Origin of the sequence: Lentzea sp. NPDC042327 (assembly GCF_040647275.1) — a bacterium.
Lineage (GTDB): Bacteria > Actinomycetota > Actinomycetes > Mycobacteriales > Pseudonocardiaceae > Lentzea.
This window is the reverse complement of the sequence record NZ_JBEZBX010000005.1, coordinates 510,804-568,474: the sequence shown is the minus strand read 5'-3', so window position 1 is coordinate 568,474 and position 57,671 is coordinate 510,804. Positions and strand designations below refer to the sequence as shown.

Below are 57,671 nucleotides of genomic sequence, written 5' to 3'. Positions count from 1 at the left end.
GGGACGCCGACGCGGAGATCGCGGTGATCAGGTCGGTCGGTGCGACGGCGACGCCCTCGACGACCACGGCCTTGCCGGCCTCCATCGGACCACCGGACACGAACACGACGGGGATGTTGAGCCGCATGGCCGCGTTCAGCATGCCGGGCGTGATCTTGTCGCAGTTCGAGATGCAGACGATCGCGTCGGCCTGGTGCGCGTTGACCATGTACTCGACCGAGTCGGCGATGATCTCGCGGCTGGGCAACGAGTACAGCATTCCGCTGTGGCCCATGGCGATGCCGTCGTCGACCGCGATGGTGTGGAACTCGCGCGGCACGCCACCCGCCTCGCGCACCGCCTCGGCCACGATGTCGCCGAGGTCACGCAGGTGTACGTGGCCCGGCACGAACTGCGTGTAGGAGTTGGCGATCGCGATGATCGGCTTGCCGAAGTCGCTGTCCGTCATGCCGGTCGCGCGCCAGAGGGCACGGGCTCCGGCGGCGTTGCGGCCGTGGGTGGTGGTGCGAGAGCGGAGCTGAGGCACTGCTCCTCCAGATTCAGTTCAAGAAGACATGCGCGCGGGACGGCCGGGTCAGGCGTCACCAGTCTGGGGGCGGTGCCTCAAAGGTTACTCGTGCCCGTGGGCTGCACCGCCACGCAGATCGGCCGCGACCAGCAGGTAGGCCAGCGCCAGCGTGATGACGTGCACAGCCGTGCACCACAGGCAGATCTTGCCGATGATCAGGAACTCGGCCGCCACCAGGTACACCACCATCAGCACGCCGACGCCCGCCGCGCCCAGCCGCACCCACCTGAGCGGCTCGACCCGCCACGCGAACGGGAGGCAGATCACGGTGAGGAACGCGAAGAAGGCCAGCCCGAGGATCGCGACGGGGATGCCGAACAGCTCCGACTGGTCGCTGGAGGTCACCGTCTCGCAGTCCACGACCGCGTCGGCCGAGCAGACCAGCGCGTCCCGGTCGAAGTGCGCGTACGTCAGGTAAGCCGAGACCAGCAGACCCGCGACGGACAGCAGCAGGCTCAGCAGCGGAACTCGTTTGATCACTTCTCCGACTGTACGGAGTCCGGCGTTCCGGCCTCGTCAGACGCGACGGCCGGCTCGCCGGGTTCAGCCTTTCCGGCTTCCTCCTCGGCCTCGGCCGCCTGCCGCGCGGCCTTCGCCTCCTCCAGCGAGGCGCTCGGGTCCGGCACCAGGCCACCGCTGATCAACGACAGCGCCGGCAGGTGCACCATCCGCACCGCGGGCAGCGTCACCTCGGTGCCGTCGGCCCGCACCGCCTTCAGCCAGCCCTTGTCGGCGAGCCGGATGGACTTCAGCTCCGACCACTCGACCGTCGTCGAGCCGAACAGGCCGCGGGCGACGAGGCGCTCCTCGGTGGCGGTCGTGCGGTTGCGGAGCACCCAGTAGGCGTACCCGGCGGGGAACAGGTAGAGCGCTTGCAGTCCGGGAACGGTCCACGCGACGGGAGTCACGCAGATCGCGATCAAACACGCCGCGAGCAGCGCCGTTGACTGGATGCGAAAGACGAGCTTCTTCACCCGGAGGATTGTTCCACGTCCACCATCCGGGAAATGCGTCCCGCAGAGTTGACGCACTCTTGCGGGAGGGGATAACGTCCGCTTCATGCAGCGCACGCTCGTTCTCGTACTTCTCAGGCGCGTCGACGCCTGAGCCGAACAGCCTGCGTCGACGCGCGACCCTCGCACGACCCTTCTCCGGGTTGTCGAGGGTTTTTTCGTGTCCGGACCCCGATACCCACGAGGCAATGAGATGACCAGCGCACCATCGCGACAGGCTTCCGAGCCGACGTCGCCACGTCCAGGTCCGCGGCCCAAACCGGCTCCGCCCACCGGCGCGCCGATCCGGGTAACCGGTGCCCAGTCGCTCGTCCGCTCGCTTGAAGCGGTCGGCTGCGAGGTCGTCTTCGGCATCCCCGGCGGGACGATCCTGCCCGCCTACGACCCGCTGCTCGACTCCACGAAGGTCCGGCACATCCTGGTCCGCCACGAGCAGGGTGCCGGCCACGCCGCCACCGGGTACGCCCAGGCCACCGGCAAGGTCGGCGTCTGCATGGCGACCTCGGGACCGGGTGCCACGAACCTCGTCACGCCGCTCGCCGACGCGAACATGGACTCCGTGCCCGTCGTCGCGATCACCGGCCAGCAGTCGCGGCCGCTGATCGGCACGGACGCTTTCCAGGAGGCGGACATCTGCGGCATCACGATGCCGATCACCAAGCACAACGTCCTCGTGACCGACGCCGCGGAGATCCCGCGGGCGATCGCGGAGGCGTTCCACATCGCGGCGACCGGCCGACCCGGCCCGGTCCTCGTCGACATCCCCAAGGACGTGCTGCAGGAGACCACGAGCTTCTCCTGGCCGCCCGACCTGCGCCTGCCCGGTTACCGGCCGACGACCCGGCCGCACGGCAAGCAGGTGCGCGAAGCCGCCAAGCTGATCGTCAGCGCCCGCAAGCCGGTCCTGTACGTGGGCGGCGGCGTGATCAAGGCGGACGCCCACGCCGAGCTGCTGCGCCTGGCCGAGGACACCGGCATCCCGGTCGTCACGACGCTGATGGCGCGGGGCGCGTTCCCCGACTCGCACCACCAGCACCTGGGCATGCCCGGCATGCACGGCACCGTCGCGGCCGTCGCGGCGATGCAGAAGTCGGACCTGCTGGTCGCGCTGGGCGCCCGGTTCGACGACCGGGTCACCGGCCAGCTGGGCTCGTTCGCGCCGGACGCGCAGGTCGTGCACGCCGACATCGACCCGGCCGAGATCTCCAAGAACCGCCGCGCGGACGTCCCGATCGTGGGCGACTGCAAGGAGATCATCGCCGAGCTGATCGACGCGGTCCGCGCCGAGCGCGAGAACGCCAAGGCCGTCGACCTCACGCCGTGGTGGGACACGCTGAACGCGCTGCGCGAGACGTTCCCGCTCGGCTACGACTGGCCCGACGACGGCACGCTGTCGCCGCAGTACGTCATCGAGCGCATCGGCCAGCTGTCCCCGGCGGACACGATCTACACCGCGGGTGTCGGCCAGCACCAGATGTGGGCCGCGCAGTTCGTGAAGTACGAGCACCCGCGCACGTGGATCAACTCCGGCGGCCTGGGCACGATGGGCTTCGCCGTTCCCGCGGCCATGGGCATCAAGGCCGGTGAGCCGGGCCGCACGGTGTGGGCCATCGACGGCGACGGCTGCTTCCAGATGACCAACCAGGAGCTCGCCACCTGCGCCATCGAGGGCCTGCCCGTCAAGATCGCCGTCATCAACAACGGCAACCTGGGCATGGTCCGCCAGTGGCAGACGCTGTTCTACGGCGAGCGGTACTCCAACACGGATCTGGGCACGCACAAGCACCGAATCCCAGACTTCAAGCTCCTGGCGGAGGCCCTCGGGTGCGCGGGCCTGCGGGCCGAGTCGCGCGAGGAGGTGGACGACGTGATCGCGAAGGCGCTGGAGATCAACGACCGCCCGGTCGTCATCGACTTCGTCGTCGGCAAGGACGCGCAGGTGTGGCCGATGGTCGCGGCCGGCACCGGCAACTCCGAGATCATGGCCGCCCGCGGCATCCGCCCCCTGTTCGACGAGGACATCTGATGACGCACAGCGCCTGCCTCCGCACGGCAGTCGAGGATCGAAACGACGAGGACCTCTGATGACCAGGCACACGCTGAGCGTTTTGGTCGAGGACAAGCCCGGTGTGCTCGCGCGCGTCGCCGGCCTGTTCTCCCGCCGCGGCTTCAACATCGAGTCGCTCGCGGTCGGCCGCACCGAGTACCCCGAGATCTCCCGCATGACCATCGTCGTGTCGGTCGACGAGCTGCCGCTGGAGCAGGTCACCAAGCAGCTCAACAAGCTCATCAACGTCATCAAGATCGTGGAGCTGGAGCCGACCGCTTCCGTCCAGCGGCAGCTGGTGCTCATCAAGGTCCGCGCGGACGCGACGGTGCGGTCGCAGGTCCTCGAGACCGTGCAGCTCTTCCGCGCGAAGGTCGTCGACGTGTCGCCGGAGGCGGTCACGATCGAGGCCACCGGCACGTCTGAGAAGCTCGACGCGTTGTTGCGCATGCTGGAGCCCTACGGGCTTCGCGAGATCGTCCAGTCCGGCATGGTCGCCATCGGCCGTGGCGCTCGTTCCATCACCGCCACCGCGGTTCGTTAAATCCAGAAGGTAGGAAAATACTGTGAGCGTCGAGATCTTCTACGACGACGATGCCGACCTGAGCATCATCCAGGGCCGCAAGGTGGCCGTGATCGGCTACGGCAGCCAGGGCCACGCCCACGCGCTGTCCCTGCGCGACTCGGGCGTCGAGGTCCGCATCGGCCTGCAGGAGGGCTCCAAGTCCCGCGCCAAGGCCGAGGAGGAGGGCCTGGAGGTCGGTACCCCGGCCGAGGTCTCCGCGTGGGCCGACGTGATCATGATCCTGGCGCCGGACACCGCGCAGCGCCACATCTACGCCAACGAGATCGCCGCGAACCTCAACGAGGGTGACGCGATCTTCTTCGGCCACGGCTTCAACATCCGCTACGGCCTCATCACGGCACCGTCCGGTGTGGACGTCGCCATGGTCGCCCCCAAGGGCCCCGGCCACCTCGTGCGCCGCCAGTTCGTCGACGGCAAGGGCGTCCCGGCGCTCATCGCGGTCGAGCAGGACGCGTCGGGCACCGCGCAGGCGCTCGCCCTGTCCTACGCCAAGGGCATCGGCGGCACCCGTGCCGGCGTCATCAAGACGACGTTCAAGGAAGAGACCGAGACGGACCTCTTCGGCGAGCAGGCCGTCCTCTGCGGTGGCGCGTCCGCGCTGGTCCAGGCGGGCTTCGAGGTGCTGACCGAGGCGGGCTACGCCCCCGAGGTCGCCTACTTCGAGTGCCTGCACGAGCTGAAGCTGATCGTCGACCTCATGTACGAGGGCGGCATCGCCCGCATGCGCTACTCGATCTCCGACACCGCCGAGTTCGGTGACCTGACCCGCGGCCCGCGCGTCATCACCCCCGCGGTGAAGGAGGAGATGAAGAAGATCCTGGGCGAGATCCAGGACGGCACCTTCGCGAACGAGTGGGTGGCCGAGGACGACAACGGCCGCGCCAACTACAAGAAGCTGCAGCAGGAGGGTGAGAACCACCCGATCGAGGCGACCGGCAAGAAGCTGCGCGACATGATGTCGTGGGTCGACCGCCCGATCACCGAGACCGCCTGATTGGTCTGTTGGACTGATTTTCCGGACGGCCCGCGGCCCAGAGCCGCGGGCCGTTCGTCCGCATCCGCTAGCTTCTGGGGCCATGACCGACAGCGCGCCGATCTACGACAACAAAGCGCACGTGCGCGGCAACCTGGACCTGCGCAACGCCGTCTGGCAGCGTCCGCCCGGCCCGCCGTCCGAGGGCGGTGACGCCGAGATCGCCCAGGTGGAGCACACCGACGGCGCCACGTACGTGGCCATGCGCAACTCGCTGCACCCCGAGTCGGTCCTGGTGTTCACCATGTCCGAGTGGGACGCGTTCGTGGCCGGCGCGCGCGACGGGGAGTTCGACGAGCCCTGGTGACCCGTGCGGTAACCAGCGCAAACCCCGTCCCATCCCACAGGACGCCCGCAGTGACCTGAGCCACCCGCCAGAAGCCCGCGGCAGGCCCGGTGTCTATGCTCGTTAACAGTCCGGACACATTGCGGTGCCCGGTCGGCGCGGGCCTGCCGCCCCCGACCACGCCCGCGCCCCACGATCCGACCCTTCCTGGGAGCGATGTCCGTGACCAACACCAGCCGACCTGTTGTCCTCATCGCCGAGAAGCTCGCACCGTCCGTTCTGGACGCGCTCGGTGACGGCGTGGAAGTGCGCCACGTCGACGGCACCGACCGCGCGGCCCTCCTCGAGGCCGTCCAGGACGCGGACGCCCTCCTCGTCAGGTCCGCCACCCAGGTCAACGCCGAGGTGTTCGCCGCTACCCGCAAGCTGAAGGTCGTGGCCCGCGCGGGCGTCGGCCTGGACAACGTCGAGGTGCCCGCCGCCACGCAGAACGGCGTGATGGTGGTCAACGCGCCGACGTCCAACATCGTGTCGGCGGCCGAGCACGCCGTCGCGCTGCTGCTGTCGGTCGCGCGCCAGATCCCGGCCGCGCACGAGACGCTGCAGAACCACGAGTGGAAGCGCTCCAAGTTCAACGGCGTCGAGATCAACGGCAAGACCGTCGGCGTGGTGGGCCTGGGCAAGATCGGCCAGCTGTTCGCGCAGCGCATCGCCGCGTTCGGCGTCGAGCTGATCGCCTACGACCCGTACGTCTCGGCCGCGCGGGCCGCGCAGCTCGGCATCGAGCTGGTGAGCCTCGAAGAGCTGCTGGAGCGCGCCGACGCGATCTCCATCCACCTGCCGAAGACGCCGGAGACCAAGGGCCTCATCGGCGCCGAGCAGCTGGCGAAGGCCAAGCGCGGCGTCATCATCGTCAACGCCGCCCGCGGTGGCCTCGTCGACGAGGAAGCCCTCGCGGAGGCCGTGAAGGAGGGCCAGGTCGGCGGCGCCGGCATCGACGTGTTCTCCACCGAGCCCACGACCGAGAGCCCGCTGTTCAACGTGCCGGGCATCGTCGTCACCCCGCACCTCGGCGCGTCCACGGCCGAGGCGCAGGACCGCGCGGGCACCGACGTCGCGAAGAGCGTGATCCTCGCGCTCGCCGGCGAGTTCGTGCCGGACGCCGTCAACGTCCAGGGCGGCGCGGTCGGCGAGGAGGTCCGCCCGTACCTGCCGCTGGTGCAGAAGCTCGGCACCGTCCTCAGCGCGCTCTCGCCCAAGGCGCCGACCAGCGTCACCGTCGAGGTGCGCGGCGAACTGTCCAATGAGGACGTCGAGATCCTGCCGCTGGCCGCGCTGCGCGGTGTCTTCTCGAAGGTCGTCGAGTCGCAGGTGACGTTCGTGAACGCGCCGAGCCTCGCCGCGGACCTGGGTGTGAGCGTCGAGCTCACCAAGGAGACGGAGAGCCCGAACCACCGCAGCCTCGTCACGGTCAGGGCCGTGCAGGCCGACGGCACGACGAACAGCGTCTCCGGCACCGTCAGCGGCATCGCCCAGGTCGAGAAGCTGGTCAACATCAACGGCCGCAACTTCGACCTGCGCGCCGAGGGCACCGTGCTCCTGCTGGAGTACCCGGACCGCCCCGGTGTCATGGGCACGGTCGGCACGCTGCTCGGCGAGGCCGGCGTGAACATCGAGGCCGCGCAGATCAGCCAGACCGGCAGCGACGCGGTGATGGTGCTGCGGGTGGACCGCCCGGTCGACACCGCCGTGCTCGACCCGATCGGTGCCGCCGTGGGTGCGCGCACGGTCCGCTCGGTCGACTTCGGATAGTCACGACAAACCGGGAGGGGACCGCAAAGTCCCCTTCCCGGTTCTGTCGTCCTTCACAACGAAGTCGTAACAGGCAACTACCCGTAGACAACATTCATACTTTCGGGGCAATCGCAGACACACGATCAGCGATTAGCGTCCCAGCGAGGTTGACCCGGTGCCGTCGAGGGCGCGGCACTGCGTGTTCGGGTCGAAGGCACACACCTCGGTTGGGGCAACGTTGTGAAAAGACGATCAAGCCTGGTGGTGTTCTCCGCCATCACCACACTGCTGATCGCACCCGCCACCGCACCGGCGCAGGCGCAGGGCGAACCGCTCGCGCAGCCGGTCAAGGGTGCTCAGGGGCTCGACGCGAAGGCGTTGCAGCTCAAGGTTTCTCCCAGGCTGAACCAGGCCGGCCAGGTCACCGCGTTCGTCGCGCTGGACCGCAAGCCCGCCGTCGACGCGTTCGCGGAGAAGCAGGGCCAGGGCAAAGAGGCGCAGAAGCAGGCCGCCAAGCAGGCGAAGAACGACACGTCGGCCGCTGTCGACGGGGTCGTCCGCGAGCTCACGGCCAAGGACGGCGCCACCAGGGAGGTGTTCCGCACCTCCAACGGCGTTCCCGGTGTCGTCGTGACGGCGGACGCGGCGAAGGTGCGCGAGCTGGCCCAGCGCTCCGACGTCGTCGCGGTCTACCCGGTCGTGCCGAAGAAGCGCGACAACTCGAACGCGGTGCAGCTCACCAGGGTCGTCAACACCTGGCAGCAGTACGGCAAGCTCGGCGACGACGTCCGGGTCGGCATCATCGACACCGGCGTCGACTACACGCACGCCAACTTCGGCGGCCCCGGCACGGTCGAGGCGTTCAAGGCCGTCGACCCGCGCAAGGCCGACCCGAACTTCCCGACCGCGAAGGTCGTCGGCGGCTACGACTTCGTCGGCGAGGACTACGACGGGGAGAGCAAGGACCCGGCGATCAACACGCCGAAGCCCGACCCCAACCCGATCGACTGCAACGGCCACGGCTCGCACGTCGCGGGCACCACGGCCGGCTTCGGTGAGAACGCCGACGGCAGCACGTTCAAGGGCGACTACACCAAGCTGACCGCCGACAGCCTGAACGCGATGAGGATCGGCCCCGGCACCGCGCCGAAGGCCCTGGTCTACGCGCTCAAGGTCTTCGGCTGCGACGGCTCGACCAACGTCACCTCGCAGGCGCTCGACTGGTCGCTCGACCCCGACGGCGACGGCGACTTCTCCGACCACCTCGACGTGGTCAACCTGTCGCTCGGCTCCGACTACGGCGCCCCGGACGACCCCGACAGCCTCTTCGTGAAGAAGCTGTTCAAGGTCGGCGTCATGCCGGTCTTCTCCGCGGGCAACGGCGGTGACCTCTACGACATCGGCGGCTCGCCGGGCAACACGCCCGAGGCGCTGACGGTGGCGTCGGTGCGCGACTCCTACGTGCTGCGCGACGGCGCCGAGGTGCCCGGTCAGGGCCTCAAGGCCGGTCAGTACAGCCAGAACTTCACCGGCTACCCCGGCTACGACAAGACGCTGCCCGCGGTGAAGCTCACGCAGGCGGGCAACCTCGACGGCTGCCAGCCGATCACCGACGCGGTCGCGGGCAAGTTCGTGTGGCTGGAGTGGGACGACAACGACGCGACGCGCCGCTGCGGTTCCGCCGCCCGCGCGAACAACGTGCAGGCCGCCGGTGGTGCCGGTGTGCTGCTGTCGTCCACGCTCAACAACTTCGCGGCCGGCATCGCGGGCAACACCGCCATCCCGATGTTCCAGTTCACCGGTGACGCCACCGCCCAGGTGCGCCCGGCGCTGAACGCGGGCACGCTGACCGTCCGCCTCGCGGGCGAGCTGCGCACCTCGACGCCGACCTACGACCAGTCCATCTCGGACACCCCGAGCTCGTTCACCAGCCGCGGCACCCGCGGTCAGTCGATCAAGCCGGACGTCGCGGCGCCCGGTGACACGATCTCCTCGACCGCCGTGGGCTCCGGCAACGACCGCTCGGTCATCTCCGGCACCTCGATGGCGTCCCCGCACGTCGCGGGCATCGCGGCCCTGGTGCGCCAGACGCACCCGGACTGGACGCTGGAGGAGGTCAAGGCCTCGATCATGAACACCGCCGGTGCGGACGTGAAGGAGAACGGCAAGACCTTCGCGCCCAACCGGGTCGGCACCGGCCGCGTGGACGCCAAGTCCGCGCTGGACAACCAGGTGCTGGCGTTCGTCGAGGACGACCACGGCTACGTGAGCGCCAACTTCGGCACCGTCGAGGTCTCGAAGCCGGTCTCCAGGAGCAAGACCATCAAGATCGTCAACAAGTCCACGAAGCCGGTGGAGTACAAGGTCGGCTACACCGCGGCCACGACGATCCCCGGCGTGAGCTACGTGCTCTCGCAGGACAAGGTCAAGCTGAGCCCGCGCGGCGTCGCCCGCGTCAAGGTGACGCTGAAGATCGACGACCCGAAGGCGCTGCGCAAGACGATCGACCCGACCGTCGCGACGACGCAGCTCGACACGCCGCGCCAGTTCCTCGCGGACGCCTCCGGTCGCGTGACCCTCACGCCGACCGCCGGTGCCGTGGTGCCGCTGCGCGTGTCCGTCTACGCCGCGCCCAAGCCGGTGGCCGACATCAGCACCTTCCCGTCGCTGCGGTTCCGCGGCGGCGACAAGCAGGCCGTGCTCAACCTGAACGGCCGCGGCGTCGACCAGGGCACCGGCTCGCAGGCGTACCGCTCGCTGGTCAGCGTCCTGGAGCTGCAGGCGTCCTCGCCGAAGCTGCGCGACTGCCGCCGCAACGTCACCGAGAACTGCGCGCTCAACGAGACCGCCAAGGGCGGCGACCTGCGCTACGTCGGCGCGGCCTCCACGGCCCCGCTCGCCAAGGCCCAGGGCAGGCCGGAGGAGGCGCTGCTCGCGTTCGGTGTCGCGACGTGGGGCAACTGGTACAACCTCGGCGTCAACACCGTCCCGTTCATCGACATCGACACCACCGGTGACGGGGTCGCGGACTTCGAGACGTTCGCGACGCGCCTGACCGACACCGACCTGCTGGTCGCGACCACCGTCGACCTCAAGACGGGCCTGGAGGTCGACATCCAGGCGGTCAACAACCAGTGGGGCGACGTCGACACGAACACCGCCGACACCAACGTCGCGGTCCTGCCGGTGCTGCTCACCGCACTCGGCATCGACCCGGCGAAGGACACCTCGCGGATCTCGTACACCGCCGGCACCACGGGCTACTACGTGGCGCCGGGCAACGCGAACGGCCTGATCGACGTCATCGACCGCCCGCTGTCCTTCGACCCGCTCAAGCCGGGTCTGTGGGTGCAGGGCGGCGGTGACGCGGCGCTGTCGTACCTCGCGAAGCCGGGCACCGCGCTCGTGGTGAACCGGGACGCGAAGGCCCTGGAGCTCGACAAGTCCGAGGGCCTGCTGGTGCTCAACCACCACAACGCCACCGGCGACCGCGCCTCTGTCGTCACCGTGCGGGCCAGCGGCCGCTCCTAGCCCCTTCTCCTCCGACGTTTGCTGAAGTCCACGCGGGGACCTTTCGTACTCTCAGAGAGTACGAAAGGTCCCCGCGTGCGTTCCGGGGGAAGTGGGGTTACTGCGTGGAACTGCCGGGCGTCACCCCTTGACGCGACCCTGTTCCTGCGATCGAGTGACACTCGAAAGCGCGGAATGGGCCGTGTGGGTGTCCCGCAGTACGGGAGATAACACCCCGATGGGGTGTCCGGCATGCGGCGAGCGGCCGTGGTGCCGGTAACCTTTCGCGGAGGAAAGTAGTCCCACCAATTGGGGACTGACACCTGGGAGGTGTGTGGATGCGGCTCGCAGTGATCCCAGGAGACGGGATCGGGCCCGAGGTCATCGCTGAGGCCCTGAAGGTCCTCAACGAGGTCGTTCCGGCGGCCGAGATCACTCGCTACGACCTCGGCGCGGCGCGCTGGCACGCCACGGGAGAGTTGTTGCCCGAGTCGGTGCTCGGTGAGCTCCGCCAGCACGACGCGATCCTGCTCGGAGCGGTAGGCGATCCGTCGGTGCCGAGCGGAATCCTGGAGCGCGGCCTGCTGCTGCGCCTCAGGTTCGAGCTCGACCACCACGTGAACCTCCGCCCCGCCCGTCTCTACCCCGGCGTCCGCAGCCCGCTCGCGGACCCGCCGGAGATCGACATGGTGGTGGTCCGCGAGGGCACCGAGGGCCCGTACGCGGGCAACGGTGGCCTGCTGCGCAAGGACACCCCGCACGAGATCGCCACGGAGGTGTCGCTCAACACGTCGTTCGGCGTGGAGCGCGTGGTCAGGGACGCCTTCGCGCGCGCCTCGGCCCGTCCGCGGCGGCACCTGACGCTGGTGCACAAGACGAACGTCCTCACGCACGCCGGCTCGCTGTGGTCGCGCGTGGTCGAGGAGGTCTCGTTGCAGCACCCGGACGTGACGGTGGCGTACCAGCACGTGGACGCGGCCACGATCCACCTGGTCACCGACCCCGCCCGGTACGACGTGATCGTGACGGACAACCTGTTCGGCGACATCCTGACCGACCTCGCCGCCGCCGTCACGGGCGGCATCGGCCTGGCCGCGTCGGGCAACATGGACGTGACGCGGCGCAACCCGTCGATGTTCGAGCCGGTCCACGGTTCGGCACCGGACATCGCGGGCCAGGGCATCGCCGACCCGACGGCCGCCGTGCTGTCGGTCGCGCTGCTGCTCGACCACCTCGGCGAGCACGAGGCGTCGCGCCGGATCGAGGCGTCCGTGGCGTTCGACCTGGCGACCCGCGACCACCAGTCGCCGGGCGCGACGTACGCGATCGGCGACCGCCTGGCCGCCCTCGTGTCCTCGAACGTCCGCACGGGCTGACCGTTGTAGTGCACGCGGGGAGCTTTCGTACTCTTGTAGAGCACGAAAGGTCCCCGCGTGACATTCACAGCTGGGCGGTGGACTCGCGCCAGGCGCGCTCCTTCTGGATCCACTCGTTGTCCTGCGGAAACTCGTCGATCGTCGGCACGCGGCGGATCTCGGTCTTGAACCCGGGCCCGGCCATCGGCATCCGCTTCGCCCACTCGACCGCCTCCTGCAGCGAGGACACGTTGAGCAGGTAGAAGCCGCCGAACAGCTCCTTGGTCTCGCCGTACGGGCCGTCCGTCACGATCGCCGGTTCGGCGGAGAAGTCGACGACGACGCCCTCGGACGGGTCGGCGAGGCCCTCGGCGGCGAGCAGCACCCCGGCCCGGATCAGCTCGTCGTTGAACGCGCCCACGACCTCCAGCATCTTGTCGAAGTCGAGCTCGCCCATGTTCGCGTAGGCCTCGTCGGTGGCGCGCATGATCAGCATGTACTTCACGGTGGTCTCCCTGCGTTGTGCCCTGCTCGCTGACGTCCACAGGTCGAACGGGCACCCCGCCGGATCGACATCACAGCGGAGAAATTTTCGAACTTCCTGTTTGCGCAGGTAGGGTCACCTGAAGTCGTGCGTGGGGGAAGACCGGTCGAAGTCCGGCGCTGACCCGCAACGGTAGGTCCCCGGCCAGGGGACGAGCCCGAATGCCCGCACACGGCAGACATAGGACTCCAACTCCTGCCGTGGACTGCGGGAAGGGCACATGTGATCGGGAAGATCAGCGCGCTCGTCGGCGTGCTCGTCGTCAGCATCGTGGCGGGCGTCGCGCTCGGCCCCGTCTCCGTCCCCTTCGGCGTCACCGCCGACCTGCTGTGGCAGGCGGTCACCGGCGGCACCGTGCCCGCCCACCTCGCCGGGCAGTACCACATCGTCTGGAACATCCGGCTGCCGCGCGTGCTGCTCGCCGCCGTCGTGGGCGCGGGGCTGAGCGCGGTCGGCGTCGCGATCCAGGCGATGGTCCGCAACGCGCTGGCCGACCCGTACGTGCTCGGCATCTCCTCGGGGGCGAGCGTGGGTGCCACGGCGGTCGCGACGATGGGGGTGCTGTCCGGGCTCGGCGTGTACGCGCTGTCGACGGGGGCGTTCCTCACCGGGCTCGGTGCCACCGCGCTCGTCTACCTCACCGCGCGGTCGAGCGGGGCGCTCACGCCGTTGCGGCTCGTGCTGACCGGCACCGCGCTCGCCTACGGGTTCTCGGCCGTGGCGATGCTGCTGGTGTTCCAGGCACCGCACGGGGAGGCGGCGCGGGCGGCGATGTTCTGGCTGCTCGGCAGCCTCGGCGGGGCGGACTGGAGGTCGTTGCCGGTCGCCACGGTCGTGACCGCGCTGGGCATCGCCTACCTGATGGCCAAGGCGCGGCCGTTGAACGCGCTGGCGATGGGCGACGAGACCGCGACCACGCTCGGGGTGAGGGTGAACCGGTTCCGCACGCACCTCTTCGTCGTCACCGCGGCCATGACCGGGGTGCTGGTGGCGGTCAGCGGGGCCGTCGGGTTCGTCGGGCTGATGCTGCCGCACCTCACGCGCATGGTCGTGGGCGCCGACCACCGCAAGGTGCTGGCCCTGGCACCGCTGGCGGGTGCGAGCTTCCTGGTGTGGGTGGACGTCGCCGCGCGGATGCTCGCCGCACCCGAGGAGCTGCCGCTCGGCGTCATCACGGCCGCGCTGGGCGTGCCGTGCTTCATCTTCCTGATGCGCCGCAGGGCGTACGTCTTCGGAGGCCGCTGATGCGCGTCGAGGTGCACGACGTCACCGTGCGGAACATCATCTCCGGCATCACGCTGCACGCCTGCGACGAGGTGGTCGGCATCGTCGGGCCGAACGGCAGCGGCAAGTCGACGACGTTGCGCTGCGTCTACCGGGCGCTGCGACCGGACGCCGGCGCGGTCCTGCTCGACGGCGAGAACGTCCACAGGCGACAGGGCCTCGCCCGCGACCTCTCCGCGCTGACCCAGGAGTCGCAGGTCGAGTTCGACTTCACCGTCACCGAGGTCGTGGAGATGGGCCGGCTGCCGCACGACCGCGACCCCGTGCGCGACGCCGCTGTCGTCGCCGATGCTCTGGCCACAGTGGACGTCGGGCACCTCGCCGCCCGCAGCTTCCTCAGCCTTTCCGGCGGGGAGCGCCAGCGGGTGCTGATCGCCCGCGCCATCGCCCAGCAACCCCGCGTGCTCGTGCTCGACGAGCCGACCAACCACCTCGACATCCGCCACCAGCTCGACGTCCTCGCGCTCGCGCGGGGACTCGGCGTCACCGTCCTGACCGTGCTGCACGACCTCAACCTCGCCGCGTCGTACTGCGACCGCCTCTACGTCCTCGACGAGGGCCGGGTGGTCGCCTCCGGCACCCCGGCGGAGGTCCTCGTGCCCGAGCTCGTCGCCAAGGTCTTCCACGTCACCGCACACGTGGTCGCCCACCCCACGACAGGAGTCCCCCAGCTCCTGTTCGACCAGGAGGTCACCCCGTGAGAACCGCACTCGTCACCGCCGCCCTGCTGCTCGTCTCCGGGTGCGGCGCCACGGTCGCGCAGGACACCTCCGCGACCGAACCCGTCACCGTCACCAACTGCGGGCAGCAGGTGACCTACGACAAGATTCCGTCCAAAGTGGTCACCAACGACACCGGCATCACCGAGCTGATGTTCGCGCTGGGCCTCAGGGACCACATGGCCGGCTACGTCGTCAACGGCATCGACACCGTCGACGTGCGGACCTCGCCGTGGAAGGCCGACTTCGACAGCGGCAAGCACCTGTCCGACAAGATCTCCAAGGAGGTCGTGCAGGGCGCGAACGCCGACCTCGTGTTCGCCGGCTGGAACTACGGCTTCAGCGAGAGCACCGGCTTCACCCCGGACGCGTTGCGGCAGCTCGGGATCGCCACCTACCAGCTCACCGAGGCGTGCCGCAACGGCGTGGGCAAGCAGCGCGGCATCATGCCCGCCCTCGACGCGCTCTACACGGACCTGCGCAACCTCGGGAAGATCTTCCGGGTCGAGGCCAGGGCCGAGGAGCTGGTCAAGGGCTACCAGCAGCAGATCGAGAACGCCGGCAGGCTGATGGCCGGCAAGCCGCGGCCCAAGGTGTTCCTCTACGACAGCGGCCAGGACCAGCCGTTCACCTCCGGCAGGAACGCGGCCCCGCAGGACGTCATCTCCAAGGCCGGCGGCGACAACGTCTTCGGCGACCTCAACGACAGCTGGACCACGGTCAACTGGGAGGCCGTCGTGCAGCGCGACCCCGACGTCGTGCTCATCGTGGACTACGCCGACGGCGAGGCGAACACCCCGCAGGAGAAGCAGCGGTTCCTGGAGGGCTACGCACCGCTGCAGAACTCGCCGGCCGTGCGGAACAAGCGGTTCTACGCGCTGCCGTACGCCGCACTGGTCGAGTCGCCGCGCAACCCGGCCTCCATCGAGGCCTTCGCGCGGTACCTGTCCCGGGCGTGAACCCGTGACCAGATAGTGGGAGATTTCCTCCCGTCACTTGGTACGTCGTGCTGAGCTGTGGCACCATCCCGGTCATGGCTCAGCACACCGCCATCATTATCGACGAGCGCGTCGGGTAGTCGCCGCCCCTGGCACCCGACGCGCAGACCTCTCGCATCCGCGGGGGGTCTTTTTGTTTGTCCTGGACAGGAGATGACCCGCGATGGCCGGCCCCGCCGACGAGTTCCACGTCTACGACACGACGTTGCGCGACGGCGCACAACGCGAGGGCATTTCGTACTCCGTCACGGACAAGCTCGCGGTCGCGCGGCTGCTGGACGGGCTCGGCGTCGGGTTCATCGAGGGCGGCTGGCCCGGCGCTCTGCCCAAGGACACGGAGTTCTTCGCCCGCGCGGCGGCGGGGGACCTGGAGCTCAAGCACGCCGAGCTGGTCGCGTTCGGCGCGACCCGCAGGGCCGGTGTGCGTGTGGAGGAAGACCCGCAGGTCAAGGCGTTGCTCGACTCCCAGGCACCGGTCGTCACGCTCGTGGCGAAGTCGGACCTGCGGCACATCGAGCGCGCGCTGCGCACCGACGCCGAGGAGAACCTGCGGATGGTGCGCGACACCGTCCGGTTCCTCAAGGACAACGGCCGGCGCGTCTTCCTCGACGCCGAGCACTTCTTCGACGGCTACGCCTTCTCCCCGGACACCGCGCTGCGCGTGCTGGAGTCCGCTGTGGAGGGTGGCGCCGACGTCGTCGTGCTGTGCGACACGAACGGCGGCCAGCTGCCGCTCGGCCTCGCCGAGACGGTCGCCGACGTCATCGCGAAGACCGGCTTCCGGGTGGGGATCCACTGCCAGGACGACACGTCCTGCGCCGTGGCGAACACCCTCGCCGCCGTCCAGGCAGGCGCGACGCACGTCCAGTGCACCGCCAACGGTTATGGCGAGCGAGCAGGCAACGCGGACCTGTTCGCCGTCGTGGGAAACCTCGTGACCAAGCTCGGCCTGGAGGTGCTCCCGACCGGGGCGCTGGCCGAGCTCACCCGTGTCTCCCATGCGTTGGCCGAGATCGCGAACATCGCACCCGACACCCACCAGGCCTACGTCGGGTCGTCAGCATTCGCCCACAAGGCGGGTCTGCACGCGAGCGCGATCAAGGTGGACCCGGAGCTGTACAACCACATCGATCCGGACACCGTCGGCAACGACATGCGGGTGCTGGTCACCGAGATGGCCGGTCGGGCGAGCCTCGAACTCAAGGGACGTGAGTTCGGGCTCGACCTGGCCGGCCGGGGGACCGAGGTCGGGACCGCGCTGAAGCGCGTGAAGGACCTGGAGGCGAAGGGCTGGTCGTTCGAGGCCGCCGACGCCTCCCTGGAGCTGCTGCTGCGCGGCGAGCTGTCCGAACTGGACACCCCGCCGTTCACCCTGGAGTCCTACCGGGTCGTGCTCGACCACCGCTCGGACGGCGAGATCGTGTCCGAGGCCACGGTCAAGGTGCACGTGGCGGGGGAGCGGGTCATCGCGACCGCCGAGGGCAACGGACCCGTGCACGCACTGGACGCGGCCCTGCGCAAGGCGTTGCTGCCGCACCTGTCCTGGTTGGACGCCGTCGAGCTGGCCGACTACAAGGTGCGCATCCTCACCGAACACCCCGGCACGGACGCGGTGACGCGCGTGCTGGTGGAGTCGACGGACGGCGAGCGCGAGTGGACGACCGTGGGGGTGCACGGGAACATCGTCGAGGCCTCCTGGCTTGCACTGTGCGACGCGTTGGTGCACAAGTCGATGCGTTCCGGCTCACACATCTAAGGTGTAGTACGTGCGTATTGCCAGGATCGCTCACCCGCAAGGCGTAGCTTTCGTCGCCGTTCACGGCGAGGAAGCCGCAGAGATCGCCGAACACCCCTTCGGCGAACCGACTTTCACCGGACGCAAGTGGCCCTTGGCCGACGTCAGGCTGCTCGCGCCCATCCTGCCCACCAAGATCATCGGGGTCGGCCGGAACTACGCGGACCACGCGGCGGAGCTCGGCAACGAGGTCCCCGCGGAGCCGTTGATCTTCTTCAAGCCCAACACCTCGGTGGTCGGGCCGAACGTGGAGATCAAGCTTCCGGCCGCGTCCGAACGAGTGGACTTCGAAGGCGAGCTGGCCGTCATCATCGGCCAGCCGTGCCGGGACGTGTCCAGGGCCAAGGCCATGGGCGTGGTGATGGGCTACACCATCGCCAACGACGTCACGGCGCGCGACCTGCAGAAGAAGGACGTGCAGTTCACCCGTGCCAAGGGCTTTGACACCTTTTGCCCGATGGGTCCGTTCATCGAGACCGAGTTCGACCCGTCGGACGTCCGCGTCGTCACCGAGGTCGACGGGGAGGTCAAGCAAGACGGACGTACTTCCTCGATGGTGCACGACATCCCGTCGCTCATCGAGTACGTCTCTGCGGTCATGACGCTGCTGCCCGGCGACGTGATCCTCACCGGCACGCCCGCCGGCGTGGGACCGCTGAGGGCCGGACAGACGGTCTCCGTGACTGTGGACGGCCTTGGCACGCTCACCAATCCGGTGGCAAATAGGTAGCCGTACGGAGCAATCCGGCGTTCGGCAGGTTACGCACCGGGGTACCCGCTAGTAACTTCCCGGTGTCATGACGGACCCCGCGTCCACCCGCGTGCTGCTCGTCGACGGTTCACAGCTCCTCACCGAGGGGCTGCGGATCTCGCTGCACCGCACGCACTCCTTCCGCGTTGTGGGCATCGCCCACACCGTGGCCGATGCCGCGCGCTGCCTGCGCGGCGTGCCGGTGGACCTGGTAGTCACGGACTTCGACGTGCCGGGCGCCGGACCGCTGCGCACCGTGCGGGACACGGCGCAGTACCGGCCGGACGCCCGCGTCGTCGTGCTGTCCAATGCGGACAGTCCGAGCTGGGCCCGCGCCGCGCTGGACGCCGGCGCGGTCGCCTACCTGCTGAAGACCTCACCCGTGGCCGAGCTGCTGCCGCTGATCGCGGCCGCGGTGCGGGGCGCGCCCGCCACGATCGACGCACGGGTGGGGTCCTTCGCCCGGTTGCCCGCGCGGATGCCGCCGCCCGCCTCGCTCGGCCGGCTGTCGGCGCGGGAGTTCGACGTGCTGGCCGAGATGGCGAAGGGCATGGACAACGCCCGCATCGCCCAGCGGCTCTTCATCAGCAACGACACCGTGAAGACGCACGTGAAGGCGATCCTGCGCAAGCTCGGCGCCCGCGACCGGGCCCACGCCGTGGCGATGGTGCTCGGGGAGAGCTCCGAGGCGTTCGTCACGACCTGACGATGGTCTGCGGTGCCCTGCGCGCGAAGTCCGGCGCGTGCTCCGGACGTGGGCCGATGGCCACCAGGTAGGCCGGCACGGCCTGCAGGAACGGGAACCGCCGCGCCACCCGGAGCATGAACGGCGTGCCGGTGCTCGACACCGTCTCGGTGCTGTTGAGCTTGCGCCCGAGGAACAGCCGGTGGACGGCCCGCTGCATCGTCTGGACGACCACGGTGGGGAAGAGCCTGCGGCTCCGCACCTTCGCGAGCACGGCACCCGTGACCCCGCCCTGCCGCAACGGCTTCGCGAGCAGCGCGGCCGCCGCGACCGCGTCCTGGACGGCGAGGTTGATGCCGACGCCACCGACCGGCGACATCGCGTGCGCGGCGTCACCGATGCACAGCAGGCCGTCGACGTGCCAGCGCCGCAACCGGTCCAGTTTCACGTCGAGCAGCTTGACGTCGTCGAGGGTGGTCAGGTGCCCCACCCGGTCGGAGAGCCACGGCACGAGCGTGACGAGGCGGTCGCGGAACTTCTCCACGCCCTCCGCGCGCACCTGCTCATCGGTGCCCTTGCGGATCAGGAACGCGCACTGGAAGTACTCACCGCGCGGGATCAGCACCATGCCGCTGCCCGCGCTGAACCGGCCGGCACCGCCGCGGACCGGGTCGTCCTCGGTGCGCGGCAGCCGGAACCACCACACGTCCATCGGCGCGCCGAAGCGGTACACCGGCAGCTCCACGGCGTCGCGCAGGATCGAGCCGCGCCCGTCCGCCGCGACGACCAGGTCCGCGGCGATCTCGCCCTCGTGCCCGCCGGCCCGGTCCCGGTAGGTGACGCCGGTGACCCGGCCGCCGCTCCTGGTGATCCCGGTGACCTCGGTGCTCATCCGCAGGTGGAACCGCGGCTCCAGCCGGCCCGCGTCCGCGAGCAGGTCGAGGAAGTCCCACTGCGGCACCATCGCGATGTGCCGGTGGGCACCGGGAAGCCGGTTCAGGTCGGCGATCGTGGCCTTGCGGCCGCCGTCCAGCAGCACCTCGACCTCGTCGACCAGCTGGTGCGGCACCTGCTCGAAGGCAGGCCCCAGGCCCAGCTCGTCGAGCAGCGTCAGCGTCGACGCGTGCACGGTGTCACCGCGGAAGTCCCGCAGGAAGTCGGCGTGCTTCTCCAGCACCGTCACCTCGACGCCCCCGCGCGCCAGCAGCAACCCCAGCACCATTCCCGCGGGTCCGCCTCCGACGACGAGGCAGGTGGTCCTCTCCATGTCGATCCCCTTTTTTCAACCCTCGTTGAATAAATTCAGCATGCTCCTGATCGCCATGGCCGTCAAGCCGGTCGTGCTGTGGCGGGTGTCGCGCGGTCGCGCCGCAGCTCGACAGTCCTCTGTGGACTGTCTGGTACCCCAGGCCCCGAAACCGTTGCGGCTGGTGCGATCCAGTGCGACTGGAGCTAAGGTGTCGCGCCGCTGGAACAACCGCCTTCCGAGTGGTGCCAGGGGTAGTCGAACAACACTCGTCCGGGCGATTGCATTCGGCGGCCGGACGAGTCTCACTGGTTCGTTCGGGGCCTCAAGGTCGGCTGGATCGAGCAAGGACCCACGGGAATCACCTCGTTAGCCGAATCGGACGAGGGGCCCACGCACCTAACCTTCCTGGGTGACAACTGCGTCCCCGACTTTCACGCGTAAGAGAACCGGCGAGATCCGCGCTGTGTGCCTGGACGTCGACGACACACTTGTCGACTACAGCACCTCTTCGCGCGCCGCGTTGGCCTCGATGGTCGGTAACGCCGACGCCTGGTCGTTGTGGCAGCGGATCACCGACGACCACGTCTCCCGCCAGCTCGCCGGCGAGCTCCAGTACGAGCAGATGCGCAACATCCGCACCCAGGCCTTCTTCTCCGCCCTCGGCGAGGAGCTGTCGATCGAGGAGGCCACCCGCCGCGAGCTCGGACGCCAGGCGGTCCTCTCGGCGGGCTGGTGCCTGTTCCCGGACGTCATCCCCATGCTCGACTGGCTGCGGGCCACCGGCCTGCCGATCGCCGCGATCAGCAACGCCTCCGGACGCCACCAGCGCGTGAAGATCGCCCAGCTCGGCCTTTCGCCGTACTTCGACGCCGTGCTCATCGCCGGCGAAGTCGGCTGCGCCAAGCCCGACCGCGTGATCTTCCACACCGCGTGCCTCGCACTGGGCGTCCCGCCCGGCGACACCGTGCACGTCGGCGACCGGCTGCACGCCGACGCCATCGGCGCCAGGGACGCCGGGATGCACGGCGTCTGGATCAACCGCACCGGCCCCACCGGCGGCACCCTGCCCACGGGCCTGTCGTCCATCACGACGCTGGCGGAACTGCCGGAGCTGCTCGTCTGCGAGCTCTCCGCCGCCACCGCCTGAGCGCTCCCCGAGACCGGCTCCCACCTGGGCTTTTGCCGTTAGGTGGGGGCCGATTTCACTTCTGGCGGGGACGTGGTCTAGTATTTCTCCCGGCAGCAACGAGGGCCTTCGGAACTCAGCGAGAACCGAAGACGATCGTGAGAGCCAATGGGGTATGGTGTAATTGGCAGCACGACTGATTCTGGTTCAGTTAGTCTAGGTTCGAGTCCTGGTACCCCAGCTGCTGAGAAGAAAATCGAGAGTGGTAAGCTCCCGATCGAGAATCTCGGCAAAGCAAGAAAACGAACTGAATAGCCCGGATTTGGAACCGGCAGAGCGATCTGATAAGGTTCCTCCAGGCAAGAAGTTCTAGGGCCCCGTCGTCTAGCGGCCTAGGACGCCGCCCTCTCAAGGCGGTAGCGAGGGTTCGAATCCCTTCGGGGCTACAGAGGTGGGAGAGGCCTGTCAGCGGAAAGCGCTGACAGGCCTCTTTCGCTTTGTCCTCTGGGGGCCGAGCCCCCAGACCCCCAGCCGGCGGGCTTCGCCCCCGGACCCCCCGTTGGGGTTCCCGTCGAGGAATGTGCGGGCTTCGCTTCGCTCGCCCCTTGGGTGACAAACAACGAAGGCAGACTGGGCGTCGCTTCGCTCGCCCCCGACTAATGGGAGCGGTGGCGGGGGCTTATTAGTTTGGTGCGACAAAGCCCCCGGCGCTGGAGCGACGGGGGCTTTGTGTGTGGAGGGTTACAGGCGGCTTTGGAGAGCTTCTGCGGCGGCCAGGAGGTCTGCTGCCCAGCGGGCGCCGGGGCGGCGGCCCATGCGGTCGATGGGGCCTGAGACGGAGACTGCGGCCACTACGGCGCCGGAGGAGTCTCTGACTGGAGCGGAGACTGAGGCGACGCCTGGTTCGCGTTCTGCGACGCTTTGCGCCCAGCCGCGGCGGCGGACCTCCAAGAGCGTGCGTTCGCCGTAGACGGCGTCCGCGAGGACCGCGCGCTGGGTACCGGGATCCGACCAGGCCGCCAGGACCTTCGCGCCCGAACCCGCCGTCATCGGCAGGCGGGCACCGATCGGCACGGTGTCGCGGAGACCCGACGGCGGCTCCGCCGACGAGACGCAGACGCGCTGCATGCCGTCACGGCGGTACAGCTGCACGCTCTCACCGGTGATGTCACGCAGCCGCGGCAACACCGAGGACGCCGCGTCCAGGAGCGGGTCCGTCGCACCACCCGCCAACTCCGCCAGCGCCGCACCCGGACGCCAACGGCCGTCAGAGCCCCGGCGCAGCAGGCGGTGCACCTCCAGGCCCACGGCCAAGCGGTGCGCTGTTGCTCGCGGAAGGCCGGTGCGATTGCACAACTCAGCCAGGCCGCACGGATCTTTTGCCACGGCGTTCAACACGGCCACTGCCTTGTCCAGCACGCCGATCCCGCTATGCTGTCCCACAAGCCGATACTAACTTCCCAGACAGTGAGAAGTCCAGATCTGTCGGCACGTCCAGACTGTGGGAGATGTCGCGATGAGCCGCACGCTCGCGGAGAAGGTGTGGGAGGCACACGTTGTGCGCCACGGCAGTGGCGCGGAGCCGGACCTGCTCTACATCGACCTCCACCTGCTGCACGAAGTAACCAGCCCCCAGGCGTTCGACGGGCTGCGCCTCGCCGACAGGAAGCTGCGCAGGCCCGACCTCACGATCGCCACCGAGGACCACAACGTCCCGACCGTCGACATCGACAAGCCGATCGCGGACCCCGTGTCGCGCCTGCAGGTCGAGACGCTTCGCCGCAACTGCGCGGAGTTCGGCGTGCGGCTGCACCCGATGGGCGACCTGGAGCAGGGCATCGTGCACGTGGTCGGCCCGCAGCTCGGCCTCACGCAGCCCGGCATGACGGTCGTGTGCGGTGACAGCCACACGTCCACGCACGGCGCGTTCGGCGCGCTGGCGTTCGGCATCGGCACGTCCGAGGTCGAGCACGTGATGGCGACGCAGACGTTGCCCCTTCGTCCGTTCAAGACGATGGCGATCAACGTCGAGGGAGCGCTCAAGCCGGGCGTCACGGCGAAGGACGTCATCCTCGCCGTCATCGCGAAGATCGGTACCGGTGGCGGGCAGGGCTACGTCCTGGAGTACCGCGGCGCCGCCATCGAGGACCTGTCGATGGAAGCGCGCATGACGGTCTGCAACATGTCGATCGAGGCGGGCGCCCGCGCCGGCATGATCGCGCCGGACGACACGACCTTCGACTACCTGGAGGGCCGCCCGCACGCACCGTCCGGCGCGGACTGGGACAAGGCCGTCGAGTACTGGCGGACGCTGCGCACCGACGACGACGCCACCTTCGACGCCGAGGTGACGATCGACGCCGACGAGCTCACGCCGTTCGTCACGTGGGGGACCAACCCCGGTCAGGGCCTGCCGCTCGGCGCGAGCGTTCCCGACCCGGAGGCCATCGCCGACGAGAACGAGCGCGTGGCCGCGGAGAAGGCGCTGTCGTACATGGGCCTGGAGCCCGGCATGCCGCTGCGCGACATCCGGGTGGACACCGTCTTCCTCGGCTCGTGCACGAACGGGCGCATCGAGGACCTGCGGGCCGCTGCGGACGTCATCAAGGGCAAGCGCGTCGCCTCCGGGGTGCGGATGCTCGTCGTGCCCGGTTCGATGCGGGTGCGCAGGCAGGCCGAGGACGAGGGCCTGGACAAGGTGTTCCTGGACGCGGGCGCCGAGTGGCGGCAGGCCGGCTGCTCGATGTGCCTTGGCATGAACCCGGATCAGCTCGCCCCCGGCGAGCGCAGCGCCTCGACCTCCAACCGCAACTTCGAGGGCAGGCAGGGCAAGGGCGGCCGCACGCACCTCGTGTCCCCGCTCGTGGCGGCCGCGACGGCCGTGCGCGGCACCCTGTCGGCCCCCGCAGACCTGGAGAACTGACCATGGACGCCTTCACCACCCACACCGGCGTCGGTGTGCCGCTGCGCAGGTCCAACGTGGACACCGACCAGATCATCCCGGCCGTCTACCTCAAGCGCGTGACCCGCAGCGGGTTCGAGGACGGCCTCTTCGCCGCCTGGCGCGGTGACGAGCACTTCATCCTCAACCAGGAGCCGTTCCGGGCCGGCAGCGTGCTCGTGGCCGGCCCCGACTTCGGCACCGGCTCCTCCCGCGAGCACGCCGTCTGGGCGTTGATGGACTACGGCTTCCGGGTGGTCGTCTCGTCCCGGTTCGCCGACATCTTCCGGGGCAACGCGGGCAAGCAGGGCCTCGTCGCCGCCCAGTGCTCCCAGTCCGATGTCGAGCTGCTGTGGAAGCTGCTCGAGTCGGAACCCGGCACCCCGGTCACCGTCGACCTCACCGACAAGACCGTCCGCGCCAAGGACTTGGTGGCGCCCTTCGAGATCGACGACTACACCCGCTGGCGGCTTCTGGAAGGCCTCGACGACATCGCTTTGACACTGCGCCACGAGGCCGAGATCAGCGATTTCGAGGGCAATCGCCAGACTTGGTTGCCCACAACGGATCCGCTTCCGGCGGTCTGAGAGGGGGCCGGATTCTCCCCTTGAGAGGGGCGAATCCGGCGCCCGGAGTCCCTCGAAGGGGCGCAATTAGCCACGCCACAACGAAAATTTTGGCGTGGCGATTGGTATTTCCCGCGATTTGGGCCTACCGTTGCGTTCTAGTCGGCCCGAGCTAGGGCCGTGAGCGTCCTGGGAGGGACTGAAGGTGAACAAGGCCCAGCTCATCGAGGCGCTCGCCGAGCGCCTCGGAGACAAGAAGACTGCCGGTGCTGCTGTTGACGGTCTCGTCGATGTGATCGTGCGAAGCGTCAACAAGGGCGAGAAGGTCAACATCACGGGCTTCGGCGTCTTCGAGAAGCGTGCCCGCGCGGCTCGCACTGCGCGCAACCCGCGCACCGGCGAGACCGTGAAGGTCAAGAAGACCAACGTGCCCGCGTTCCGGCCCGGCTCGACGTTCAAGGACGTCATCAGCGGTGCGAAGAAGCTGCCGAAGGCCGTTGCGGCCAAGGCCGCCGCGAAGCCCGCCGCCGCCGCTGCCACCGCGAAGCCCGCGGCCACCAAGGCTCCGGCGACCAAGGCCGCGACGACCCGCGCGACCACGACGCGCACGCGCACGGCCGCGGCCGCCACCAAGGCGCCCGCGACCCGTCGCACCACCACCACGGCCGCCGCGGCGAAGACCACGGCTGCCAAGGCGCCCGCGAAGGCGCCCGCCACCAAGGCCGCCGCCGCCACGAAGACGACGGCTGCGAAGACGACGGCTGCCAAGGCCACCCCGGCCAAGAAGGCCCCCGCCGCCAAGACGACGGCCGCGGCGAAGCCCGCTGCCAAGACGACGGCCGCGGCCAAGCCGGCTGCTCGCAAGACGGCTGCCAAGAAGAAGTGAGACGGGCCTCCCGGAGAGGAGGCTGCGTCACTTCAGCATCATGCGAAAGGCCCCGGTGTGCGCACACCGGGGCCTTCGTGTTCGCCGGTGCGGGCCGGAACCGGCGCTGAGTTCGCAGGCGTGAGCTCGCGGCGCGGATGGCGCCGCCAATCTCCATTCCGCCAATACAAATAACGCTCGGCCCTTCCGAACGCACCCCCGCACAAGCGAAACCGCCGCCTTCCCGGCCCACTCAGTTGCCGGAGGCGAACTTTCGTCGGGCGAGAAGACGGCGGCGGTGCGAGCGCGGCCGGAACGGTCTCAGGGACGGGGCAGCGGCGAGGCCAGGTAATGCGCCGACACCAGCGTTGGCCAGCGCGAAGGCGCGTCCGAAGTGGACCAGGAGCCGAACGGGCGGGTGAAGGCGAGCACCCAGGTGCTGCCCTTCTTGCACGGGACCTCCGGCAGCCGCAGACCCCCGAGCTCGGCCAGCGTCTGCACCAGGGACGGGATCACCCCGCCCTGCGACGACACCACGGCCCTGCCTTCGTCAGCCGCGACCTCCAGCAGCCGCACCAGCCCCGCCTCCGGGTCGGGCCAGTAGCCCTCCTCGGACAGCCGCGGCTCCTCGACCACCTCCACGTCCAGGTCCGCGGCCACACCCCGCACGGTGTCCGCACAGCGCACCCGAGGGGCCGTGTGCACGCGCGTGGGCGCCCACAGGGGCAGCAGCGCTCGCAACGCCTTGGCCTGCCGCCACCCGGCGTCGGAGAGCGGCCTGAGGTCGTCGTCGCCCTCCCACTCGGACCGCTTGCCGGCCTTCGCGTGCCGCACCAGCAGCACCAGCAGCAGGTCCGCGGGCAGCCGCGCGAACTCGGCCAGCACCAGCCGGTCCGGTTCGTAGGTCAGCAGCGCGGTGGCCTCGGCGACCGGCAGCCAGCGCAGCTCGTCGACCTCGTCGTTGACCGCGAAGGACCCCGACACGGCCTCGGCCGCGTAGTAGTCGACCGTCTTCGGCACGCCCTTGACGTCGTAGGAGACCTGCTTCAGGTGCCGGCCGAGCACGCACGCGTACCCGGTCTCCTCGGCGATCTCCCGCACGGCGCACTGCGGGATGGTCTCCCCGTCGTCGAGCTTCCCCTTGGGCAACGACCAGTCGTCATAACGCGTGCGGTGGACCAGCGCGACCTCGACGTCCCCGTCGGCGTCGCGCCAGAGCACCGCACCGGCAGCTCTGATCACCCAAGGGCTCCGTGCTCGTGCAGCAGTTCCATTTGGTGGTCGCGCACGGACGTGCCGTCCGAGGGCGATGGTTCCCATTCTCCGTCGGCGCGCAGCACCCAGCAGCGGGTGTGCGGGTCCAATGCCGAGACGAAGATGTTCGAAAGCTGGTTCGTGAGCCGCGGATCGGTCACGCGAACGGCGACCTCGACGCGCCGGTCGAGATTCCGGTGCATCATGTCCGCGCTGCCGATCCAGAACTCGTCGCAGCCGACGAACTGGAAGATGCGCGAGTGCTCCAGGAACCGGCCGAGGATCGACCGCACGTTGATGTTCTCGGACAACCCCTTGATGCCGGGTTTGAGGCCGCAGATCCCGCGCACCACCACGTCGACCGGCACACCGGCCTGCGACGCGCGGTACAGGGCGTCGATGACCTGCTCGTCCACGAGCGAGTTCACCTTGATGCGCACACCGGACGGACGGCCCGCCTGCGCGTGCTCGATCTCCAGGTTGATGCGCTCCACGATGCCCTTGCGCACGCCGTAGGGCGCGACCAGCAGCGAGCGGTACTCGTCCTGGCGCGCGTACCCGGTCAGCACGTTGAACAGGTCCGTGAGGTCCGCGCCGATCGTCGGCTCCGCGGTGAGGATGCCGACGTCCTCGTACAGCCGCGCCGTCTTCGGGTTGTAGTTGCCGGTGCCGATGTGGCAGTAGCGGCGGATCGTCGAGCCCTCCTGGCGCACCACCAGCGAGGTCTTGCAGTGCGTCTTCAGGCCCACCAGGCCGTACACCACGTGCACGCCCGCCTTCTCCAGCGTGCGGGCCCACTTGATGTTCGCCTGCTCGTCGAAGCGCGCCTTGATCTCCACCAGCGCCACGACCTGCTTGCCCGCCTCGGCCGCGTCGATCAGCGCGTCCACGATGGGCGAGTCGCCGGAGGTGCGGTACAGCGTCTGCTTGATGGCGAGCACGTACGGGTCGGCCGCCGCCTGCTCGATGAAGCGCTGCACGGACGTGGAGAACGAGTCGTACGGGTGGTGCACGAGGACGTCGCCCTCGCGCAGCGTCGCGAACACGCTCTTCGGCGTCTCCCGCTCACCGAACGCCGGGTGCGTCGCCGGCACGAACGCCGGGTCCTTCAACGTCTTGCGGTCGATGCCGTAGAGCTGCCACAGGCACGACAGGTCGAGCAGCCCCGGCACGGTCACGACGTCGTGCGGGTCGACCTCCATCTCCCGCAGCAGCAGTTCGAGCATGTGCTCGGTCATGTCGTCGGCCACCTCGAGGCGCACCGGCGGGCCGAAGCGGCGCCGCGCGAGCTCGCGTTCCAGCGCCTGCAACAGGTCCTCGTCGCGGTCCTCCTCGACCTCCAGGTCCGCGTTGCGGGTCACCCGGAAGGCGTGGCACTCGATGACCTGCATGCCGGCGAACAGCTCGCCCAGGTGCGCGGCGATCAGCTCCTCCAGCGGCAGGAACGTCGCCGACGACGAGGACCGGTCCGACTCGACCCGCACCAGGCGCGGCACGTTGTCCGGCACCTTCACGCGGGCGAAGCGCTCGCCGCCGCCCTGCGGGTCGCGCACGGTCACGGCGAGGTTCAGCGACAGCCCGGAGATGTACGGGAACGGGTGAGCGGGGTCGACGGCCAGCGGCGTGAGCACCGGGAAGACCTGTTCGCTGAAGTAGTTCGAGAGCCGCAGCCGGTCGTAGTCCGTGAGGTCGCCCCACGTCACGATGCTGATCCGGTGCTCCTCCAGACCGGGCCTGATGTGGTCGAGGAACGCGCGGGCGTGCTGCTCCACCAGTTCCTGCGAGCGCTTGGAGATGGCCACCAGCTGCTCGAGCGGCGTGAGCCCGTCCGCGCTGCGCACCGTGAGACCGGTCTCCGCCCGCCGCTTCAGCCCGGCGACCCTGACCATGTAGAACTCGTCGAGGTTCGAGGCGAAGATGGCGAGGAACTTCGCCCGCTCCAGCAGCGGCTGCGAGGAGTCCTCCGCCAGCGCGAGCACCCGCGAGTTGAAGTCCAACCAGGACAGTTCCCGGTTGAGGTAGCGGTCGTCGGGCAGGTCGGTCGGCAGCGCGCTCGACGTCACGGCGGGCGGTGCGGAGGGAACACCCCGCACCGGCGTCGCCACCGGCTGCGCGGGCTGGGTCTTGCGCCGCGGTGGGTTGGACGCCCGCCTCGTGGCCGCGCGCGGCTGCTTGCGCGTGGTCGCCTCGGGCGGGGTCTCCGCCGCCTTGCTCCGCGTGGCTCGACGCCGGGGAGGTGTCGGCTTGCCGTCAGTGTTCTCCGTGCTCACGCCCCGCATTGTTCCGCACTATCGGCGTGAGCGCCCCCGCCGAGAACGTCCGACCGGTGAACTCCTCGTCACAGAACAGGCGGCCGGACGGCCGTCACGACGCCGCCGGCATCGCGTTCGAGGGTCACCCGCTGACCAGGGCGCAGCATCCGCCAGCCACCCGCCGCGACCGCTTCCGCGCTCACGTCGAGCAGAACGCCGTCGTCCCGCAGCACCACCGCGGAACCATCACCGTCAAACGTGGACACCGTCGCCTGCACGGAGCAGAACGATAGACGTCCGGACCCGACCGGCCGAACCGGTGCGCCGCCGGGCCGGCGTGGAGACCGGCCTCGCGACGTCCGACGTCACCGAACCGGACCAGCCGGAACGCCTGTTGATGTTGAGTTGGTGGTACTTGCAGATGCCGGCAGAGCCAGGGGGGAACTTGGGGCGTCGAAGGCACAACATCGTGTCTGCTGTGGACCCGGCCGGACTCGGGGTGCTGCCCACCGGCACGTCCGCGTGCATCAACGGGTGCTCGTTCCTGTGGACGGCGGGGTTGGGCAGGTCGGACGCCAAGACCGGCCCGCGAGCACCCGCCGGGTTCGCCGCCCTGCGGGTCACGAGCCGGATCGGCCGGGGAGAGCGACCGGGAACCCGTGCCGCTCGCCCCGAACCCGTTCTACGGCTGGGCCTGCCCGATGGTCGCGAACCGCGCCGACTCCGGCGACTGCGGAGCGGGGGCCTGCGGAGCGCCCTGCTGAGGCACGTCCGCCTCCTGGACGCGCCGGCGGGCGATCACCCGGCGGCCGAGGTTGATCATCGGGATCTCGACCGCGCGGTACAGGACGCTCGCCAGCGCCAGCCCCAGCGCGGTGACCGCCACGGCCTGCCCGGTGCCGGACAGCTCGGGCCAGAAGAACCAGATGACCGTCGCCGCGACCGTCTGCACGAGGTAGAGCGAGTACGACCGCTCACCCACGAACTGCATGGGCCGGGTGGACAGCAGGGTCGTGACCGGTCCCGGCGAGACCAGCGCGGCGAGCAGGACCGCGGTCGCCACCGCGTAGACGGGGATGACCAGGACGTGACCGGGGATGCCCGCCAGCCCGTCGAGGAACGCGGCCATCGGCTTCACGGCCAGGTGCACGCCGGCGAATCCGATCGGGACGACGAGCTGCGCCGCGCGGTTCGTCAGCGGCCGCAGCACCGCGAAGCCGAGCGGGCTGTGCAGCGCGACGGCCAGCAGCACGCCGGTGAGGATCGAGAAGTAGTGCAGCGGCCAGCCGGGGTTGCCGTGGCCCACCGTGAAGTTGACCGCGACGAGCGCGAGCAGCATGCCCAGCAGCGCGGCACCGGCGCGGCGGCGCAGCACGACGGTGCCCAGCGCGATCGCCACCAACGGCCAGACCAGGTAGAACTTCTGCTCGATGCCCAGAGACCACGACTGGCCGTACGGGCTGTTGTCGGCGAACTCGTTGGTGAACGTGAGGAAGTACTTGAGCGACGGGCCGATCCCGTTGCTCGTGAACGTGCCGTAGAGCGCCGAGCTGACCGCGGCGACCGCCAGCACCACCAGGTACACCGGCATGATCCGGAAGGCCCGGCGCAGGTAGAACTCCTTGAGCGAGATCCGGCCGGTCCTGCGTTCCTCGCGCAGCATCAGCGTGGTGATGAGGAAACCGCTGAGGACGAAGAACATCTGGACACCGGCCCAGCCCTGCAACCAGTCGGGGCCGCCGTAGTGGAAGAACACGACGAGCACGGCGGCGATGGCGCGCAGGCCGTCGAGCGCGGGAAAGCGGCGCAACGCCAGGTAGTCGGCGTGCGTCAACGAAGACAACTCAGAACACCTCGGGAACGCGTCGGGGAACACGACGTCGGGGGCACGTCGCCAGGGGGGTTACTTCGGGGGATACGGATGTAAAGGTGCTGAGGGTTCCCGTTGCGTTGCTCGGAGTAACTGATTCGTGGCGTTCGTCACGGTGTCAGCAGGCGGGCAGTGCGGACAGCGCCGACAGGGGAGCGGCGGCCGCCACGTCGCGGCCGCGCCGGGTGAGCGCGCCGCCGTGGACCTCCAGCCAGTAGTCGTCCTCGGTCGTGTGCACGGTGGTGCCGCTGCGGACGTCCGTGACGTACGAGGACTCCGAGCGCCACGACACGAAGTCGCCGCTGACGCGCGGGAGCACGATGCCCTCCGTCTTCGGCACCGCCTCGATCTCGGCGATCCTGCGCGGCCGCGGCCAGTCCGCCCGCCAGGCGAACAGCTCGTCCTCCTGCGCCCACGCGAGGGTCCGGCCGTCCGAGGCCACGTCACCGCGGGGTGCCGCCGTCGCCAGCGGCTCCGGGACCACCGCCTCGCCGCGGTCGGTCCGCACCGCGCGGAACCTCCCGTCCTGCGTCCAGACGAGCATGTCGCCGAAGAACGCCGGCGACTTGCCCTTGCCGACGACGGTGTCCTTCTTCTTCGCGAGGTCGTGCAGGTGGACCTCACCGGCGTCCGACCACGCGGCCTTGCCGTTGTGCAGCACGGGAGCGCTGCGGCCCGCGAGCTCGACGGGTGCGCCGTCCCTCTGGGAGTCCCAGGCGTAGATCGTGAGGTCGCGGCTCTCCTGGCCGGGCGCGGTCGCGAACGTGACCCAGCGGCCGTCGAACTCGACGTCCGAGATCTGCGCGTCGTCCTGCGCCGCCATGACCTGCTGGCGCTTGCTCCGGTCGCGCAGCACGAGCTCGGTGGTGCGGTTGCGCTTGGTCTTCACCAGCGTCGTGCCCGCGGTGCCGTCGGCGGCGACGACGCTCACATGTTCGTGCGAACCCACCTCGGTCCCGTTGCGGGACAGCTGGTCCTTCCAGTCCGCGGGCAGCTCCGCGCGGCACGACAGCAGCTTGCTCGGTGCGGTGTACCCGTCCGGCCGGTCCAGGTGCAGTGCCGTGGCGCAGCCGGCGACGGCGGTGAGCACCGCCAGTCCGATCAGAGTTCGCATTGGTCCCCAAGGTCGTGGATCACCTCCGAGGACGCGTGTGAGCCGCTCAGGTTGTCCAGGCGGGCAAGGCGTTCGCGGTGTGCCGGCCCAGCCCGAGGGTCCGCGCCAGCCGCAGGTCCTCCTCCGTGTCCACGTCGCAGCGCAGCGACGGCCACGGTCCGGCCAGCGCGACCGCGCCGGACCGCTCGTGCAGCCCGGCGGAGCCGGCGCCGAAGTGCGGGTCGAGCTCACCACCGGGTGCGGCGAGCAGCAGCGTCGTGCCGGTGCCCTGGCGGTCGGGGACGAACGCGCGCCTGCCGTCGGCGGCGACCAGCGCCGCCTGCAGCTCGCCGGACCGCAACGCGGGCAGGTCGGCCTGCAGCGCCCCGATCCGGTGCGACCGCAGCGACCGGGCGCCGTGCAGCAGCGCCTCGTTGAGACCGGGCTCGGGCGGCTCCGGCAGCGCCGCGACGCCGAGCGCGGCCATCTCCGCGGCCACCGCCGGGTCGGATGTGACGGTGACCACGCGCCGGACACCGGGGGTGGCCAGAGCGGCGCTCACGGTGTCGAGGGCGAGCGCCAGCGCCAGCGCCGCGTGCGACACCGGATCGCCGCCGGTGGCACTGCTCAGCCTGGTCTTGGCCCTGTCCAGCGTCTTGACCGGAACCACGAGGTCGACTTCATCCCGCACCTCGTCATAGTCCACGATCTGGCGACTAATGTGCGCATGGGCGCAGATCTACGCAGGTGAGGAGAGGCCACGTGGCCAAACGGGAGAAGGGCGGCTTCTGGGTCGGTGTCGCCGCGGCGATCGTCTACCCGATGTCGTTCGTGCTGGGCAGGCACCGGATCCTGCACAAGGACCGCATCCCGCGCCAAGGTGCGGCCCTGCTCGTGATGAACCACATCTCGCACCTCGACCCGTGCTACGACGCCGTGTTCGTGCACCGCAGCTACCGGGTGCCGCACTTCCTCGCCAAGCACAGCCTGTGGAACGTGCCGGTCATGGGCTCGATCCTCAAGGGCGCGAAGCAGATCCCGGTCTACCGCGGCACCTCCGACGCCCAGCAGAGCCTGCGGGCGGCGCACGAGGCGCTGGAGAACGGCCAGGTGGTGGTGATCTACCCGGAGGGCACGATCACAAGGGACCCCGACGGCTGGCCCGCGAACTCGCGCACCGGCGTGGCGCGGCTGGCGCTGCAGCACGACGGCCCGGTCATCCCGGTCGCCCGCTGGGGCACCCTCGACCTCTACAACCACTACCAGCGCAAGTTCCGGCCGTTCCCGCGCAAGACGATCACCCACCTCGTCGGCGAGCCGGTCGACCTGTCCGCCTACCGCGGCAAGGAGGAGACGCTGCCGTTGCTGCGGGAGGTCACCGACCTGCTGATGGGCAGCGTCAAGGACCGCCTCGCCGAGATCCGCCAGGAGCAGGCGCCGGCGGGCTTCTACGGACCGAGGAAGGCCTGACATGGCAATCGAACGTGTCGCGGTGCTCGGCGCCGGTTCGTGGGGCACGACCTTCGCGAAGGTCGTCGCCGACTCCGGTCCCGAGGTCGTGCTGTGGGCGCGCCGGCAGCAGGTGGCCGACGAGATCACCGAGACCCGCGTGAACTCCGGGTACCTGCCGGGCATCTCGCTGCCCGCGAACCTGGCGGCGACCGCGGACCCGGCCAAGGCGCTCGACGGTGCCGACGCGGTGGTGCTGGCCACGCCGTCGCAGACGCTGCGGGTGAACCTGTCGGCGTGGAAGGAGCTGCTGCCGCCGGACGCGACGCTCGTGTCGCTGTCCAAGGGCGTGGAGCTGGGCACGCTCAAGCGGATGAGCGAGGTGATCAGCGAGGTCGCCGGTGCCGACCCCGCGCAGGTCGCCGTCGTGTCCGGACCGAACCTCGCCAAGGAGATCGCCGTCGGGCAGCCGACCGCGACCGTCATCGCGTGCACCGACCACGACCGCGCGGTCGACCTGCAGCACGCGTGCTCGAACTCGTACTTCCGCCCGTACACCAACACCGACGTGATCGGCTGCGAGCTCGGCGGGGCGTGCAAGAACGTCATCGCGCTGGCGTGCGGCATGGCGGCGGGCCTGGGCTACGGCGACAACACGATGGCGTCGATCATCACCCGCGGGCTCGCCGAGACCGCGCGGCTCGGTGCGGCGCTGGGCGCGGACCCGCTGACCTTCGCCGGGCTGGCCGGGCTGGGCGACCTGGTGGCGACCTGCGCGTCGCCGTTGTCGCGCAACCGGACCTTCGGCGAGCGGCTGGGCAAGGGCGAGACGCTGGAGCAGGCCCAGGAGGCCGCGCACGGCCAGGTCGCCGAGGGCGTGAAGTCGTGCTCGTCGATCCGCGAGCTGGCCCGCGCCAACGGCGTCGACATGCCGATCACCGAAGGCGTGCACATGGTGTGCCACGACGGGCTGAGCGCGCGTGACCTCGGTGCCGCACTGCTGGGACGAGACAGGAAGCACGAGCGCCAGTGAACGAGACCTTCGGTGACGGCACGCGCGTCGTGCACGCGGTGCAGGGTTCCCCCGGCGAACCGTTCGGCGCGCAGCCGGTGTTCGCGTCGGCGTACCACCTCGGTGGCGACGACTTCTACGGTCGCGTCAGCAACCCGACCTGGCGGGCGCTGGAGAACGCGCTCGGGTCGCTGGAGGGCGGGGAGTGCGTCATCTTCCCGTCCGGCATGGCCGCGATCATGACGTTGCTGCGCACGGTGCTGTCCGCGGGGGACACGCTGGCGGTGCCGTCGGACGGCTACTTCCTCACCAGGCGCGTGGTGTCCGAAATGGACGTCAACGTCGTCGAGGTGCCCACGGCCGGGCCGTACCCGTCGTTCGAGGGCGTCACGCTCGTGCTGCTGGAGACGCCGTCGAACCCCGGTCTCGACGTGTGCGACATCGCGGAGCTGGCCGCCGCGGCGCACGCGGCGGGCGCGCTGCTGGCCGTGGACAACACGACGGCGACCCCGCTGGGGCAGCGGCCGCTGGAGCTGGGCGCGGACGTCGTGGTGGCGTCGGACTCCAAGGCGGTGTCCGGGCACAGCGACGTCCTCTTCGGACACGTGACGCTCGCCTCCGCCGAGCTGGCCGAGAGGGTGCGGACCGCGCGGACGTCGAACGGTGCCATCCCCGGACCGTTCGAGACGTGGCTCGCGCTGCGCGGCCTGGCGACGCTCGACCTGCGGCTCGCGCGGCAGGCGGAGAACGCGGCGGCGCTCCACGAACTGCTGAAGGGCCGTGTGAGGGGACTGCGGTGGCCGGGTGCGCCGGAGGACCCCGCGCACCCGGTGGCGGCGCGGCAGATGCGGCGGTTCAACGGCGTGCTCACGTTCGAGCTGGAGTCGGCGGAGGCGGTGGACGAGTTCCTGTCACGCCTTCGGGTGGTGTCGGCGGCGACGTCGTTCGGCGGCCTGCACTCCACGGCCGACCGGCGCGCCCAGTTCGGCGACCCCGTTTCCCCAGGTCTCGTGCGTTTCTCGGCCGGCTGTGAGGACACGCGGGACCTGGTCGCGGACGTGTCCCACGCGCTGGGACTGGATTGACGGGGGGTCCCGGCTCCGGGACCCTCTCCCACATGTCCTCCCGCGTTCTGTGTTGTACCTGGCGATAGTCCCGCGTCCTCTTTTCGCGCATTCGCCATGGTTAGGACAGTTCTTCCCATGTTCGCCGTTCCCGAGAACACCGTCGTGCTCCCCGAGAGCTCCGCGCTGCTGCACCCCGTCCGGGTGGCGCTGGCGGTCGCCGCCGACCGCTCCCGGTGGGCCCACCTGCTGCGCTACGACCCGGAGGAGCGCTTCTCGACGCTGGTGGAGAAGACCGCCGACCAGGAGATCTGGCTCATGAGCTGGCTCCCCGGTCAGACGGCCTCCCTGCACGACCACGCCGTGACCACCGGTGCGTTCACCGTGGTCAGCGGCGTGCTCACCGAGGTCGTGACGACGAAGATCCAGGTCGTGCACACGCTGCACACCGGTCAGTCGCGCGTGTGGGGCCCCGGCTACGTGCACCACGTGCGCAACGACGGCGTCGACCCGGCCGTGTCGGTCCACGTGTACCGGCACGGTTCGCGCGCCATGACCCCGTACCGCTACGACCCGGTCAACGGCCCCGTGCGCTGACGTGCGGCGGGACGGGCTTGTCCGTCTCGTGCGGCACCGGCGCGCCCCACGTCGTGACGAGCGGCATGTGCCCGCCCCACACCAGGTTCGCCTCCAGGTCCTCCGGGTCCTCGCCGGGTCCGCCGTCGCGCACCTTCACGCTGGCCTCGGTCAGGTCGAGCTCCAGCGCGACCGTCGCGGCCAGCTCCTTCCGGTTGGGCCGGCGCGCGTAGTCCCAGCTGCCCGGGGTGACGTGCTCGACGATGACCTTGAGCGCGTGCTCGGGGTCCTCGGCGACGCGCGCGGTGCCGTGGATGATCGCCGACCGGTAGTTCATCGAGTGGTGGAACACCGAGCGCGAGTAGACGACACCGTCGACGAGCGTGACCGACACGCACACCGGCTTGCCCTCCAGCATGCTCCTGATGGACCGTGAGCCCGTCGAGCCGTGCAGGAAGATCCGGTTGCCGTCCCGCCCGTACGCGGTGGGGATGAGGAACGGGGCGCCGTCGACCTCCACGGCGAGGTGGCACACCAGTCCGGCGTCGAGGATGTCGTAGAGCACCCGGCGGTCTTCGACCGCTCTCTTCTTGCCGCGGACGACGGTGCTGCGCGGGGTGGGGGAGAGCTGCACGTCAGTGGTCATGTGCACCACTCTGACGGTCCAAGTGGCATCATTGAAGCGCCATTTTCAATCGATCTGAGAAGGCCACTTTGGTGGAGACCGCACTGCCCGTCGCCCTCGACCGCGAGTCGCCGGAACCGCTCGCCGTGCAGCTGGCCGACGCCCTGCGCGCCGCGGCGTCCGAAGGCCGGTTGCGCGCGGGCGACCGGTTGCCGTCCACGCGCGCGCTCGCCGAACGCCTCGGAGTGTCCCGCACGGTGACCGCCGCCGCCTACGACCAGCTGCACGCCGAGGGCTGGATCGCCGGCCGGCACGGTTCCGGCACCTACGTGACGACGACGCCGCCCGGCCCCATGCGCAAACGTTCGCGCAAGGCCGTCGTGCCCGCCATCACCGACTTCGTCGACCTCGGCACCGGTGCCCCCTGGGCCGGTGGCCTCGACCGCGCGGCCTGGCGCCGCGCCTGGCGGGCCGCCGCGGACGCACCCCCGCTGTCCCGCCCGGAACGCGCGGGCCTGCCCGAGTACCGCGAGGCCATCGCCGAGCACCTGCTGCGCCACCGCGGCCTGGCCGTGAACGCCGAACCCGTGCTCGCCACCGGCGGCACCACGGCCGTGCTCACCGAGATCGCGGTGGCGGTGCTGCACCGGGGCGACGCCGTGGCCGTGGAGGAACCCGGCTACCAGCGCGCGGTCGGCGTGTTCCGCGCGGCGGGCCTGAAGGTCGTCCCGGCCGCGGTCGACGCCGAGGGCCTGCTGCCCGGCGCCGTGCCCGCGGGCGTCCGCGCCGTCTACTGCTCGCCCGCCCACCAGTACCCGCTCGGCGGCCGCATGTCCGCCGGCCGCCGCGTGGCACTGGTCGAGCGCGCGCGCCGGGACGGATGGCTGGTCATCGAAGACGACTACGACGGCGAGCTCCGCTACGACGTGGCGCCGCTCCCGTCACTCGCGGCGCTGGCCCCGGACGTCGTCGTCCACCTCGGCACCACCAGCAAGATCCTCACCCCGACCCTGGGCGCCGGCTGGATGGTCGCCCCCGAGCACATCGCCACCGCGGTCCTCGAACACCGCGACCTCACCGGCACCAGCCCCGCCGCCGCGGGCCAGCGCGTGGTGGTCGAGCTCGCCCGCACCGGCGACCTCGGCCGCCACCTCCGCAAGCTCCGCCGCGAGCTCGCCGAACGCCGCGCCCTGATCGTCGACACCTTCGCCGGCGCGGGGATCGCGGTCCTCGGCGACGACGCGGGCGCGCACGTCGTGGTCCTGCTGCCGAACGCGGACGCCGAGCGCGAGGTGATGAAGCGGGCACTGGAACGCGGCCTGCGCGTGGACGGCCTGGCCCGCCACTTCGTGAACCGCGCCCGGTGGCACGGGCTGGCCATCGGGTACAGCGCCTGCTCGCGGGAACAGCTGATCAGCGCCCTGCCGGTGCTGACCGAACTGCTCAGCAGGGCCGGCTGACCGTCACGACCTCCCGGGCGTCGACGAACCCGAGCCGGTGGTTCACCCGGATCATGTGGACGTTGTCCGCGTTGGTCTGCGTCTCGACGAGCTCCAGTCCCGGCCGGTCGGCGAGCAGCCACCGCAGCATGTGCGCCTTGACCACCCGGCCGAGCCCGCGGCCGCGGTGGGCGGGCACCACCACCGTGTCCTCCTGGTACACCGAGGTCAGGTTCGACGGGTAGAGCGACATCTCGGTCAGCGCGACGACCTCGTCACCGTGCACGGCGACGACGATGCGCTGCTCGACACCCGCCGCCCTCGACAGCGCCTCCTTGGCGCGCACCTGCTCGGGCGTCCAGGCGGGAGCGACGAGCACGATGCCCTCCGCCGGGGCGTCCGCGATCGACTGCCTGGTCGTGGCGACCGACGCCAGCAGGTGCTCCGGCGTCGCGTTGGTCCACTGCTGCACGCGGTACCCGTCCGGCACCGGCACGTCCCACAGCGCGGGGTCGACGTCCGCGATCCTCAGCTCCTGCCACAGCCGGTGCGCACCCACCGTGAACCCGCGTGCGACCGCCCACTTCTCGCCCGCGCTGCCCCTGGGCACCCACAGGTTCTCGAACGTCTCCCTGTCCCTGGCGCACAGCTCGGCCAGCAACGCCTCCAGCACCTCGGTGCCGACGCCCTGCCCGCGGTGACGGGGGTGCACCTCGATCCCACCGGCGGCGATCTTGGCGTTCTCGTCCGGCGGCAACGCCACCGACGCCGCGGCCACCACCACCCCGTCCCGGACGGCGATGCGGTGGACGACCTCGCCGTGCTCCACGCGCGGGTTCCGCAGCCCGCGCGCGATCCGCTCCCCGTCCGGCACCGGCCCAGCGGGGTCGTCCACGGTCTGGGCCGCGATCCGCAGTGCGACGCAACCGTCCAGATCGTCGAGGTCGAGCGGTCTGATCTCCAGCACGGACGCCACGCTGACGGCCACCAACGTGTCATCAGGGGCAATCGCCCAAACGGGTAGGGTCGCCCGCATGACGCAGCGCAAGACGAGGGTGGCCGTGGTGTTCGGCGGCCGCAGCTCCGAGCACGAGGTCTCCTGCCAGTCCGCCAAGAGCGTGCTGCCGCACCTGGACCCCGACCGCTTCGAGGTGGTGCCGATCGGCATCACGCCGCAGGGGCAGTGGGCGCTCGGCACGGACCCGAGCGCGCTGGAGGCGGGCGCCGGCAACCTCCCGACGCTGCGCAACCGGACCGTCGTCGCGGTCGAGCCGGGGCAGGCGCTCGAAGGCGTCGACGTCGTGTTCCCGCTGCTGCACGGCGCGTGGGGCGAGGACGGCACGATCCAGGGCCTGCTGGAGCTGGGCGGCCTGCCGTACGTGGGGCCGGGCGTGTTCGCCAGCGCCGCCGCCATGGACAAGGTCTTCGCGAAGAAGCTGCTGCACGCCGAGGGGCTGCCGGTCGGCACGTTCGTCGCGCTCGACCGCGCCGCCACCACGCTCACCCTCGACGAGCGCGAGCTGCTGGGACTGCCGGTGTTCGTGAAGCCGTCGCGCGCCGGCTCGTCGGTGGGCATCACGAAGATCAGCGACTGGGCCGACCTCGACGCCGCCGTCTTCGAGGCCCGTCAGCACGACCCGAAGGTCATCGTCGAGTCGGCCGTGCCGAACGCGCGGGAGATCGAGTGCGCGGTGCTCGAGTTCCCCGACGGCCGGGTCGAGGCGTCGCTGCCCGCCGAGCTGCGGCCGGTGGGCGAGGGCGTCGAGTGGTACGACTTCAACGCCAAGTACGTCGACGACTCCTACGAGTCCGACATCCCGGCGAAGCTCGACGACGACATCACCGCGCGGCTGCGCGAGATGGCCGTCACCGCGTTCAAGGCGCTCGACTGCCAGGGCCTGTCCAGGGTGGACTTCTTCCTCACCGAGGACGACCAGCTGATCATCAACGAGCTGAACACCATGCCCGGCTTCACGCCGATCTCCATGTACCCCAAGGCGTGGGCGGCGACCGGTGTGGACTTCGCCACGCTGTTGACCACGCTCGTGGAGACGGCGGTCGCGCGCGGGTCCGGCCTGCGCTAGGGCGAGGTCCTGACCGGCTGCTTCGGCAGCAGGTCGCGCACCGTCGTGGAGATGTCCTGCAACGGTCCGGTGCCCGCGTCGTCGGGCACCGTCAGCGCCACGTGCACGCCGCGGTCGACGACCACCCACGTCGAGGTGCCCGAGCCGGGCAGTTGCAGCCACTGCACGTCGGAGATCACCCGCAGCTGGGCCGACGGGGTCAGCTCGGCCGGCCGCGGCAGGCCGCAGCGCAGCACCACCGGGTCGTGCCGGGCGTCACCCCACGCGACGGCGCCGGCGGGTGCGGGCGTGGCGATCTCCCGGCGCGGCAGCATGTCCTTGCCGGACGGCAGGCCCACCGGCAGCTTCTCGACCAGCGAGGTGCACTGCGGTGAACCGGCGTCCGGCGCGTCGATCGAGACCAGCGCGAGCGGGCCCGACCGGCCGGGGACGTCCTCGACCTGGTTCCCCGTGCCCAGCACGAGGCCGAGCCCGGCGACACCGATGGCGAGGAGCACGGCGAGCCCGACCGCCAGGACGAGCGGCCGGGACAGCGCCGACGTGGATTCCTGCTGAGTCACCCGGCTATGACAACACGGGCTGGCTAGAGGTGGACCACCGGGCAGGTGAGCGTCCTGGTGATCCCCTCGACGTTCTGGATGCGCGCCACCACGAGCTGGCCGAGCTGGTCGACGGTGTCGGCCTCGGCGCGGACGATGACGTCGTACGGACCGGTGACGTCCTCGGCGGTGGCGACGCCGGTGATGCCGGAGATCTCGGAGGCGACTGCAGCGGCCTTGCCGACCTCGGTCTGGATGAGGATGTATGCATGCACCACGGCGTGCCCCTTCGTCGCGACAGGTTGGGTCGAGGTAGGAACGTGTCACGCAACGTACCCCAGTTGGGGTTCCGAATGCTCAGATTGGGAGGCAACTTTGCGTCCGGAGCCGCCGCACGACGCGGAGACGGTCGCCGACGTGGGTGAGTTCGATCTCATCCACCGGGTGACGACCGGTCGGGCGCAGCCTGAGACGACCGTCCTCGGTCCCGGTGACGACGCGGCCGTGGTGGCCGTGCCGGACGGGCGTGTCGTCGCGTCGATGGACGTGCTGGTCGAGGGTGTCCACTTCAGACTCGACTGGTCCAGTCCTGAGCAGGTGGGCCGAAAAGCAGCCGCGGTGAACCTCGCGGACGTCGTCGCGATGGGGGCGTTGCCGTCCGGTCTGCTCGTCGGCGTGGCGTGCCCGCCGGACACCCCCGCGGCGACGATCACCGGGATCATGGCGGGCCTGTGGGAGGAGGCGGCCAAGGCCGGCGCGGGCGTCGTCGGCGGCGACATGGTCAGCTCCGCCACGCTGGTGATCTCCATCACGGCCATGGGCGACATGAACGGGCTCGAGCCGGTCACGAGGTCGGGAGCGCTCGTCGGGGACGTCGTGGCGGTCACCGGACGGCTCGGCTGGGCGGCAGCGGGACTGGCCGTGCTGGGGCGCGGTTTCCGCTCCCCGGTCGGCATCGTCAACGCCCAGCGCACCCCGGAACCGCCCTACGAGGAGGGTCCCAGGGCCGCGGAGGCCGGCGCGACAGCGATGATCGACGTCTCCGACGGCCTGCTGCAGGACCTCGGCCACATCGCCGACTCGTCGGGCGTGGCGATCGACATCCGCACCGAGCTGCTGCCGCTGCACCCGCGCCTGCTGGACGTGGCGTCCGCGCTCGGCGGCGACGCGCGGCACTGGGCGCTGACCGGCGGGGAGGACCACGCGCTGGCCGCGACCTTCCCCGGTCCCAAGTCCGTGCCGGAGGGCTGGACCACGATCGGCACGGTCCGCGCGGGCAGCGGTGTCACGGTCGATGGCAGGGCGTACGAGAAACCCCCTGGCTGGGAGCACTGGCGCGCGTAGACTGCAGGTCGTGGAACTATGCACGCGCACGTATGACCATCCAGACTCGGTCAAGCTGATCGAGGACCTCCAGCAGGTCTTCGTCGAGCGCTACGGCGAGGAGGACGTGACGCCGGTCGACCCGGCCCAGTTCGCCGCTCCGCTCGGCTACTTCGTGGTCGGCTACCTCGACGGCACGCCCGTGGCGTGCGGCGGCTGGCGCGTGCACCAGGAGCTCGACGGCGCCGCCGAGATCAAGCGCATGTACGTCGCCGAGGCGCTGCGCGGCCGTGGCCTCTCCCGCCTCGTCCTCACGAACCTGGAGGACACCGCGCGCAAGGCCGGCCACAAGCAGATGGTGCTGGAAACCGGTACCCGCCAGCCCGAGGCCATCGGCCTGTACCTGGCCACCGGCTACGAGCGCATCGCGAACTTCGGCGTCTACCGCGACCACCCGGACAGCCGCTGCTACGGCAAGCCGTTGTAGGTTCGCCTCCATGGCCATCTACGCGCTCGGGGACTACACGCCGCAAATCCACCCGGACGCGTACGTGCACCCCGATGCCACGGTGATCGGTGACGTCCGCATCGGCGCGCATTCGTCGGTGTGGCCCCAGGCCGTTCTTCGCGGCGATTACGGCCGAATCGTGATCGACGAACGCACTTCGGTCCAGGACGGCACGGTGATCCATTGCACCGAGGTGCACCCCGTGCACATCGGCTCGGGGTGCGTCATCGGGCACAACGTCCACATCGAGGGCGCGACCGTCGCCGACGACTGCCTGATCGCGTCGGGATCGGTGGTGCTCAACGGTTCCATCGTGGAAAAGGGCGCGATCGTCGGCGCCGGTGCCGTGGTCTCGTTCGACGGCCACGTCCGCGAACGCACGATGGTGCTCGGAGTTCCCGCACGAGAACGGGCCGGTTATGTGGTGCCCGAACAGGCGTGGGCATTCATCGTCGACAAATACGTGCAGAACATCGCGGTGTACCGGGAGAACCTCCGGCGCCTGGATTGAGTGGGATAGGGTTCACAGTCGTGGCTCGTCCCCTCAACGAAGTTGTCGAAGCCGGTTGGGCTGAAGCTCTCGCCCCCGTCGCTGACCAGATCGCCGCCATGGGTGAGTTCCTGCGCGCGGAGGTCGCCGCCGGCCGCACCTACCTGCCCGCGGGCGAGAACGTGCTGCGCGCGTTCCAGCAGCCGTTCCACCAGGTGAAGGTGCTCATCGTCGGCCAAGACCCGTACCCGACACCCGGCCACGCGGTCGGCCTGTCGTTCTCCGTGGCACCCGACGTGCGGCCGATCCCCAAGTCGCTCATCAACATCTACAAGGAGTACGCGGAGGACCTGGGACACCCGATCCCGTCCAACGGCGACCTCACCCCGTGGGCGGAGCGGGGTGTGCTGCTGCTCAACAGGGCCCTCACCGTCCAGCCCGGCAAGGCGAACTCCCACCAGGGCAAGGGCTGGGAGGCCGTCACCGAGCAGGCGATCAAGGCGCTCGCCGCCCGTGAGGCGCCGCTGGTCTCGATCCTGTGGGGCCGCAACGCGCGCAACCTGCGCCCGCTGCTCGAACCGCTGCCCGCCATCGAGTCCGCGCACCCGTCACCGCTGTCCGCGCACTCCGGGTTCTTCGGCTCGAAGCCGTTCAGCCGCGCCAACGAGCTGCTGGAGAAGCAGGGCGCAGAGCCGATCGACTGGAAGCTGCCGTAATCCGTCGTCCCCCGCACGCTTCGCGCCGATGGCGGCGCGCGGGGGACGATCCAGGCCGTTGCGCAGGACCCCGGAACGCGAGAAGAGCCCGGCCGGAGCCGGGCTCTTCTCGTAGATCACGAACTGTGGCGGGGTATCAGCCGCGCACGACCTTGCCCGCCTTCAGGCAGGAGGTGCACACGTTGATGCGCTGGCGCTGCGAGGCCGAAACCTTCGCGCGCACGGACTGGATGTTCGGGTTCCAGCGGCGGTTCGTCTTCCGCTGGGAGTGCGAAACCGAATGGCCGAAGCCCGGCCCCTTGCCACAGACGTCGCACACGGCAGCCACGTCAGCCACTCCTTCAGGTTCCTCAAGCGGTAAGTCTCGCGTCCCGGTGGGCGCGCAAGCGTGCACAAGCCTCAACCGGGCACGGCAACCCAGTCAGGGTAGCCGGTGGCCGCACCGGTGACCAAACCGGGTGGATACCCTCCCCGCCATGCAGGTCATGGATGCGGTCGCGGTGCGCAGGTGGGCGGACGCGTGCGTGCGGTCGCTGGACGCCAACCGGGCGTCGATCGACCAGATCAACGTCTTCCCCGTGCCCGACGGCGACACGGGCACGAACCTGCTGCACACGATGCAGTCGGCGCTCGACGCGTTGCTGCGCTCGCCCATGACGACCGTGGGGGACGCGCTGTCGGCACTGGCCCGCGGCGCGCTCGCCGGGGCCCGCGGCAACTCGGGCGTGATCCTGTCGCAGGTGCTCAGGGGCCTGGCGGAGACCGCGCAGGGCATCTCGGAGGTGTCCGGGGCCGCGCTGCGCAGGGCCCTGCAGCGGTCCGACGAGCTGGCCACCGCGGCGGTGTCCAAGCCCGTTCCCGGCACGGTCCTGTCGGTGCTGCACGCGGCCGCGGAAGCCGCCCGCGACTGCCCGTCCGACGAGCTCGACGAAGTGGTCGTGGCGGCCTCTCGCGCGAGTGCCGCCGCACTGGCCGACACCCCCCGCCAGCTCGCCGTCCTGGCCAGGGCCGGGGTGGTCGACGCCGGTGGCCGAGGGCTGGTTGTGTTGTTGGACACACTGGCCGCGGTGATCACCGGTCAGGCCGTCGAGACGCCCGTGGACGCGCCGCTGCTGCCGCGCACGCCCGAGTCGCTCACCACCGAGCGGGAGAGCGGCTCGTCGGAGTTCGAGTACGAGGTCATGTACCTGCTCGACGACACCTCCGAGAAGGCCGTGGAAGAGCTGCGGGCCACGTTGACCGGGCTCGGCGACTGCGTGTCCGTCGTCGGCGACGGCGCTTCGCTGTGGACCGTGCACGTGCACTGCAACGACATCGGCGCGGCCATCGAGTCCGGTGTGCGCGCTGGGCGTCCACACCGCATCACGGTGGCGCGCTTCGCCGACCAGATCGCGGCGCAGGCCTCCCGGTTCGTGCGCGACCGGGCGATCGTGGTGGTGGTCAGCGGAGCCGTGGACCTGTTCCGCGCCGAGGGCGCCACCGTGTTCGACCTCGCATCTTCTTCGGCGACGCCCACGGACCTGTTGTCCGCCATCGTGTCGACGCGGGCACGTCACGTCGCCGTGCTGCCGGGGGACCCGGACATCCGCGAGGCGCTGGAAGAGGCCGTGGCGTACGCACAGGCCGCAGGACAGGACGTGGTGGTGGTGCCCACCCTGTCGCCGGTGCAGGCCCTCGCCGCGTTGGCCGTGCACGACGTCTCACGCCGGGCCGGTGACGACGTTGTCGCGATGGCCGAGGCCGCCGCCGCGACCCGCCGCGGCGAGCTCGCCATCGCCGCCGACGAGGCCATCACGTGGGTGGGCCGCTGCCAGCCCGGTGACCTCCTGGGCATGCTGGACGGCGAGGTCGTGCTGATCGAGCCCGGCCCGGCGGCCCCCGAGTCGTTGCTGGACCTGTCCTGCCGGCTGGTCGACCGCATGCTGTCCGGCGGCGGCGAGCTGGTGACCGTGCTGCTGGGCGCGGACGCCCCCGGCGGCCTGGTCGACGTGCTGGAGGACCACCTCCGCGTCACCCACCCGGAGGTCGAGGTGACCGCCTACCCCGGCGGCCAGCCGGACGCGGTGATTTTTGTCGGTGTCGAGTAGTTCAATGGGACGCGATGATCTCCTTCGACGACAAGCTGCAGCCGCTGCTCGGCAAGAAGTCCGCCGACGCGCTGGAGACCGGCCTCGGCCTCACGACGGTCGGTGACCTGCTGCGCCACTACCCGCGCCGCTACGACGAGCGCGGGCAGCTGACCGACATCAAATCGCTGGAAATCGACGAGCACGTCACCGTGCAGGCCGAGGTCCGCAAGTGCCAGAAGCGGCAGATGAAGGCGCGCCGCGGCCAGATGACCGAGGCCGTCATCACCGACGGCACCTCCGAGCTGCACCTGGTGTTCTTCGGCAAGCCGGCGTTCGTCGCGGAGAAGGAGCTGCTGCCGGGCACGAAGGCGTTGTTCGCGGGCAAGGTCGGCCGCTACCGGCAGAACCTCCAGCTGGTGCACCCGGCGTTCGAGGTCCTCACCCCGGAGTCGGACAGCTCCGCGTTCCTCCAGGCGTTCCTGCCGGTCTACCCGGCCTCGCAGCACATCAACACGTGGAACATCGCCAACTGCGTGAAGCAGCTGCTGGAGGTCTGGGACGGCGTGCCGGAGGACCCGCTGCCCGCCGACTTCCGCGCCGAGCACGGCCTGATCGGCCTGGAGGAGGCGCTCCGCGCGATCCACCGCCCGGAGAGCTGGGCGCAGATCTCCGTGGCGCAGCAGCGGTTGAAGTGGGACGAGGCCCTGGCCGTGCAGCTCGCACTGGCCCAGCGCCGCAAGTCCGCCACGGCCCGCCCGGCCCCCTCGTGCGCCCGCCGCTCCGGCGGCATTCTGGACGCGTTCGACGCGCGCCTGCCGTTCACGCTGACGGCGGGCCAGGTGGAGGTGGGCGAGCAGATCTCGTCCGACCTCGCCTCGGTCGTGCCGATGAACCGCCTGCTGCAGGGCGAGGTCGGGTCAGGAAAGACCATGGTCGCGTTGCGGGCGATGCTCCAGGCCGTCGACGCGGGCCGGCAGGCCGCCATGCTCGCCCCGACCGAGGTCCTCGCCGCCCAGCACGCCCGGTCGCTCGCGGAGATGCTCGGCGACCTCGCCCAGGCGGGCCAGCTCGGCGCCGCCGAGACCGCGACCCGCGTGACGCTGCTGACCGGCTCGATGAACACCGCCCAGCGCCGCCAGGCGTTGCTGGACATCGTGACCGGCGAGGCGGGCATCGTCGTGGGAACGCACGCGATCATCCAGGACAAGGTCGAGTTCCACTCGCTGGGCCTGGTCGTCGTCGACGAGCAGCACCGCTTCGGCGTGGAGCAGCGCGCGGCGCTGAGCGCCCGCGGCGAACGCGAGAACCCGCACGTCCTCGTCATGACCGCCACCCCGATCCCGCGCACCGTCGCCATGACCGTCTACGGCGACCTGGAGGTCTCGGCGCTGCGCGAGCTGCCCGGCGGCCGTTCGCCGATCAAGACGTCCGTGGTCCCCGTCCGCGAGAAGCCGGCGTGGCTCGACCGCGCCTTCGCCCGCGTCCGCGAGGAGGTGGCGGCGGGCCACCAGGCCTACTTCGTCTGCCCGCGCATCGGTGACGGCGACGACGAGCCCAAGGGCCCCGACGACGAGGGCAAGCGCCCGGCACTGTCCGTTGTGGACGTGGCGAACACCCTGGTCGCCGGCCCGTTGAAGGGCCTGCGCGTCGAGATCCTGCACGGCCGCATGCCCCCGGACGAGAAGGACGCCGTGATGCGCGCCTTCTCCGCGAACGAGGTCCACGTCCTCGTCGCCACCACGGTCATCGAGGTCGGCGTGAACGTGCCGAACGCGACCGTCATGGCGATCATGGACGCGGACCGGTTCGGCGTCTCCCAGCTGCACCAGCTGCGGGGTCGCGTGGGCCGCGGTTCCGCGCCGGGCCTGTGCCTGCTGGTGACCGAGATGCCGGAGATGACGGCCACCATGGAACGCCTGCGGGCGGTCGAGTCCACGCTGGACGGCTTCGAGCTGGCCCAGCTCGACCTGGAGCTGCGGCGGGAGGGCGACATCCTCGGCGCGGCGCAGTCCGGCAAGCGGTCCGGGCTGAAGATGCTGTCGCTGCTGCGGGACGAGGACGTCATCGCCGACGCCCGTGCCGCGGCCCAGGTGGTGGTCGACGCCGATCCGGACCTGGCCGCGCATCCGGGGCTGGCGGGGATGGTGACGACGCTGCTGACGGACGAACGGGCGGAGTTCCTGGAGAAGGCCTGACGGGCGGCGGACCGCTGACGCCTTCTGCTCGCCCCGCGCGGCCTCACGTGGGTTGTCGTTGGTTCGGCGGCGGACCGGCGATGCCTTTTGCTCGCGTCGCGTGGCCTCACGTGGATTGTCGTGGACGGGCGGCAGACCGCCGACGCCTTCTGCTCGCCTCGTGCGGCCCCATGCGGTCGTCGTGGACGGGCGGCAGGCCGCCGACGCCTTCTGCTCGCCCCGCGCGGCCCCATGCGGTCGTCGTGGACCGGCGGCACACCGCCGACGCCCTGCTCGACGCGCACGGCAACGAGCGCACGTGCGTCAGTCGGCGGGGAACGGGTCCGTAGCCCCCGTTCCCCCCGGCTGACTCAGCTCTGCGGGCGCTGCTGCTTGGGGAACTGCTCGGTCTTCGGCTCGGAGTCCAGCGAACCGCCGGCCTTCGAGCCACCGGCCTTCGGAGCGGTGGCCTTCGGGGCGGCGGCCTTCGGAGCGGTGGCCTTCGGGGCGGCGGCCTTCGGGGCGGCGGCCTCCGCGGCAGCGTCGGAGTCGACCTCGGAGGACGGCAAGGGCTTCAGCGCCGTCATCGCCGCCTCGACCGCGGCCTGGGCCGCGTTGAACTGGGTGGTCAGGTTGTCGTGGGCGGCACGCAGGGCGGCCTCGCGCTCGGCGGCGTGAGCGGCGCGCTGGTCGGCGTCGGCCTTCAGGCGCGTCACCGTCTCCTCCGCCTCGCGGACCAGGCCGGTGGCCTTCTCCTGCGCGACGCTCACCAGGCCCACGGCCTTCTCGTCGGCCTCGCGCACGGTCGTCGCGGCGCGAGATTCTGCTTCGGAGACCAGGGCCGCCGCCTTGGTCTCGGCGTCGCCCACGAGGGTCGTCGCCTTCGACTCGGCGTCGTCTACCAGCGCGGTGGCCGCCGCCGTGGCCTCGGACGTGGTCTTCTCGACCCGCGCGAGGGCGTCGGCCTCCAGGTCGGCGATGGCCTTCTCGGTCTCGGTCCGCTTGCTCTTGAGCTCCGCGTCGAGCTTCCGCAGCGCCTCGACGCGGGCGGTCTCGGCCTCGGTGGCGATGCGGTCGGCCTCGGCGCGGGCGTCGGCGAGGACCTTCTGGTGCTCGGCGGTCAGCTTCGCCTTGAGGCCGTCGTACTCCTTGTCGAGCTCGTCGTGGTAGGCCTTGTACTTCTGGTCCAGCTCGACGCGGCGGGCGTCCAGGTCGGCGGACTTGCGGTCGAAGTCGGCCGTCACGCGCTCGCCGGCGGCGCGGACCTCGGCGACCAGCGCCTCGTGCTCGGCGGTGAGCTTCGTGCGCAGTGCCTCGAACTCGGCCTCCAGCTCGGAGCGGCGTTCGGCGAACTGCTTCTCCAGCTCCGTCGTGCGCTGCTGGTGGGCGACCTCGAGCTGCTTGCGGCGGGCCTCGGTCTCGGCGAGCAGGCGCTGGTGGTGCTCGCGCTGCTCGGCGGCGTGCTTGTCGGCCTCGGCGCGGGTCGCGTTCGCCGCGTCCAGCGCGCCCTTGCGGATGTCCGCGATCTCTTCCTCGGCCAGCGTCATCATCACGCGCACGCGCTCGGTGACGTTGGAGGCGTCCACCGGCCGGTTGGCGAGGTTGTGCAGCTGCATCTTGGTCTTGTCGAGGTCGGCGCGCAGCGTGTTCAGCAGCTTCGTCAGCTCCGCCACCTGCGCCGCCGCCGCGTCGCGCGACCTGTTCGAGTTCTTGAGGTCGAACTCCAAGCGGGTGACCCGCTCGTTCACCTGTCGCTGGTTGTAACCACGGAGGACAACGTCGAAATGCGGTGTGCGGGCAGTAGGCTGCCCGGCTCCATCAGCCCCGGCCATATGGCTCACCCTACCGAGATTGTGACCATGATCGTCACTCGATCCGGTCAAACCCACTACCGGCAGGAGTCCGACCGGGTGGCGGGTGTCCGCGCCACGCTCAAACCGCGAGAATCCTCACGGGGCAAGACCGATCAGGATGACACCCATCACGTGAGACAGTCCTCCCAACAGGCAAGAGTCGCACGGTAACGTGCCTGAACTGACCGTCGAGCAACTCCGGGAGGGCAACGGATGTTCCGCAAGGTTCTTGTCGCCAACCGCGGCGAGATCGCGATTCGCGCGTTCCGAGCCGCCTACGAACTGGGCGCGGGAACGGTCGCCGTTTTCCCTCACGAGGACCGCAACTCGCTGCACCGCCTGAAGGCGGACGAGTCGTACGAGATCGGTGAGCCCGGTCATCCGGTGCGCGCCTACCTCTCGGTCGAGGAGGTCATCAAGGCCGCGCGCAAGGCGGGTGCCGACGCGATCTACCCCGGCTACGGCTTCCTGTCGGAGAACCCCGAGCTCGCGATGGCCTGCCGCGAGGCGGGTCTCACGTTCATCGGCCCGGTCGCCGAGGTCCTGGAGCTGACCGGCAACAAGGCGCGCGCCATCGCGGCCGCCCGCGAGGCCGGTCTGCCGGTGCTGGAGTCGAGCGCGCCGTCCTCCGACGTCGACGAGCTGCTCGAAGCGTCGAAGACGATGCGCTTCCCGGTCTTCGTGAAGGCCGTCGCCGGTGGCGGTGGCCGCGGCATGCGCAAGGTCGACGACCCGGCGGCGCTGCGCGAGGCACTGGAGGCCGCCTCCCGCGAGGCCGAGTCGGCGTTCGGCGACCCGACGGTGTTCCTGGAGCAGGCCGTCGTCGAGCCGCGCCACATCGAGGTGCAGATCCTCGCCGACGGCCAGGGCAACGTGATCCACCTCTTCGAGCGCGACTGCTCGGTGCAGCGGCGCCACCAGAAGGTCATCGAGATCGCGCCCGCGCCGAACCTGGCGCCCGAGCTGCGCGACCGCATCTGCAACGACGCCGTGAAGTTCGCGCGGCACATCGGCTACCGCAACGCGGGCACCGTGGAGTTCCTGCTCGACCCCCAGGGCAACTACGTCTTCATCGAGATGAACCCGCGCATCCAGGTCGAGCACACGGTCACCGAGGAGGTGACCGACGTCGACCTCGTGCAGTCGCAGATGCGCATCGCCTCCGGTGAGACGCTGGAGGACCTGGGCCTGTCCCAGGACACCGTCCAGCTGCGCGGCGCCGCGCTGCAGTGCCGCATCACCACCGAGGACCCGGCCAACGGGTTCCGCCCGGACACCGGCACGATCAGCGCCTACCGCTCGCCGGGTGGTTCCGGCATCCGCCTCGACGGCGGCACGGCGGGCGCGGGCATGGCGATCAGCCCGCACTTCGACTCGATGCTCGTGAAGCTCACCTGCCGCGGCCGCACCTTCTCGCTCGCCGTCGCCCGCGCGCGCCGCGCGATCGCGGAGTTCCGCATCCGCGGCGTGTCCACGAACATCCCGTTCATCCAGGCCGTGCTGGACGAGCCGGACTTCTTCGAGGGCCGCGTCACCACGTCGTTCATCGAGAAGCGCCCGCACCTGCTGACGGCGCGCCACTCGGCCGACCGCGGCACGCGCCTGCTGACCTACCTCGCCGACGTCACGGTCAACCACCCCAACGGCACCCGCCCCACGGCGGTCGACCCGCGGGAGAAGCTGCCGGCCGTCGACCTCGGCGCCGAGCCGCCCGCCGGGTCCAAGCAGAAGCTCACCGAGCTCGGCCCCGAGGGCTTCGCGCGGTGGCTGCGGGAGAGCAGGGCCGTCGGCGTCACCGACACGACGTTCCGCGACGCCCACCAGTCGCTGCTCGCGACCCGCGTGCGCACCAAGGACCTGCTCGCCGTCGCGCCGCACGTGGCGCGCATGACGCCGGAGCTGCTGTCGCTGGAGTGCTGGGGCGGCGCGACCTACGACGTGGCGCTGCGGTTCCTCGCGGAGGACCCGTGGGAGCGGCTCGCTGCGCTGCGCGAGGCGGTGCCGAACATCAACCTGCAGATGCTGCTGCGCGGCCGCAACACGGTCGGCTACACGCCGTACCCGGAGGCCGTGACCAAGGCGTTCGTGCAGGAGGCCACGAACACCGGCATCGACATCTTCCGGATCTTCGACGCCCTCAACGACGTCGAGCAGATGCGCCCGGCGATCGAGGCCGTGCGCGAGACCGGGACGGCCGTGGCCGAGGTCGCGCTCTGCTACACGAGCGACCTGTCCAACCCGGACGAGCGGCTGTACACGCTGGACTACTACCTCAAGCTGGCCGAGCAGATCGTCGGAGCGGGCGCGCACGTGCTGTGCGTCAAGGACATGGCGGGCCTGCTGCGGGCGCCGGCCGCGTCCCGGCTGATCACCGCGCTGCGCAAGGAGTTCGACCTCCCGGTCCACCTCCACACGCACGACACGGCGGGCGGCCAGCTCGCGACGTACCTCGCGGCGATCCAGGCCGGTGTGGACGCGATCGACGGCGCCACCGCGTCGATGGCGGGCACGACCTCGCAGCCGCCGCTGTCGTCGATCGTGGCGCTGACCGACCACACCGAGCACTCCACCGGCCTCGACCTGCAGAACGTCTGCGACCTGGAGCCGTACTGGGAGTCGGTGCGCAAGATCTACGCGCCGTTCGAGTCCGGCATCCCCGGCCCGACCGGTCGCGTCTACCACCACGAGATCCCCGGTGGTCAGCTCTCGAACCTCCGCACCCAGGCCGTCGCGCTGGGCCTCGGGGAGAAGTTCGAGGAGATCGAGTCGATGTACGCCGCGGCCGACCGGATGCTCGGGCACCTGGTGAAGGTGACGCCGTCGTCGAAGGTCGTCGGCGACCTCGCGCTGCACCTCGTGGGCGCCGGTGTCGAGCCGGAGGAGTTCGAGGAGAACCCCGGCAAGTTCGACATCCCCGCCTCGGTGATCGGCTTCCTGCACGGCGAGCTGGGCGACCCGCCCGGCGGCTGGCCGGAGCCGTTCCGCACGAAGGCGCTGGAGGGCCGGTCAGCCCCGAAGCCGGTCGAGGAGCTCTCACCGGAGGACGAGGCGGGTCTCGCGGACGACCGCCGTGCCACGCTGAACCGGCTGCTGTTCCCCGCGCCCACGCGGGAGTTCCTGACCCACCGCGAGGCTTACGGCGACACGTCGGTGCTGCGCTCCAAGGACTTCTTCTACGGCCTGCGCCCCGGTGAGGAGTACTCCGTCGACCTGGAGCCGGGCGTCCGCCTGCTGATCGGCCTGGAGGCGATCTCCGAGGCCGACGCGCGCGGCATCCGCACGGTCATGGCGACCCTGAACGGCCAGCTCCGCCCGATCCAGGTGCGCGACCGCTCGGTGGCCGCCGACGTCCCGGCGGCGGAGAAGGCCGACCGCGGCAACCCCAACCACGTGGCGGCCCCGTTCGCCGGCGTGGTGACGGCCGCCGTGGAGGAGGGCGACTCGGTCGAGGCCGGGCAGACCGTCGCGACGATCGAGGCCATGAAGATGGAGGCCGCGATCACCGCACCGAAGGCGGGTGTGGTGCAGCGCCTGGCGGTGCGCGGCGCCCAGCAGGTGGAGGGCGGCGACCTCCTGATCGTCCTGGAGTGATCTTCGCGTGAGAAGGCCCGGCCGGTGCTCCGGCCGGGCCTTCGTGCTGCGCGGACCGTGGAACTCCACGACGATTCCCTGCGTTGCACCGGTCACCGGGTCAGGAAGAGGGATGGACATGAAGAAGGCGTTGGCCGGGCTGCTCGGGCTCGCGGGCGTGGCGTGGGCGTTGCGGGACGTGCCGAAGCAGCTGGGGGGCAAGCCGGACCCGTTCGAGATGGCGCGCTCACCGCGCTACCGCAACGGCAGGTTCCACAACGACAGGGAGGTCAGCTCGGTCCCCGACCGCGACTCCTTCTCGATGCGCGACTTCCTCTTCGGCGGCGACGACCGCACGCCGTCCGCGCCGGTCCCCCTGGTGGCCCCCTCCGCGCCGGTCGCCTCCGGCCTGCACGTCACCTGGTACGGCCACGCCTCCGCGCTGATCGAGGTCGACGGCGCCGCGGTCCTCGTGGACCCGGTGTGGAGCGACCGCGTCTCGCCGTCCGCGCACCTCGGCCCCAAGCGCCTGCACCCGGTTCCGCACCGGCTGTCCGACCTGCCCGCGGTGAGCGCGGTCGTGATCTCGCACGACCACTACGACCACCTCGACATGGCGACCGTGCGGGAGCTGACCACGACCACGACCGCGGTCTTCGTCGTGCCGCTGGGCCTCGGCGCCCACCTCGCGGCCTGGGACGTGCCCGCCGACCGCGTCGTCGAGCTCGACTGGGACGAGTCGTTCTCCGTGGACGGCTTCACCCTCACCTGCACCGCGGCCCAGCACTTCTCCGGCCGCTCGGTGCAGCGCAACAACACCCTGTGGGCCTCCTGGGTCATCGCCCGCGGCGACCGCTCGGTGTTCTACAGCGGCGACACCGGCTACTTCGCCGGCTACAAGGCGATCGGCGAGGCCCACGGCCCGTTCGACGCGGTGCTCATGCAGGTCGGCGCGTACAACGACGCGTGGCCCGACATCCACATGACGCCCGAGGACGGCGTCCGCGCGTTCGACGACCTCGGCGGCGGGCTGCTCATCCCGGTGCACTGGGCCACGTTCAACCTGGCGCTGCACCCGTGGGGCGAGCCGATCGACCGGGTGTGGCGGGAGGTCAAGGCCCGCGGGATGCGGCTGGCCGTGCCGCGGCCGGGGGAGCGGGTGGACGTGGACGCACCGGGCGAGGTCGACGGGTGGTGGCAGGGGCTGGCCTGAGGCCGGCTCGGCTGTTCCCGGGACCTCGCCCCGGACCCACTCCCGAAGAAGCCGGGAAGCCACCACCGCCGAAGCCCGCGTGCAGAGCGCTGAACGCCTCGCCTCCGGCTTCGGCCCGAGCGGCGTCGGCCCCGCCCGCTTCGGGGCGACCAGCCCCACGCCGGTCGGGGCCCGCCGCCCGGCCAGGCCTCGCGCTCCGGCCGCCTGGGACGATGAGCCGGTGACACGAATCGTTGCCGGCATCGCGGGCGGCCGCAGGCTCAAGGTGCCGCCCAAGGGCACGCGGCCCACCTCCGAGCGGGTGCGGGAGGCGCTCTTCAGCTCGCTGGAGGCGATGATGGACCTCGACGGCGCCCAGGTACTGGACCTCTACGCCGGGTCGGGCGCGCTGGGGTTCGAGGCGCTCAGCCGGGGTGCGGGGCACGCCACGTTCGTGGAGTCGGACAAGCGGGCGGCCGAGGTGCTCAAGGGCAACGCCAGGGAGCTCGGGTTCGCGAACACGACCGTCGCCAACCGCACGGCCGAGGCGTACGTCACCGCCGAGGGCGGGGCGTTCGACGTGGTGTTCGCCGACCCGCCGTACGCGGTGGGGGACGACGAGCTCGCCAAGGTGCTCCGCGGGATCGCGCCGAGGCTCACCGGGGACGCCGTCCTGGTCGTCGAACGTGCTTCGCGAAGTGTCGAACCAGCGTGGCCTGACGGGGTGGAACCCTTGCGTGCCAAGCGATATGGGGACACAGCGGTGTACTGGGCGCAAGTGCGTGCCGATGGGTGACGAGAACCACGGACCCGCCTGGCGGCATCCGATCGGGTGCTAACGTCCGGCTCATGACGCGTGCCGTGTACCCCGGCTCCTACGACCCGGTGACCAACGGCCACCTGGACATCATCGGGAGAGCCGCGCACCTGTTCGACGAGGTCGTCGTCGCCGTGCTCATCAACAAGAACAAGCGCACCCTGTTCAACGTCGAGGAGCGGCAGGACATGCTCCGCGACGTCACGTCGCAGTGGGACAACGTGCGGGTGGACTCCTGGCACGGGCTGCTGGTCGACTACTGCCGCGAGAACCACATCAAGGCCATCGTCAAGGGCCTGCGCGCGGTCAGCGACTACGACTACGAGCTGCAGATGGCGCAGATGAACCACCAGCTCACCGGCGTCGACACGCTGTTCATGCAGGCCAGCCCGCAGTACTCGTTCCTGGCGTCGTCGCTGGTCAAGGAAGTGGCGACCTACGGCGGCGACGTGTCGACGCTGCTGCCGGCCAGTGTCGAGCAGCGGCTGCAGCAGCGCCTCGCCGAGACCCGTTAGAGGGCCAGCTTCATCCCCACGTGCGACGCGGTGAAGCCGAGCCGCTCGTAGAACCGGTGCGCGTCCGCCCGTGACGCGTCCGTCGTCAGCTGGAGCATGCCGCAGCCGCGTGCGCGCGCCTCGTCGGCGGCCCACCGCAGCAGGCGCTCGCCCAGGCCGTTGCCGCGCTGGTCGGAGCGCACCCGGACGGCCTCCACCGTCGCGCGGGTCATGCCCAGGCGGGACAGGCCGGAGGTGAACGTGAGCTGCAGCGTGCCCACCACCTCCCCGCCGGCCTCGGCGACCGCCAGGAGCTGATGCGGGTCGGCGTCGATGACCGCGAACGCCGCCAGGTACGCCGGGTCGCCCGGCCGCTCCCTGGTCGCGCCCAGCGGGTCGTCGGCGAGCATCGCCACGATCGGGTCCACATCGGCAGCGGTCGCACGCCTGATGATGATCTCCACGGTCCCCCCAAGGTGTCACCGAATCTTGACACGCCCTGCCGATCTCCCTCTTTCGGGGAGACCGGCAGGGCACACTTGTGGGTGGGAGCCACAGGGGTTAGGGAGTGAGACGTGTACCGGGTGTTCGAGGCACTCGACGAGCTGGTGACGATCGTCGAGGAAGCGCGCGGAGTTCCGATGACCTCCGGCTGCGTCGTGCCGCGTGGTGACGTGCTCGAACTGCTCGACGACGTGCGCGACGCCATCCCGGCCGAGCTGGACGACGCGCAGGACGTGCTCGACCACAAGGAAGAGCTCGTCGGCAAGGCCAAGCACGAGGCAGAGACCGGCGTGTCCAAGGCCCGTTCGGACGCCGACCGCATCCTCGCCGAGGCCCAGGCGGAGGCCGAGGCGATGCTGTCCGACGCCCGCGCCCGCGCCGAGCGGATGGTCGCGGAGGCGGAGGACCAGGCGGAGCGCACGGTCGCCGCCGGCCGGCAGGAGTACGACGACCTGGTGGGCCGTTCGCACGCCGAGGCGGAGCGGATGATCCAGGCCGGCCGGGCCAACTACGAGCGCGCCACCGAGGAGGGCCGCGCCGAGCAGGCCCGGCTCGTCAACGAGCAGGAGGTCGTCCGCGCGGCCCACGCCGAGGCCGCCCGGCTGCTCGACGCCGCCCAGAACGAGTCGATCCGGCTGCGGTCGGAGTGCGACGCCTACGTGGACGGCAAGCTCGCGGACTTCGAGGACCTCCTCGCGCACACCCTGCGGTCGGTCGGCAAGGGCCGTTCGCACCTGCGCGGCCCGGCCGTGGCGGGCGCCGCGGCACCGTTCGACTACGGTTCCTGACCTTCACCCCTTCGCGTTTCCCGAGGGCACGCGGGGAACTTGCGTACCCCAGAAGGGCACGCGGGGTCCCCGCGTGCCGTCCGGGGACAGGGGAGAGGGCACCTGAACGTGTGATTCGTGTTACGTCGGGCAGGTGCGATCACCTGGCGATTTCACTCGCGGAGGCGTCGTCCCGTACCCTGGACCGGCTGGACGTGGTAG

Annotated in this window: 53 protein-coding genes, 2 tRNA genes and 1 riboswitch (1 of these 56 only partly in view); of the genes, 36 read left to right on the top strand and 19 right to left on the bottom strand. The window is 70.5% G+C overall.

Going from position 1 to position 57,671, the window contains the following annotated elements; genetic code table 11:
- The 3 genes from ilvD to AB0A63_RS16485 form a co-directional block, all read right to left on the bottom strand.
- Positions 1-526, bottom strand: the 5' portion of a protein-coding gene (ilvD, locus tag AB0A63_RS16495; protein WP_360391253.1) for a dihydroxy-acid dehydratase. It extends 1,319 nt beyond the left edge of the window; only the first 526 of its 1,845 coding nucleotides appear in the window; its start codon is at positions 524-526; its stop codon lies beyond the left edge, outside the window.
- An 84-nt stretch (positions 527-610) separates the two neighbouring features.
- Positions 611-1,048, bottom strand: coding sequence for a vitamin K epoxide reductase family protein (locus AB0A63_RS16490; protein WP_360391251.1), 438 nt, complete (start codon positions 1,046-1,048; stop codon positions 611-613).
- Positions 1,045-1,542, bottom strand: coding sequence for a PH domain-containing protein (locus AB0A63_RS16485; RefSeq protein ID WP_360391248.1), 498 nt, complete (start codon positions 1,540-1,542; stop codon positions 1,045-1,047). The genes AB0A63_RS16490 and AB0A63_RS16485 overlap by 4 nt, the downstream gene beginning before the upstream one ends.
- A 232-nt stretch (positions 1,543-1,774) precedes the next feature.
- On the opposite strand from AB0A63_RS16485, the gene AB0A63_RS16480 reads away from it, so the two are divergent.
- From AB0A63_RS16480 to AB0A63_RS16450, 7 genes are all read left to right on the top strand, one after another.
- Positions 1,775-3,607 (top strand): acetolactate synthase large subunit, encoded by a 1,833-nt coding sequence (locus AB0A63_RS16480; RefSeq protein WP_360391245.1) that lies wholly within the window; start codon positions 1,775-1,777, stop codon positions 3,605-3,607.
- 58 nt (positions 3,608-3,665) lie between these two features.
- Positions 3,666-4,172, top strand: coding sequence for an acetolactate synthase small subunit (gene ilvN / locus AB0A63_RS16475; protein WP_360391242.1), 507 nt, complete (start codon positions 3,666-3,668; stop codon positions 4,170-4,172).
- A gap of 22 nt (positions 4,173-4,194) precedes the next feature.
- Positions 4,195-5,208, top strand: a complete 1,014-nt coding sequence (ilvC, locus tag AB0A63_RS16470) for a ketol-acid reductoisomerase (protein WP_360391239.1) — start codon at positions 4,195-4,197, stop codon at positions 5,206-5,208.
- Between the two features lie 82 nt (positions 5,209-5,290).
- Positions 5,291-5,554 (top strand): DUF397 domain-containing protein, encoded by a 264-nt coding sequence (locus AB0A63_RS16465; protein WP_360391236.1) that lies wholly within the window; start codon positions 5,291-5,293, stop codon positions 5,552-5,554.
- A gap of 201 nt (positions 5,555-5,755) precedes the next feature.
- Positions 5,756-7,345 carry a phosphoglycerate dehydrogenase gene (gene serA / locus AB0A63_RS16460; protein WP_360391233.1) on the top strand — a complete coding sequence of 530 codons (1,590 nt, stop codon included), beginning with the start codon at positions 5,756-5,758 and terminating at the stop codon, positions 7,343-7,345.
- A gap of 267 nt (positions 7,346-7,612) precedes the next feature.
- Positions 7,613-10,858: a S8 family serine peptidase gene (locus AB0A63_RS16455; protein ID WP_360391515.1), complete on the top strand. Its 3,246-nt coding sequence runs from the start codon at positions 7,613-7,615 to the stop codon at positions 10,856-10,858.
- Between the two features lie 317 nt (positions 10,859-11,175).
- Positions 11,176-12,213 carry a 3-isopropylmalate dehydrogenase gene (locus AB0A63_RS16450; protein WP_360391230.1) on the top strand — a complete coding sequence of 346 codons (1,038 nt, stop codon included), beginning with the start codon at positions 11,176-11,178 and terminating at the stop codon, positions 12,211-12,213.
- 64 nt (positions 12,214-12,277) lie between these two features.
- Here AB0A63_RS16450 and AB0A63_RS16445 read toward each other — a convergent pair whose 3' ends face one another.
- The gene (locus AB0A63_RS16445; protein ID WP_360391227.1) at positions 12,278-12,697 is read right to left on the bottom strand and encodes a YciI family protein; all 420 of its coding nucleotides are present in this window, start codon (positions 12,695-12,697) and stop codon (positions 12,278-12,280) included.
- Between the two features lie 83 nt (positions 12,698-12,780).
- A riboswitch (cobalamin riboswitch) is annotated at positions 12,781-12,924 on the top strand.
- A gap of 34 nt (positions 12,925-12,958) precedes the next feature.
- Here AB0A63_RS16445 and AB0A63_RS16440 point away from each other — a divergent pair.
- The 6 genes from AB0A63_RS16440 to AB0A63_RS16415 all read left to right on the top strand — a co-directional run bounded on the left by AB0A63_RS16440 (position 12,959) and on the right by AB0A63_RS16415 (position 18,989).
- Positions 12,959-13,981 carry an iron ABC transporter permease gene (locus AB0A63_RS16440; protein ID WP_360391224.1) on the top strand — a complete coding sequence of 341 codons (1,023 nt, stop codon included), beginning with the start codon at positions 12,959-12,961 and terminating at the stop codon, positions 13,979-13,981.
- Positions 13,981-14,721, top strand: coding sequence for an ABC transporter ATP-binding protein (locus tag AB0A63_RS16435; RefSeq protein WP_360391221.1), 741 nt, complete (start codon positions 13,981-13,983; stop codon positions 14,719-14,721). The genes AB0A63_RS16440 and AB0A63_RS16435 overlap by 1 nt, the downstream gene beginning before the upstream one ends.
- Complete coding sequence (locus tag AB0A63_RS16430; protein WP_360391218.1) at positions 14,718-15,698, top strand: ABC transporter substrate-binding protein; 981 nt, start codon at positions 14,718-14,720, stop codon at positions 15,696-15,698. Before AB0A63_RS16435 ends, AB0A63_RS16430 begins: the two co-directional genes overlap by 4 nt.
- Positions 15,699-15,900: 202 nt before the next feature.
- Complete coding sequence (gene cimA / locus AB0A63_RS16425) at positions 15,901-17,493, top strand: citramalate synthase (RefSeq protein ID WP_360391215.1); 1,593 nt, start codon at positions 15,901-15,903, stop codon at positions 17,491-17,493.
- Positions 17,494-17,503: 10 nt separating this feature from the next.
- Positions 17,504-18,262, top strand: a complete 759-nt coding sequence (locus AB0A63_RS16420; RefSeq protein ID WP_360391212.1) for a fumarylacetoacetate hydrolase family protein — start codon at positions 17,504-17,506, stop codon at positions 18,260-18,262.
- Positions 18,263-18,329: 67 nt separating this feature from the next.
- On the top strand, positions 18,330-18,989 hold the full coding sequence (locus tag AB0A63_RS16415) for a response regulator transcription factor (protein WP_360391209.1): 660 nt from the start codon (positions 18,330-18,332) through the stop codon (positions 18,987-18,989).
- Here the strand turns inward: AB0A63_RS16415 and AB0A63_RS16410 are convergent.
- Positions 18,979-20,235 carry an FAD-dependent oxidoreductase gene (locus tag AB0A63_RS16410; RefSeq protein WP_360391206.1) on the bottom strand — a complete coding sequence of 419 codons (1,257 nt, stop codon included), beginning with the start codon at positions 20,233-20,235 and terminating at the stop codon, positions 18,979-18,981. The two genes, AB0A63_RS16415 and AB0A63_RS16410, sit on opposite strands and share 11 nt — an antisense overlap.
- 391 nt (positions 20,236-20,626) lie before the next feature.
- Between AB0A63_RS16410 and AB0A63_RS16405 the strand changes: the two genes are divergently transcribed.
- From AB0A63_RS16405 to AB0A63_RS16395, 3 genes are all read left to right on the top strand, one after another.
- Positions 20,627-21,364: an HAD family hydrolase gene (locus tag AB0A63_RS16405; protein ID WP_360391203.1), complete on the top strand. Its 738-nt coding sequence runs from the start codon at positions 20,627-20,629 to the stop codon at positions 21,362-21,364.
- Positions 21,365-21,512: 148 nt separating this feature from the next.
- Positions 21,513-21,584 (top strand) — tRNA-Gln (locus AB0A63_RS16400).
- 132 nt (positions 21,585-21,716) lie between these two features.
- Positions 21,717-21,789: transfer RNA gene (locus tag AB0A63_RS16395), tRNA-Glu, on the top strand.
- Between the two features lie 295 nt (positions 21,790-22,084).
- On the opposite strand, the gene AB0A63_RS16390 is transcribed toward AB0A63_RS16395, so the two are convergent.
- Entirely contained in the window at positions 22,085-22,786 is a 702-nt protein-coding gene (locus AB0A63_RS16390) for an IclR family transcriptional regulator (RefSeq protein ID WP_053736944.1), read from the bottom strand.
- Between the two features lie 73 nt (positions 22,787-22,859).
- Between AB0A63_RS16390 and leuC the strand changes: the two genes are divergently transcribed.
- The 3 genes from leuC (at position 22,860) to AB0A63_RS16375 (ending at position 25,736) form a co-directional block, all read left to right on the top strand.
- On the top strand, positions 22,860-24,266 hold the full coding sequence (gene leuC, locus AB0A63_RS16385; protein ID WP_360391200.1) for a 3-isopropylmalate dehydratase large subunit: 1,407 nt from the start codon (positions 22,860-22,862) through the stop codon (positions 24,264-24,266).
- A gap of 2 nt (positions 24,267-24,268) precedes the next feature.
- Complete coding sequence (leuD, locus tag AB0A63_RS16380) at positions 24,269-24,871, top strand: 3-isopropylmalate dehydratase small subunit (protein ID WP_360391197.1); 603 nt, start codon at positions 24,269-24,271, stop codon at positions 24,869-24,871.
- Between the two features lie 184 nt (positions 24,872-25,055).
- On the top strand, positions 25,056-25,736 hold the full coding sequence (locus tag AB0A63_RS16375) for an HU family DNA-binding protein (protein ID WP_360391194.1): 681 nt from the start codon (positions 25,056-25,058) through the stop codon (positions 25,734-25,736).
- Positions 25,737-26,036: 300 nt separating this feature from the next.
- Here AB0A63_RS16375 and AB0A63_RS16370 read toward each other — a convergent pair whose 3' ends face one another.
- From AB0A63_RS16370 to cofC, 6 genes are all read right to left on the bottom strand, one after another.
- Positions 26,037-26,954 carry an NUDIX hydrolase gene (locus tag AB0A63_RS16370; protein WP_360391512.1) on the bottom strand — a complete coding sequence of 306 codons (918 nt, stop codon included), beginning with the start codon at positions 26,952-26,954 and terminating at the stop codon, positions 26,037-26,039.
- Positions 26,954-29,248, bottom strand: coding sequence for an RNA degradosome polyphosphate kinase (locus AB0A63_RS16365; RefSeq protein WP_360391191.1), 2,295 nt, complete (start codon positions 29,246-29,248; stop codon positions 26,954-26,956). Before AB0A63_RS16365 ends, AB0A63_RS16370 begins: the two co-directional genes overlap by 1 nt.
- Positions 29,249-29,307: 59 nt before the next feature.
- Positions 29,308-29,487: a hypothetical protein gene (locus AB0A63_RS16360; RefSeq protein ID WP_360391188.1), complete on the bottom strand. Its 180-nt coding sequence runs from the start codon at positions 29,485-29,487 to the stop codon at positions 29,308-29,310.
- Between the two features lie 416 nt (positions 29,488-29,903).
- Positions 29,904-31,064 (bottom strand): acyltransferase, encoded by a 1,161-nt coding sequence (locus AB0A63_RS16355; protein ID WP_360391185.1) that lies wholly within the window; start codon positions 31,062-31,064, stop codon positions 29,904-29,906.
- Between the two features lie 145 nt (positions 31,065-31,209).
- On the bottom strand, positions 31,210-32,205 hold the full coding sequence (locus tag AB0A63_RS16350; protein ID WP_360391182.1) for a hypothetical protein: 996 nt from the start codon (positions 32,203-32,205) through the stop codon (positions 31,210-31,212).
- Positions 32,206-32,251: 46 nt separating this feature from the next.
- Complete coding sequence (gene cofC / locus AB0A63_RS16345) at positions 32,252-32,875, bottom strand: 2-phospho-L-lactate guanylyltransferase (RefSeq protein WP_360391179.1); 624 nt, start codon at positions 32,873-32,875, stop codon at positions 32,252-32,254.
- Positions 32,876-32,946: 71 nt separating this feature from the next.
- Between cofC and AB0A63_RS16340 the strand changes: the two genes are divergently transcribed.
- From AB0A63_RS16340 to AB0A63_RS16325, 4 genes are all read left to right on the top strand, one after another.
- Positions 32,947-33,654: a lysophospholipid acyltransferase family protein gene (locus tag AB0A63_RS16340; RefSeq protein WP_360391176.1), complete on the top strand. Its 708-nt coding sequence runs from the start codon at positions 32,947-32,949 to the stop codon at positions 33,652-33,654.
- 1 nt (position 33,655) lies between these two features.
- Positions 33,656-34,666, top strand: a complete 1,011-nt coding sequence (locus AB0A63_RS16335) for an NAD(P)H-dependent glycerol-3-phosphate dehydrogenase (RefSeq protein ID WP_360391173.1) — start codon at positions 33,656-33,658, stop codon at positions 34,664-34,666.
- Complete coding sequence (locus AB0A63_RS16330) at positions 34,663-35,730, top strand: cystathionine gamma-lyase (RefSeq protein ID WP_360391170.1); 1,068 nt, start codon at positions 34,663-34,665, stop codon at positions 35,728-35,730. The genes AB0A63_RS16335 and AB0A63_RS16330 overlap by 4 nt, the downstream gene beginning before the upstream one ends.
- A gap of 117 nt (positions 35,731-35,847) precedes the next feature.
- A complete protein-coding gene (locus tag AB0A63_RS16325; RefSeq protein ID WP_360391168.1) occupies positions 35,848-36,306 on the top strand; it encodes a cysteine dioxygenase family protein in 459 nt (152 codons plus the stop codon).
- On the opposite strand, the gene AB0A63_RS16320 is transcribed toward AB0A63_RS16325, so the two are convergent.
- Complete coding sequence (locus tag AB0A63_RS16320) at positions 36,287-36,931, bottom strand: pyridoxamine 5'-phosphate oxidase family protein (protein WP_360391165.1); 645 nt, start codon at positions 36,929-36,931, stop codon at positions 36,287-36,289. The two genes, AB0A63_RS16325 and AB0A63_RS16320, sit on opposite strands and share 20 nt — an antisense overlap.
- Positions 36,932-36,999: 68 nt before the next feature.
- Here AB0A63_RS16320 and AB0A63_RS16315 point away from each other — a divergent pair, with 68 nt between their 5' ends.
- Positions 37,000-38,370 carry a PLP-dependent aminotransferase family protein gene (locus tag AB0A63_RS16315; protein ID WP_360391163.1) on the top strand — a complete coding sequence of 457 codons (1,371 nt, stop codon included), beginning with the start codon at positions 37,000-37,002 and terminating at the stop codon, positions 38,368-38,370.
- On the opposite strand, the gene AB0A63_RS16310 is transcribed toward AB0A63_RS16315, so the two are convergent.
- Complete coding sequence (locus tag AB0A63_RS16310; protein WP_360391160.1) at positions 38,354-39,316, bottom strand: GNAT family N-acetyltransferase; 963 nt, start codon at positions 39,314-39,316, stop codon at positions 38,354-38,356. The genes AB0A63_RS16315 and AB0A63_RS16310 overlap by 17 nt on opposite strands.
- Positions 39,317-39,383: 67 nt before the next feature.
- On the opposite strand from AB0A63_RS16310, the gene AB0A63_RS16305 reads away from it, so the two are divergent.
- Positions 39,384-40,433, top strand: a complete 1,050-nt coding sequence (locus AB0A63_RS16305) for a D-alanine--D-alanine ligase family protein (protein ID WP_360391157.1) — start codon at positions 39,384-39,386, stop codon at positions 40,431-40,433.
- Here the strand turns inward: AB0A63_RS16305 and AB0A63_RS16300 are convergent.
- Complete coding sequence (locus AB0A63_RS16300; protein WP_360391155.1) at positions 40,430-40,993, bottom strand: DUF3515 domain-containing protein; 564 nt, start codon at positions 40,991-40,993, stop codon at positions 40,430-40,432. The genes AB0A63_RS16305 and AB0A63_RS16300 overlap by 4 nt on opposite strands.
- 23 nt (positions 40,994-41,016) lie before the next feature.
- Positions 41,017-41,250, bottom strand: coding sequence for an Lrp/AsnC ligand binding domain-containing protein (locus tag AB0A63_RS16295; protein ID WP_053736927.1), 234 nt, complete (start codon positions 41,248-41,250; stop codon positions 41,017-41,019).
- Positions 41,251-41,347: 97 nt separating this feature from the next.
- On the opposite strand from AB0A63_RS16295, the gene AB0A63_RS16290 reads away from it, so the two are divergent.
- The 4 genes from AB0A63_RS16290 to AB0A63_RS16275 are packed head-to-tail and all read left to right on the top strand — an operon-like array spanning position 41,348 to position 44,009.
- Entirely contained in the window at positions 41,348-42,316 is a 969-nt protein-coding gene (locus AB0A63_RS16290; RefSeq protein WP_360391152.1) for a thiamine-phosphate kinase, read from the top strand.
- A gap of 10 nt (positions 42,317-42,326) precedes the next feature.
- On the top strand, positions 42,327-42,782 hold the full coding sequence (locus AB0A63_RS16285) for a GNAT family N-acetyltransferase (RefSeq protein ID WP_360391149.1): 456 nt from the start codon (positions 42,327-42,329) through the stop codon (positions 42,780-42,782).
- 10 nt (positions 42,783-42,792) lie between these two features.
- A complete protein-coding gene (locus AB0A63_RS16280) occupies positions 42,793-43,314 on the top strand; it encodes a gamma carbonic anhydrase family protein (RefSeq protein WP_360391146.1) in 522 nt (173 codons plus the stop codon).
- A gap of 5 nt (positions 43,315-43,319) precedes the next feature.
- Positions 43,320-44,009, top strand: coding sequence for a uracil-DNA glycosylase (locus tag AB0A63_RS16275; RefSeq protein ID WP_360391509.1), 690 nt, complete (start codon positions 43,320-43,322; stop codon positions 44,007-44,009).
- Between the two features lie 136 nt (positions 44,010-44,145).
- On the opposite strand, the gene rpmB is transcribed toward AB0A63_RS16275, so the two are convergent.
- Positions 44,146-44,337, bottom strand: a complete 192-nt coding sequence (gene rpmB, locus AB0A63_RS16270) for a 50S ribosomal protein L28 (protein WP_030467945.1) — start codon at positions 44,335-44,337, stop codon at positions 44,146-44,148.
- Positions 44,338-44,485: 148 nt separating this feature from the next.
- Between rpmB and AB0A63_RS16265 the strand changes: the two genes are divergently transcribed.
- Complete coding sequence (locus tag AB0A63_RS16265) at positions 44,486-46,096, top strand: DAK2 domain-containing protein (protein WP_360391143.1); 1,611 nt, start codon at positions 44,486-44,488, stop codon at positions 46,094-46,096.
- Positions 46,097-46,110: 14 nt separating this feature from the next.
- Complete coding sequence (gene recG / locus AB0A63_RS16260) at positions 46,111-48,273, top strand: ATP-dependent DNA helicase RecG (protein WP_360391140.1); 2,163 nt, start codon at positions 46,111-46,113, stop codon at positions 48,271-48,273.
- 350 nt (positions 48,274-48,623) lie between these two features.
- Here recG and AB0A63_RS16255 read toward each other — a convergent pair whose 3' ends face one another.
- Positions 48,624-50,000, bottom strand: a complete 1,377-nt coding sequence (locus AB0A63_RS16255) for a hypothetical protein (RefSeq protein ID WP_360391137.1) — start codon at positions 49,998-50,000, stop codon at positions 48,624-48,626.
- 318 nt (positions 50,001-50,318) lie between these two features.
- Between AB0A63_RS16255 and AB0A63_RS16250 the strand changes: the two genes are divergently transcribed.
- The 4 genes from AB0A63_RS16250 (at position 50,319) to coaD (ending at position 56,199) form a co-directional block, all read left to right on the top strand.
- Positions 50,319-53,696: a pyruvate carboxylase gene (locus AB0A63_RS16250; protein WP_360391134.1), complete on the top strand. Its 3,378-nt coding sequence runs from the start codon at positions 50,319-50,321 to the stop codon at positions 53,694-53,696.
- A 118-nt stretch (positions 53,697-53,814) separates the two neighbouring features.
- Positions 53,815-54,888 (top strand): MBL fold metallo-hydrolase, encoded by a 1,074-nt coding sequence (locus AB0A63_RS16245; protein WP_360391131.1) that lies wholly within the window; start codon positions 53,815-53,817, stop codon positions 54,886-54,888.
- A gap of 220 nt (positions 54,889-55,108) precedes the next feature.
- Complete coding sequence (gene rsmD / locus AB0A63_RS16240; RefSeq protein WP_360391129.1) at positions 55,109-55,663, top strand: 16S rRNA (guanine(966)-N(2))-methyltransferase RsmD; 555 nt, start codon at positions 55,109-55,111, stop codon at positions 55,661-55,663.
- A 53-nt stretch (positions 55,664-55,716) separates the two neighbouring features.
- Positions 55,717-56,199 carry a pantetheine-phosphate adenylyltransferase gene (coaD, locus tag AB0A63_RS16235; protein ID WP_360391126.1) on the top strand — a complete coding sequence of 161 codons (483 nt, stop codon included), beginning with the start codon at positions 55,717-55,719 and terminating at the stop codon, positions 56,197-56,199.
- On the opposite strand, the gene AB0A63_RS16230 is transcribed toward coaD, so the two are convergent.
- Positions 56,196-56,636: a GNAT family N-acetyltransferase gene (locus AB0A63_RS16230; protein ID WP_360391506.1), complete on the bottom strand. Its 441-nt coding sequence runs from the start codon at positions 56,634-56,636 to the stop codon at positions 56,196-56,198. The two genes, coaD and AB0A63_RS16230, sit on opposite strands and share 4 nt — an antisense overlap.
- Positions 56,637-56,753: 117 nt before the next feature.
- Here AB0A63_RS16230 and AB0A63_RS16225 point away from each other — a divergent pair, with 117 nt between their 5' ends.
- Positions 56,754-57,470 carry a DivIVA domain-containing protein gene (locus tag AB0A63_RS16225; RefSeq protein WP_360391123.1) on the top strand — a complete coding sequence of 239 codons (717 nt, stop codon included), beginning with the start codon at positions 56,754-56,756 and terminating at the stop codon, positions 57,468-57,470.
- The last annotated feature ends 201 nt before the right edge of the window (positions 57,471-57,671 follow it).

Excerpts from the sequence above, each read along its gene's own strand:
- AB0A63_RS16480 (WP_360391245.1), top strand. The coding sequence starts at position 1,775 with ATGACCAGCGCACCATCGCGACAGGCTTCCGAGCCGACGTCGCCACGT.
- ilvN (WP_360391242.1), top strand. The coding sequence starts at position 3,666 with ATGACCAGGCACACGCTGAGCGTTTTGGTCGAGGACAAGCCCGGTGTG.
- AB0A63_RS16465 (WP_360391236.1), top strand. The coding sequence starts at position 5,291 with ATGACCGACAGCGCGCCGATCTACGACAACAAAGCGCACGTGCGCGGC.
- AB0A63_RS16450 (WP_360391230.1), top strand. The coding sequence starts at position 11,176 with ATGCGGCTCGCAGTGATCCCAGGAGACGGGATCGGGCCCGAGGTCATC.
- AB0A63_RS16435 (WP_360391221.1), top strand. The coding sequence starts at position 13,981 with ATGCGCGTCGAGGTGCACGACGTCACCGTGCGGAACATCATCTCCGGC.
- cimA (WP_360391215.1), top strand. The coding sequence starts at position 15,901 with ATGGCCGGCCCCGCCGACGAGTTCCACGTCTACGACACGACGTTGCGC.
- AB0A63_RS16415 (WP_360391209.1), top strand. The coding sequence starts at position 18,330 with ATGACGGACCCCGCGTCCACCCGCGTGCTGCTCGTCGACGGTTCACAG.
- AB0A63_RS16410 (WP_360391206.1), bottom strand. The coding sequence starts at position 20,235 with ATGGAGAGGACCACCTGCCTCGTCGTCGGAGGCGGACCCGCGGGAATG.
- leuC (WP_360391200.1), top strand. The coding sequence starts at position 22,860 with ATGAGCCGCACGCTCGCGGAGAAGGTGTGGGAGGCACACGTTGTGCGC.
- leuD (WP_360391197.1), top strand. The coding sequence starts at position 24,269 with ATGGACGCCTTCACCACCCACACCGGCGTCGGTGTGCCGCTGCGCAGG.
- AB0A63_RS16365 (WP_360391191.1), bottom strand. The coding sequence starts at position 29,248 with ATGCGGGGCGTGAGCACGGAGAACACTGACGGCAAGCCGACACCTCCC.
- AB0A63_RS16350 (WP_360391182.1), bottom strand. The coding sequence starts at position 32,205 with ATGCGAACTCTGATCGGACTGGCGGTGCTCACCGCCGTCGCCGGCTGC.
- AB0A63_RS16335 (WP_360391173.1), top strand. The coding sequence starts at position 33,656 with ATGGCAATCGAACGTGTCGCGGTGCTCGGCGCCGGTTCGTGGGGCACG.
- AB0A63_RS16325 (WP_360391168.1), top strand. The coding sequence starts at position 35,848 with ATGTTCGCCGTTCCCGAGAACACCGTCGTGCTCCCCGAGAGCTCCGCG.
- AB0A63_RS16320 (WP_360391165.1), bottom strand. The coding sequence starts at position 36,931 with ATGACCACTGACGTGCAGCTCTCCCCCACCCCGCGCAGCACCGTCGTC.
- AB0A63_RS16305 (WP_360391157.1), top strand. The coding sequence starts at position 39,384 with ATGACGCAGCGCAAGACGAGGGTGGCCGTGGTGTTCGGCGGCCGCAGC.
- AB0A63_RS16280 (WP_360391146.1), top strand. The coding sequence starts at position 42,793 with ATGGCCATCTACGCGCTCGGGGACTACACGCCGCAAATCCACCCGGAC.
- AB0A63_RS16265 (WP_360391143.1), top strand. The coding sequence starts at position 44,486 with ATGCAGGTCATGGATGCGGTCGCGGTGCGCAGGTGGGCGGACGCGTGC.
- recG (WP_360391140.1), top strand. The coding sequence starts at position 46,111 with ATGATCTCCTTCGACGACAAGCTGCAGCCGCTGCTCGGCAAGAAGTCC.
- AB0A63_RS16250 (WP_360391134.1), top strand. The coding sequence starts at position 50,319 with ATGTTCCGCAAGGTTCTTGTCGCCAACCGCGGCGAGATCGCGATTCGC.
- AB0A63_RS16245 (WP_360391131.1), top strand. The coding sequence starts at position 53,815 with ATGAAGAAGGCGTTGGCCGGGCTGCTCGGGCTCGCGGGCGTGGCGTGG.
- coaD (WP_360391126.1), top strand. The coding sequence starts at position 55,717 with ATGACGCGTGCCGTGTACCCCGGCTCCTACGACCCGGTGACCAACGGC.